At 33.1% G+C, this 57,671-nt stretch carries 65 protein-coding genes (2 of these 65 cut by a window edge); 64 read left to right on the plus strand and 1 reads right to left on the minus strand.

All coding sequences use genetic code 11. The features are described from left to right. The 17 genes from fabF to EJN67_RS02900 form a co-directional block, all read left to right on the plus strand. Positions 1-258: the end of a beta-ketoacyl-ACP synthase II gene (gene fabF, locus EJN67_RS02820; RefSeq protein WP_129722046.1), read on the plus strand. The gene continues 984 nt to the left of window position 1, outside the view; the window shows 258 of its 1,242 coding nt (coding positions 985-1,242); its start codon lies beyond the left edge, outside the window; it ends in the stop codon at positions 256-258. A gap of 86 nt (positions 259-344) precedes the next feature. After that, positions 345-1,049, plus strand: a complete 705-nt coding sequence (rnc, locus tag EJN67_RS02825; RefSeq protein WP_129722049.1) for a ribonuclease III — start codon at positions 345-347, stop codon at positions 1,047-1,049. A 57-nt stretch (positions 1,050-1,106) separates the two neighbouring features. Beyond that, a complete protein-coding gene (locus EJN67_RS02830) occupies positions 1,107-3,722 on the plus strand; it encodes a calcium-translocating P-type ATPase, PMCA-type (RefSeq protein WP_129722052.1) in 2,616 nt (871 codons plus the stop codon). 129 nt (positions 3,723-3,851) lie between these two features. Next, a complete protein-coding gene (gene smc, locus EJN67_RS02835; protein WP_129722055.1) occupies positions 3,852-7,418 on the plus strand; it encodes a chromosome segregation protein SMC in 3,567 nt (1,188 codons plus the stop codon). A gap of 18 nt (positions 7,419-7,436) precedes the next feature. Beyond that, positions 7,437-8,351 carry a signal recognition particle-docking protein FtsY gene (gene ftsY, locus EJN67_RS02840; RefSeq protein WP_129722058.1) on the plus strand — a complete coding sequence of 305 codons (915 nt, stop codon included), beginning with the start codon at positions 7,437-7,439 and terminating at the stop codon, positions 8,349-8,351. 150 nt (positions 8,352-8,501) lie between these two features. Continuing rightward, entirely contained in the window at positions 8,502-8,876 is a 375-nt protein-coding gene (gene ylxM, locus EJN67_RS02845; protein ID WP_129722061.1) for a YlxM family DNA-binding protein, read from the plus strand. 18 nt (positions 8,877-8,894) lie between these two features. Continuing rightward, positions 8,895-10,229, plus strand: coding sequence for a signal recognition particle protein (gene ffh, locus EJN67_RS02850; protein ID WP_129722064.1), 1,335 nt, complete (start codon positions 8,895-8,897; stop codon positions 10,227-10,229). A gap of 63 nt (positions 10,230-10,292) precedes the next feature. Next, positions 10,293-10,538, plus strand: coding sequence for a 30S ribosomal protein S16 (rpsP, locus tag EJN67_RS02855; protein ID WP_129722067.1), 246 nt, complete (start codon positions 10,293-10,295; stop codon positions 10,536-10,538). Positions 10,539-10,570: 32 nt separating this feature from the next. Next, the gene (locus EJN67_RS02860; RefSeq protein ID WP_129722071.1) at positions 10,571-10,798 is read left to right on the plus strand and encodes a KH domain-containing protein; all 228 of its coding nucleotides are present in this window, start codon (positions 10,571-10,573) and stop codon (positions 10,796-10,798) included. Positions 10,799-10,804: 6 nt separating this feature from the next. After that, positions 10,805-11,332, plus strand: a complete 528-nt coding sequence (rimM, locus tag EJN67_RS02865) for a ribosome maturation factor RimM (RefSeq protein WP_243641216.1) — start codon at positions 10,805-10,807, stop codon at positions 11,330-11,332. Then, complete coding sequence (gene trmD, locus EJN67_RS02870) at positions 11,322-12,059, plus strand: tRNA (guanosine(37)-N1)-methyltransferase TrmD (RefSeq protein WP_129722077.1); 738 nt, start codon at positions 11,322-11,324, stop codon at positions 12,057-12,059. Before rimM ends, trmD begins: the two co-directional genes overlap by 11 nt. Before the next feature lie 119 nt (positions 12,060-12,178). After that, positions 12,179-12,529, plus strand: a complete 351-nt coding sequence (gene rplS / locus EJN67_RS02875) for a 50S ribosomal protein L19 (RefSeq protein WP_129722080.1) — start codon at positions 12,179-12,181, stop codon at positions 12,527-12,529. Positions 12,530-12,588: 59 nt separating this feature from the next. Further along, positions 12,589-13,104 (plus strand): signal peptidase I, encoded by a 516-nt coding sequence (lepB, locus tag EJN67_RS02880; protein WP_129722083.1) that lies wholly within the window; start codon positions 12,589-12,591, stop codon positions 13,102-13,104. An 11-nt stretch (positions 13,105-13,115) separates the two neighbouring features. Continuing rightward, positions 13,116-13,979, plus strand: a complete 864-nt coding sequence (gene ylqF, locus EJN67_RS02885) for a ribosome biogenesis GTPase YlqF (protein ID WP_129722086.1) — start codon at positions 13,116-13,118, stop codon at positions 13,977-13,979. Next, positions 13,980-14,579 (plus strand): ribonuclease HII, encoded by a 600-nt coding sequence (locus EJN67_RS02890; protein ID WP_129722089.1) that lies wholly within the window; start codon positions 13,980-13,982, stop codon positions 14,577-14,579. 60 nt (positions 14,580-14,639) lie between these two features. Further along, on the plus strand, positions 14,640-14,990 hold the full coding sequence (locus tag EJN67_RS02895) for a YraN family protein (RefSeq protein WP_129722092.1): 351 nt from the start codon (positions 14,640-14,642) through the stop codon (positions 14,988-14,990). 24 nt (positions 14,991-15,014) lie between these two features. Beyond that, entirely contained in the window at positions 15,015-16,547 is a 1,533-nt protein-coding gene (locus EJN67_RS02900; RefSeq protein ID WP_129722095.1) for a YifB family Mg chelatase-like AAA ATPase, read from the plus strand. On the opposite strand, the gene EJN67_RS02905 is transcribed toward EJN67_RS02900, so the two are convergent. Next, positions 16,544-17,725, minus strand: a complete 1,182-nt coding sequence (locus EJN67_RS02905) for a pyridoxal phosphate-dependent aminotransferase (RefSeq protein WP_129722098.1) — start codon at positions 17,723-17,725, stop codon at positions 16,544-16,546. The genes EJN67_RS02900 and EJN67_RS02905 overlap by 4 nt on opposite strands. 122 nt (positions 17,726-17,847) lie before the next feature. Between EJN67_RS02905 and dprA the strand changes: the two genes are divergently transcribed. From dprA to EJN67_RS03140, 47 genes are all read left to right on the plus strand, one after another. Then, positions 17,848-18,942: a DNA-processing protein DprA gene (gene dprA / locus EJN67_RS02910; protein ID WP_129722101.1), complete on the plus strand. Its 1,095-nt coding sequence runs from the start codon at positions 17,848-17,850 to the stop codon at positions 18,940-18,942. Positions 18,943-18,976: 34 nt separating this feature from the next. After that, the gene (topA, locus tag EJN67_RS02915) at positions 18,977-21,070 is read left to right on the plus strand and encodes a type I DNA topoisomerase (protein ID WP_129722104.1); all 2,094 of its coding nucleotides are present in this window, start codon (positions 18,977-18,979) and stop codon (positions 21,068-21,070) included. 5 nt (positions 21,071-21,075) lie between these two features. Continuing rightward, positions 21,076-22,383: a methylenetetrahydrofolate--tRNA-(uracil(54)-C(5))-methyltransferase (FADH(2)-oxidizing) TrmFO gene (gene trmFO, locus EJN67_RS02920; protein WP_129722107.1), complete on the plus strand. Its 1,308-nt coding sequence runs from the start codon at positions 21,076-21,078 to the stop codon at positions 22,381-22,383. Between the two features lie 63 nt (positions 22,384-22,446). Then, complete coding sequence (gene hslV / locus EJN67_RS02925) at positions 22,447-22,977, plus strand: ATP-dependent protease subunit HslV (RefSeq protein ID WP_129722110.1); 531 nt, start codon at positions 22,447-22,449, stop codon at positions 22,975-22,977. Between the two features lie 11 nt (positions 22,978-22,988). Then, a complete protein-coding gene (hslU, locus tag EJN67_RS02930) occupies positions 22,989-24,365 on the plus strand; it encodes an ATP-dependent protease ATPase subunit HslU (RefSeq protein WP_129722113.1) in 1,377 nt (458 codons plus the stop codon). A gap of 15 nt (positions 24,366-24,380) precedes the next feature. Continuing rightward, the gene (gene codY, locus EJN67_RS02935; protein WP_129722116.1) at positions 24,381-25,118 is read left to right on the plus strand and encodes a GTP-sensing pleiotropic transcriptional regulator CodY; all 738 of its coding nucleotides are present in this window, start codon (positions 24,381-24,383) and stop codon (positions 25,116-25,118) included. A gap of 69 nt (positions 25,119-25,187) precedes the next feature. Beyond that, positions 25,188-27,608 carry a sugar phosphate nucleotidyltransferase gene (locus EJN67_RS02940; protein WP_129722119.1) on the plus strand — a complete coding sequence of 807 codons (2,421 nt, stop codon included), beginning with the start codon at positions 25,188-25,190 and terminating at the stop codon, positions 27,606-27,608. Between the two features lie 317 nt (positions 27,609-27,925). Further along, complete coding sequence (locus EJN67_RS02945; protein ID WP_243641217.1) at positions 27,926-29,563, plus strand: ribonuclease J; 1,638 nt, start codon at positions 27,926-27,928, stop codon at positions 29,561-29,563. Positions 29,564-29,654: 91 nt separating this feature from the next. Further along, a complete protein-coding gene (gene mltG, locus EJN67_RS02950; RefSeq protein WP_129722122.1) occupies positions 29,655-30,836 on the plus strand; it encodes an endolytic transglycosylase MltG in 1,182 nt (393 codons plus the stop codon). Between the two features lie 52 nt (positions 30,837-30,888). Then, complete coding sequence (locus EJN67_RS02955; protein WP_129722125.1) at positions 30,889-31,542, plus strand: O-methyltransferase; 654 nt, start codon at positions 30,889-30,891, stop codon at positions 31,540-31,542. Between the two features lie 3 nt (positions 31,543-31,545). After that, positions 31,546-32,778 carry a peptidase U32 family protein gene (locus EJN67_RS02960; protein WP_129722128.1) on the plus strand — a complete coding sequence of 411 codons (1,233 nt, stop codon included), beginning with the start codon at positions 31,546-31,548 and terminating at the stop codon, positions 32,776-32,778. Positions 32,779-32,868: 90 nt separating this feature from the next. Next, the gene (gene sigK, locus EJN67_RS02965; RefSeq protein WP_129722300.1) at positions 32,869-33,576 is read left to right on the plus strand and encodes an RNA polymerase sporulation sigma factor SigK; all 708 of its coding nucleotides are present in this window, start codon (positions 32,869-32,871) and stop codon (positions 33,574-33,576) included. 64 nt (positions 33,577-33,640) lie between these two features. Beyond that, a complete protein-coding gene (locus EJN67_RS02970; protein WP_129722131.1) occupies positions 33,641-34,129 on the plus strand; it encodes a YqeG family HAD IIIA-type phosphatase in 489 nt (162 codons plus the stop codon). Positions 34,130-34,131: 2 nt separating this feature from the next. After that, the gene (gene aroE / locus EJN67_RS02975) at positions 34,132-34,962 is read left to right on the plus strand and encodes a shikimate dehydrogenase (protein ID WP_129722302.1); all 831 of its coding nucleotides are present in this window, start codon (positions 34,132-34,134) and stop codon (positions 34,960-34,962) included. 198 nt (positions 34,963-35,160) lie between these two features. Then, a complete protein-coding gene (locus EJN67_RS02980; RefSeq protein ID WP_129722134.1) occupies positions 35,161-36,759 on the plus strand; it encodes a GspE/PulE family protein in 1,599 nt (532 codons plus the stop codon). Continuing rightward, complete coding sequence (locus tag EJN67_RS02985) at positions 36,740-37,975, plus strand: type II secretion system F family protein (protein ID WP_129722137.1); 1,236 nt, start codon at positions 36,740-36,742, stop codon at positions 37,973-37,975. Before EJN67_RS02980 ends, EJN67_RS02985 begins: the two co-directional genes overlap by 20 nt. 12 nt (positions 37,976-37,987) lie before the next feature. Beyond that, positions 37,988-38,338, plus strand: a complete 351-nt coding sequence (locus EJN67_RS02990; protein ID WP_129722140.1) for a type II secretion system protein — start codon at positions 37,988-37,990, stop codon at positions 38,336-38,338. Positions 38,339-38,363: 25 nt separating this feature from the next. Then, positions 38,364-38,807 carry a type II secretion system protein gene (locus EJN67_RS02995; protein WP_243641218.1) on the plus strand — a complete coding sequence of 148 codons (444 nt, stop codon included), beginning with the start codon at positions 38,364-38,366 and terminating at the stop codon, positions 38,805-38,807. Beyond that, positions 38,804-39,472, plus strand: coding sequence for a type IV pilus modification PilV family protein (locus tag EJN67_RS03000; protein ID WP_165000696.1), 669 nt, complete (start codon positions 38,804-38,806; stop codon positions 39,470-39,472). The genes EJN67_RS02995 and EJN67_RS03000 overlap by 4 nt, the downstream gene beginning before the upstream one ends. A gap of 6 nt (positions 39,473-39,478) precedes the next feature. Further along, positions 39,479-39,970: a PulJ/GspJ family protein gene (locus EJN67_RS03005; protein WP_129722149.1), complete on the plus strand. Its 492-nt coding sequence runs from the start codon at positions 39,479-39,481 to the stop codon at positions 39,968-39,970. Then, positions 39,951-40,994: a hypothetical protein gene (locus tag EJN67_RS03010; protein WP_129722152.1), complete on the plus strand. Its 1,044-nt coding sequence runs from the start codon at positions 39,951-39,953 to the stop codon at positions 40,992-40,994. The genes EJN67_RS03005 and EJN67_RS03010 overlap by 20 nt, the downstream gene beginning before the upstream one ends. 12 nt (positions 40,995-41,006) lie before the next feature. Beyond that, a complete protein-coding gene (gene pilM / locus EJN67_RS03015) occupies positions 41,007-41,900 on the plus strand; it encodes a type IV pilus biogenesis protein PilM (RefSeq protein ID WP_129722155.1) in 894 nt (297 codons plus the stop codon). Beyond that, positions 41,893-42,453: a PilN domain-containing protein gene (locus tag EJN67_RS03020; protein WP_129722158.1), complete on the plus strand. Its 561-nt coding sequence runs from the start codon at positions 41,893-41,895 to the stop codon at positions 42,451-42,453. Before pilM ends, EJN67_RS03020 begins: the two co-directional genes overlap by 8 nt. Then, complete coding sequence (locus tag EJN67_RS03025) at positions 42,422-42,961, plus strand: hypothetical protein (RefSeq protein WP_165000697.1); 540 nt, start codon at positions 42,422-42,424, stop codon at positions 42,959-42,961. The genes EJN67_RS03020 and EJN67_RS03025 overlap by 32 nt, the downstream gene beginning before the upstream one ends. Positions 42,962-43,014: 53 nt before the next feature. After that, positions 43,015-43,530, plus strand: a complete 516-nt coding sequence (locus EJN67_RS03030) for a shikimate kinase (protein WP_165000698.1) — start codon at positions 43,015-43,017, stop codon at positions 43,528-43,530. Between the two features lie 6 nt (positions 43,531-43,536). Beyond that, positions 43,537-44,409: a TIM barrel protein gene (locus EJN67_RS03035; RefSeq protein ID WP_394347505.1), complete on the plus strand. Its 873-nt coding sequence runs from the start codon at positions 43,537-43,539 to the stop codon at positions 44,407-44,409. A gap of 48 nt (positions 44,410-44,457) precedes the next feature. Beyond that, complete coding sequence (gene aroQ / locus EJN67_RS03040) at positions 44,458-44,901, plus strand: type II 3-dehydroquinate dehydratase (RefSeq protein ID WP_129722170.1); 444 nt, start codon at positions 44,458-44,460, stop codon at positions 44,899-44,901. A gap of 45 nt (positions 44,902-44,946) precedes the next feature. Next, on the plus strand, positions 44,947-45,303 hold the full coding sequence (locus EJN67_RS03045) for an aminopeptidase P family N-terminal domain-containing protein (RefSeq protein WP_279387713.1): 357 nt from the start codon (positions 44,947-44,949) through the stop codon (positions 45,301-45,303). Between the two features lie 112 nt (positions 45,304-45,415). Further along, entirely contained in the window at positions 45,416-45,973 is a 558-nt protein-coding gene (gene efp / locus EJN67_RS03050; protein ID WP_129722176.1) for an elongation factor P, read from the plus strand. Between the two features lie 46 nt (positions 45,974-46,019). Further along, positions 46,020-46,409, plus strand: coding sequence for a CD1247 N-terminal domain-containing protein (locus tag EJN67_RS03055; RefSeq protein WP_129722179.1), 390 nt, complete (start codon positions 46,020-46,022; stop codon positions 46,407-46,409). A 192-nt stretch (positions 46,410-46,601) separates the two neighbouring features. Continuing rightward, entirely contained in the window at positions 46,602-47,591 is a 990-nt protein-coding gene (gene spoIIIAA / locus EJN67_RS03060; RefSeq protein WP_129722182.1) for a stage III sporulation protein AA, read from the plus strand. A 25-nt stretch (positions 47,592-47,616) separates the two neighbouring features. Next, a complete protein-coding gene (spoIIIAB, locus tag EJN67_RS03065) occupies positions 47,617-48,135 on the plus strand; it encodes a stage III sporulation protein SpoIIIAB (protein WP_129722185.1) in 519 nt (172 codons plus the stop codon). Positions 48,136-48,221: 86 nt separating this feature from the next. After that, positions 48,222-48,419, plus strand: a complete 198-nt coding sequence (gene spoIIIAC, locus EJN67_RS03070; protein WP_129722188.1) for a stage III sporulation protein AC — start codon at positions 48,222-48,224, stop codon at positions 48,417-48,419. A gap of 15 nt (positions 48,420-48,434) precedes the next feature. Next, on the plus strand, positions 48,435-48,821 hold the full coding sequence (gene spoIIIAD / locus EJN67_RS03075) for a stage III sporulation protein AD (RefSeq protein ID WP_129722191.1): 387 nt from the start codon (positions 48,435-48,437) through the stop codon (positions 48,819-48,821). Positions 48,822-48,832: 11 nt separating this feature from the next. Further along, a complete protein-coding gene (gene spoIIIAE / locus EJN67_RS03080; RefSeq protein ID WP_129722194.1) occupies positions 48,833-50,044 on the plus strand; it encodes a stage III sporulation protein AE in 1,212 nt (403 codons plus the stop codon). 12 nt (positions 50,045-50,056) lie between these two features. After that, a complete protein-coding gene (gene spoIIIAF / locus EJN67_RS03085; RefSeq protein ID WP_129722197.1) occupies positions 50,057-50,614 on the plus strand; it encodes a stage III sporulation protein AF in 558 nt (185 codons plus the stop codon). 33 nt (positions 50,615-50,647) lie between these two features. Then, entirely contained in the window at positions 50,648-51,253 is a 606-nt protein-coding gene (locus EJN67_RS03090) for a stage III sporulation protein AG (RefSeq protein ID WP_129722200.1), read from the plus strand. A gap of 14 nt (positions 51,254-51,267) precedes the next feature. Next, the gene (locus EJN67_RS03095) at positions 51,268-51,840 is read left to right on the plus strand and encodes a SpoIIIAH-like family protein (RefSeq protein ID WP_129722203.1); all 573 of its coding nucleotides are present in this window, start codon (positions 51,268-51,270) and stop codon (positions 51,838-51,840) included. 99 nt (positions 51,841-51,939) lie between these two features. Further along, on the plus strand, positions 51,940-52,338 hold the full coding sequence (locus tag EJN67_RS03100; protein WP_129722207.1) for an Asp23/Gls24 family envelope stress response protein: 399 nt from the start codon (positions 51,940-51,942) through the stop codon (positions 52,336-52,338). 74 nt (positions 52,339-52,412) lie between these two features. Beyond that, the gene (gene amaP / locus EJN67_RS03105) at positions 52,413-52,964 is read left to right on the plus strand and encodes an alkaline shock response membrane anchor protein AmaP (protein ID WP_129722210.1); all 552 of its coding nucleotides are present in this window, start codon (positions 52,413-52,415) and stop codon (positions 52,962-52,964) included. 15 nt (positions 52,965-52,979) lie between these two features. Further along, the gene (locus tag EJN67_RS03110; protein ID WP_129722214.1) at positions 52,980-53,201 is read left to right on the plus strand and encodes a DUF2273 domain-containing protein; all 222 of its coding nucleotides are present in this window, start codon (positions 52,980-52,982) and stop codon (positions 53,199-53,201) included. Between the two features lie 32 nt (positions 53,202-53,233). Continuing rightward, on the plus strand, positions 53,234-53,635 hold the full coding sequence (nusB, locus tag EJN67_RS03115; RefSeq protein ID WP_129722217.1) for a transcription antitermination factor NusB: 402 nt from the start codon (positions 53,234-53,236) through the stop codon (positions 53,633-53,635). Further along, complete coding sequence (locus EJN67_RS03120; protein ID WP_129722220.1) at positions 53,625-54,602, plus strand: tRNA (adenosine(37)-N6)-threonylcarbamoyltransferase complex transferase subunit TsaD; 978 nt, start codon at positions 53,625-53,627, stop codon at positions 54,600-54,602. The genes nusB and EJN67_RS03120 overlap by 11 nt, the downstream gene beginning before the upstream one ends. 13 nt (positions 54,603-54,615) lie before the next feature. After that, positions 54,616-55,467 (plus strand): bifunctional methylenetetrahydrofolate dehydrogenase/methenyltetrahydrofolate cyclohydrolase FolD, encoded by an 852-nt coding sequence (folD, locus tag EJN67_RS03125; protein ID WP_129722223.1) that lies wholly within the window; start codon positions 54,616-54,618, stop codon positions 55,465-55,467. Next, complete coding sequence (xseA, locus tag EJN67_RS03130; protein WP_129722226.1) at positions 55,464-56,678, plus strand: exodeoxyribonuclease VII large subunit; 1,215 nt, start codon at positions 55,464-55,466, stop codon at positions 56,676-56,678. Before folD ends, xseA begins: the two co-directional genes overlap by 4 nt. A 4-nt stretch (positions 56,679-56,682) precedes the next feature. Next, complete coding sequence (gene xseB, locus EJN67_RS03135) at positions 56,683-56,934, plus strand: exodeoxyribonuclease VII small subunit (protein ID WP_129722229.1); 252 nt, start codon at positions 56,683-56,685, stop codon at positions 56,932-56,934. Continuing rightward, a protein-coding gene (locus tag EJN67_RS03140) for a polyprenyl synthetase family protein (protein ID WP_129722232.1) crosses the window boundary here: on the plus strand, positions 56,924-57,671 show its 5' portion. 143 nt of this gene lie beyond the right edge of the window; only the first 748 of its 891 coding nucleotides appear in the window; the start codon lies at positions 56,924-56,926; its stop codon lies off the right edge, out of view. Before xseB ends, EJN67_RS03140 begins: the two co-directional genes overlap by 11 nt.

Consider the following 57,671-nt stretch of genomic DNA (forward strand, 5'->3'; position numbering starts at 1 on the left):
TTGGCTATAAGTTCCACAAAATCTATGACAGGACATCTATTGGGAGCATCTGGAGGAATAGAAGCTATTGCCACTATAAAATCTTTAAATGAACAATTTGTGCATCCTACGATTAATTATACAACTCCCGATCCAGAATGTGATTTGGATTATGTTCCAAACATAGGCAGAGAAATGGAGATAGAGTATGCTATGTCAAATTCTTTTGGATTTGGGGGCCAGAATGCATGCATATTGTTTAAGCAATTTGTTAAGTAGCATATCAAAAGAGCCTATGGCTCTTTTTTTGTAGTGCATAATACTTCTAGACAAAAGCCATATTAAACGGTTAAGGAAGTGTGTATATGAATAGATTAGATAGGATAATGGAGCTTGAGATGTTCCAAAATGACATAGGTTATTTATTTAATGATCCTAGTTTGTTAGATATAGCCCTTACCCATAGCTCTTATGCAAATGAAAGCAAACATAAGATGCAATATAATGAAAGATTGGAGTTTCTAGGGGATTCAGTCCTTAGTATTATAATAAGCAGTTATTTGTATAATAAGTTTCCCAATCTGCCCGAAGGCAGTTTAACAAAAATGAGGGCGGGAATAGTTTCAGAGCCATCCCTTGCTCAGGCTGCAAGAAAAATAGATTTGGGCAAATATTTGCTTTTAGGCAATGGAGAACAAAGAACTGGGGGACGGGAGCGCGACTCCATATTAGCCGATGCTATGGAAGCTGTAATGGGGGCAGTATATTTAGACGGGGGCATAGATAAGGCAACGCTTTTTATACTTGATATATTGAATGATAATATAATAGACGTACAACAGGGCAAGGGTTTTAGAGATTATAAGACCGATCTTCAAGAAGCAATTCAAAGTCATTCTAATAATGATATCAAGTATAAAATAGTAGAAGAACAGGGCCCAGATCACAATAAAATGTTTGTAGCTCAAGTTATTTATGATGGGTGTATAATAGGCCAGGGAAAGGGAAGGAGCAAAAAAGAGGCAGAACAGACAGCGGCTCACCAGGCTTTGAATAAAATATTATCATAAAATATTGCCTGTCCTAATATAGATAAGTATGTACAATCTATATATGACAGGAGGAGAATACAAGTGATAAGGGCTTTAAACAACAAAAATAACAGATCTGGCGATTTTATCAAAGGTTTAACTCAAGATGAAGCAAAAAAGCTTTTAGAGCAATATGGACCGAATGAGCTTATAAAAGGTGAAAAAACTTCAGCTGTTGCTTTATTCTTTAATCAGTTTAAGGATTTTATAGTTGCTGTACTATTAATTGCTACAGTCGTATCATTTATTTTAGGTGAAAAAGTTGATGCAATAGCAATATTTATAATAATCATAATAAATGCTATTTTGGGATTTGTACAGGAATATCGTACAGAAAAGTCTTTAGAGGCTTTAAAAGAGATGTCAGCTCCCCATGCGAAAGTAGTTCGAGATGGAAAACAGATGGACATACCTGCTAGAGAATTAGTTCCGGGAGACATAGTGGTTTTAGAGGCGGGGGTAATAATACCGGCCGATGGTATGCTTATTGAAGGAGTTAATGTACAAGCAGATGAATCTATATTGACAGGTGAATCTGTACCAGTAGATAAAATGGCGAATGTTAAGGGGAAAAGTGATCTGTATATGGGTACTGTGTTGACCTCTGGAAGAGGATACGGGCTAATTACCAGTACGGGTATGCAGACGGAGATGGGACATATAGCAAATATGTTGGAAAGTGTGGAGAAAGAGATTACTCCATTACAGCAAAGATTGCAGAAGATTGGCAAACAATTGGTGATTATAAGCCTTATAATGTGTGGATTAATAGTGTTGGCTGGTATATTGCATGGTGAGACAGTGCATAAAATGGTTTTATCAGGCATAAGTTTGGCAGTAGCTGCTATTCCAGAAGGATTGCCTGCAGTAGTAACAGTGTCGTTAGCTATAGGGGTACAACGCATGTTGAAACGAAATGCTTTAATAAGAAAATTGCCAGTTGTTGAAACCCTGGGCTGTACTGATATTATATGTTCTGACAAAACCGGAACCCTTACTGAAAATAAAATGACTGTTAAAAAGATATATATTGATGACAGTACTATAGATGTAACGGGGATAGGGCATGAAACTTCAGGAAGTTTTGTAGATAAAGATGGGCTGGATATTGAGATAAAAAGATATCCATCACTTAATATGTTGCTTAATGTAGGTGCTATATGTAATAACGCCAAATATGAAGATGGAATTGTTTCAGGTGATCCTACAGAAACAGCAATACTTATAGCATCGAAAAAGGGAAATATTTATGAAAGTGCTGTTGCTAAGTTCTTTAGAGTACATGAATTTCCTTTTGATTCTAATAGAAAGCGCATGAGTGTAATATGCAGGGATAGAAAGGGAGGAATATATCTATTTGTGAAAGGTGCTCCCGATAAAATAATTGATTTATGTAAGCAACGAATGCATAAAGGGAGTGAGAAAAACCTTACCTATATGGATAAAAAACGCATCATGCATGTAAATGAAATGATGGCTAATGATGCCCTTAGGGTGCTAGCTTTTGCGTACAAAAGGTTGGATATAATTCCAAAAAGACCTAACCCAGATATGTTGGAAAAAGATTTAGTATTTTTAGGATTGGAAGGTATGATAGACCCTCCTAGACCTGAAGCAATAGAGGCTATAAAGGATTGCTATAAAGCTGGTATCCGCCCTGTTATGATTACTGGGGATCATAAGATCACTGCAATGGCAGTGGCAAGGGAATTAAATTTTCAGATGCAAAATCAAGGAGTGCTTACCGGAGACGATATTGAAGCTATGGACGATGATAAGCTAATGGAAAAGATAGAAGAAGTATCAGTATTTGCAAGGGTAAAACCAAAGCATAAGCTTAGAATTGTACAGGCATTTAAAAGAAAAGGACATATAGTAGCGATGACTGGAGATGGGGTAAATGATGCCCCTGCTTTAAAGGAAGCCAATATAGGCATTGCTATGGGTAAAATGGGTACTGATGTTGCTAAGGAAGCATCTTCAATGATATTGCTAGATGATAATTTTGCTACCATTGTAGCAGCTGTAAAAGAAGGTAGAATAATATATGACAACATACGAAAATTTATACGATATCTACTGGCTTGTAATTTGGGAGAGATGATTCTTATGGGAATAGCTGCATTTTTTGCAATGCCTATTCCCCTTGTTCCAATACAGATATTATGGATAAATTTAGTTACTGATGGATTACCTGCTTTAGCTTTAGGAGTTGATCCACCAGATGACGATATAATGAAACGTCTACCTAGGGAATCTCAGGAGAGTATATTCTCAAGGGGACTGGGGCTAGAGATATTGTTATCTGGCTTGTTGATAGGTATAAGTTGTCTTGCATGTTTTATGTTGAGTTTGAATCTTACCAGTGGAGATATAGAAAAAGCTCAGACTATGGCATTTGCTACTATTATAGTTGCTGAACTGTTATATGCTTTTGAAAGTAGATCAGAGTATAAAAATGCATATGAAGCGGGGTTTTTTGAGAATAAGTATTTGGTCTTATCTACAATTATATCTTTTTTGCTTATGATAGTAGTTATATATAACCCATTTTTATCATCTATATTAAAGACTGAGCCATTAAATTGGGCAGACTGGTTTTTAGTCATGGGCTTTTCAATGGTGGGATTTGTTATAAATAGTGTTAGATAGGAATAAAAACGGGGCATTGTACAGAATTAACATGTGCAATGCCCCTAAGCCTGTTGCAGAAATATGGCATTATATGATACATTATAGTAAAATGTTATTGCGTTTATATTGCAAAAGAGGTGAGACTATTTGCTATTAAAAAAATTAGAAATATATGGGTTTAAATCGTTTGCTGAGCGTGTTCATATAGAATTTGACAAAGGGATAACCGCCGTTGTAGGTCCCAATGGAAGTGGTAAAAGCAATATAGCAGATGCTATAAGATGGGTATTGGGAGAGCAGAGTGCAAAATCATTACGGGGTTCTAAAATGGAAGATATAATTTTCTCAGGTACTCAGGTAAGAAAACCTCTAGGGTTTGCAGAAGTATCTTTAACTATGGATAATAGTTCTGGAAGTTTACCCATTGATTTTTCTGAGGTTACTATCACACGTCGTATATTTAGATCGGGGGATAGTGAATACTATATAAACAAATCGGCTTGTAGATTAAAGGATATATTGGAACTTTTTATGGATACGGGAGTAGGTAAAGAAGGTTATTCTATCATAGGTCAGGGTAGGATAGATGAAATTCTTGCTAATAATTCTGAGGATAGAAGATTTATATTTGAAGAAGCGGCGGGTATTGTAAAGTACAAAACGCGGAAAGAAGAAGCCGAACGCAAGCTAGCAAAAACGCACGATAACTTGATAAGGGTGCAGGATATATTATATGAATTAGAACAGCAGATCGAGCCATTAAAGGAACAAAGCGATAAGGCAAAAAAATATCTAGATTTAAAAGAACGTCTTAAGGTTATGGAGATAAATCAATTTATACGCAAATATGATAGATATAGTCAAAAAATAGAAGATATAAAAAAAGAGATAGCAATATTAGATGACAATATTACTATGTATCAAAAGGATGCAAAGGAACAGCAGGTAAGAAAAGAAAATCTGGATATGCAATTATCCCAAGTTATACAAGATATGGATGAGATGCGCGATGAAAGACATATGCTTGTAGAGCAGATTGAAAAATTAAATGGAGAGATAGGTATATTAAATGAAAAAATGGCGCATTTATTCAGAGATAATGAAAGACTAGATCGGGAATTTGATAATGTGAAATCGGAAATAGAGACAAGGATTTTAAGACGGAAAGAATTGACAAGTGAATTAGCAAATAAAACAGATGAACTCGTTAAACTTGAAGATGTATCAAATAAACTGAAAAATAGAATAGATGAACTTGATATTCAGATAAAAGAGTATGAATCAAGGATCCATGGTACACAAATAGATATAACGGATATATTTGATAAATTAGCAAAAGCAAAGAATGATTTGACTCGGTATGCGGCTGAAAAGAAGGGATTGAAGGAACATATACAAAAAATTCAACCGTCTTTAAAGGAAAAAGAACAGCTGTTTTCCAAACTTGAATACGAGCAGAATGATATGAAAAAAAATATCACCGATATAGAGGAAGAACTAAAACTAGTTACGTCAAAAATATATACTTTAGGCCAGACTATGTCCCAAACTAAAGTAAGACTAGATGATTTGGATAAAACTATACATAACATTGAACGTAGTGTGCAGACAAATGTCTCAAAATTGAATTTGCTTAAGGATATGGAGAAAGATTATGAAGGGTTTAATAGGAGCGTAAAGCGTATACTGGAATCCTGTGATAAAGACAAATTGCTTATGGATAAGGTATGTGGAGTTGTAGCTCAACTTATACATGTACCAAAGGAATACGAACTGGCCATAGAAGTCGCTTTGGGTGGTAGTATGCAGAATGTTGTAACTAAGACTGAAGAGGATGCAAAATACATAATAGATTTTTTGCGCAAGAATAAGTATGGAAGGGCTACATTTTTACCGATTTCTTCCATACGACCTAGAGGTTTGAGTAATGAAGAAAAAAATGTACTTAAAATGGATGGTTGTATAGGCATTGCTTCAGAACTTATAGACTATAATAGGAAGTATTCCAATATATTCTCTTACCTCCTTGGCAGAGTTGTTGTAGTTAAAAACATGGATCAAGGTATATCTATAGCAAAAAGATTTAGATATTCTTTCCGTATTGTAACAATCGAAGGTGATACCCTAAATCCAGGTGGATCTATGACAGGCGGGAGTACGGGCAATCGAACGACAGGTATACTAGGTAGACAAAGGGAAATAGAAGAGCTAGAAAAGATAGTTTTACAGGAACGCTCGCAATTGGGTAAATATGTGAATAATAAAAAAGAGACCCTAGTATTATACAACGATTGTGTTATGCAGTTGGATGAACTGCGTGGGCGGGAGCGGAATCTAGAAATTAGCAAGACTTCAGCTACTGAAAAATATGTTGCCATATCCAATCAACTTCTAGTGTTAGAAAAAGAGATCAATGTACAAAAACTTGAACTTAAGAATACAATAAATATATTACAGGACAAGCAGTTAACAATAATGTTAGAGCAAGAAAAAATAGAAGAACTAGAGTCTCAAAATAGCAATATAAATAATACAATAGAGCATGACAAGAAAATAATAGAGGGAATCTATGATGAACGAAAGAGTATCGATGCATGTTTTACAGACACAAAGATAAAATGGACAAAACTCAAAGAAGAGATAAATGCTGTAAAACAAAATATAAAGTATATAGATAAAGAGGTTGCATCATATCGTGAGAGTTTATTGGATAAGGAAAAGCAAAAGGCAGAAAATAAAAAGCTGTCTTATAAGCACGGCATAGAAATAGATAAAAACCAGGAAGGCATCAAGAGTATACAGGAGCGGATTTCCATATTGGATAAAGCCGTTCAGGATTATCGGCAGAAACGACAGACTATGCAAGATAAAATAAAAAGTTTAGAAAAAAAATTAATGGATACCTTTCATATTACGGAACAGCTAGTTAATAAAAAACATGGTTTTGAAGTACAGATGTCAAAAATGGAAGCAGAAATACAGAACCTTCAAAACAATGTTTGGGAAGCATATGAAATTTCGTATGCTAGTGCGCTACCTTTTATGGATGAATCATTATCAATGGCACAAATAAATGAAAAAATACAATCGTTCAAAGAGAACATAGCAGATTTGGGTATTGTAAATGTAAATGCTATAGAGGATTATAAGGCAATTAAGGAGAGATGCGATTTTTTAAGTACCCAAAAGCAAGATCTTGTATTGGCAAAGGAGGATTTGAACAAAGTTATAGACGAGATCACCCATACTATGGAGCAAAAATTTAGACAAGAATTTGCTATAATAAATGAATATTTTAATGAAGTGTTTATAAGTCTTTTTGGCGGTGGACAGGCCCAACTGTTATTAGATGATAAAAATAACGTCCTTGGATGTGGTATAGATATAATAGCTCAACCACCAGGAAAGAAATTACAAAATATTTCACTTTTATCAGGTGGAGAAAAGGCTCTTACTGCTATAGCAATATTGTTCGCCATATTAAAGCATAAACCTACTCCCTTTTGTGTGTTAGATGAAATAGATGCGGCTTTAGATGAGTCCAATATATATAACTTTGGTAATTTCCTTAAACAGTTTTCTGAGAATACCCAATTTGTTATAATAACCCACAGAAGAGGAACAATGGAGTTTTGTGATGTTATGTATGGCGTAGCAATGGAGGAGAAGGGTATATCAAAGATGGTTTCTGTTAAATTAAATGACATTGAATAGAAAATAGGAGGAATAGTAATGGGATCTAAAGGATTTTTTTCAAAGTTGAAGGATGGTCTAGATAAAACCAGAAAAAATATTACAGAAAGAATCGATGATATTATAAATTATTACACGGAGATAGATGATGACTTTTTCGAGGAACTTGAGGAAGTTCTTATAACTGCTGATGTAGGTGTTGAAACTACTATGGAAATAATAGAATATATAAAGGCAAAGGTAAAAAAAGAAAAGATAGGAAATCCTGACAAGATACGTGGATTGCTTAAACAAAAAATAGAGGATATATTAAACAAAAATCAAGATGCATTTGATATTGAGTCTCCTTGTGTATTTTTAGTAGTAGGAGTAAATGGAGTAGGTAAGACTACTACTATAGGGAAATTAGCCAGCCGTTATAAAGCAGATGGTAAAAAGGTGCTTATTGCAGCAGGGGATACTTTTAGAGCAGCAGCAGCAGAGCAATTGGAAATATGGGGTGAACGAGCTCAAGTACCAGTCGTTAGACATGATGAAGGCTCAGACCCTGGCGCAGTGGTATTTGATGCAGTACAATCTTCAAAGAGCAGGAATGTAGACTTACTTATTTGCGATACTGCTGGTAGATTGCATAATAAGAAAAATTTGATGAACGAACTAGAGAAGATAAATAGAATATTGGATAGGGAATTTCCTGAAGCGCAAAAGGAAGTGCTATTGGTACTTGATGCTACTACAGGACAGAATGCCATATCTCAAGCCAAGATGTTCAAAGAAGTTGTAGGTATTAGCGGCATAATACTTACTAAATTGGATGGTACTGCAAAAGGAGGAGTTGTAGTTGCTATTAAATCCGAACTTGGAGTTCCAATTCGTTTTATCGGCGTGGGAGAGCAAGTAGAGGATTTACAGATATTCGATTCCCATTCATTTGTAGATGCACTATTTGAATAGGCTAGGCTAAAATAGAAAATCTGCAATTCGTAATATTTATTTTAGAATTACGAATCAAAGTAAAAATATAGCTTGACAATGAGAAAAAATTAGCTTATATTAGTATATGTTATGTGTAAAGTATAAACACTTTACAGTGAGGGATGAAAGATGAATAAAATTGCAAAAATATCAATATTACTCGATATGTATGGTAATCTACTTACAGAAAAACAGCAAGATGTTATGGATCTTTATTATAACTATGATTTGTCGTTGGGAGAGATTGCAGAAAATAGACATATAAGTCGTCAAGGTGTTAGAGATCTTATAAAAAGGGGAGAAGATACTCTTTTGGATGCCGAGGACAAACTGGGTTTTTTTGATAAATGGTATAACCTAAGTAATGACTTGGATGTATTGGTATCAAAATTCGAACGTATATATATGAAATGTACAGAAAGTGACATAGACTGTTATAACAACATACAGGAAGATATTCTTGATATTAAACGACAGCTTACAAAGATTATTAATACCATATAAGCATAGGGGGGAAGGATAATGGCATTTGAAGGTTTGGCAGAAAAGATGCAATCTGCCATGAAAAAATTGACTAGCAAAGGAAAGTTAACGGAAAAAGATGTAAAAGGAGCCATGAGAGAGGTGAAATTAGCCCTCTTGGAGGCAGATGTTAACTTTATGGTAGTTAAGGATTTTATAAAAAAAGTCAGTGATCGTGCAGTAGGTGCAGAAATAATGGAAAGCCTGACCCCTGGTCAGCAGGTAATAAAAATCGTGAATGATGAATTGACTCAGCTTATGGGTGGTACACAAAGTCGTATTAATCTAGCTGATACTCCCCCTACAATTATCATGATGACAGGTCTTCAAGGTGCTGGTAAGACTACAACTGCTGGAAAACTAGGTGGATATTTTAAAAAGCAGGGTAAAAAACCCCTTTTAGTAGCCTGCGACATATACAGACCAGCTGCTATAAAACAGTTACAGGTAGTGGGTCAAAAACTAGATATACCTGTATTTGATATGGGACAGCAAGAGCCTGTGAGTATAGCAAAAGCAGCATTAGAACATGCAAGTAATGAAGGATATGATCTAGTAATTATCGATACTGCTGGTCGTCTTCATGTAGATGAAGACATGATGAACGAGCTTTGCAATATAAAATCAGAAGTAAAACCCCATGAAATATTGTTAGTGGTAGATTCTATGACAGGCCAGGATGCAGTAAATGTAGCGGATGCTTTCAATCAGAAGTTAGGTATAGATGGTATCGTGCTTACAAAGTTGGATGGTGACACCCGTGGTGGTGCTGCCCTATCGGTAAAAGCAGTTACTGGCAAGCCGATAAAGTTCGTAGGTATGGGAGAAAAACTGGATGATTTGGAGCCGTTTCATCCTGACAGAATGGCATCAAGAATTTTGGGAATGGGTGATGTCTTAAGCCTTATTGAAAAGGCCCAGGCAAGTATAGATGCCAAAAAAGCTGAAGAACTTGAGAAGAAACTTCGAACTCAGCAATTTACCCTGGATGATTTTTTGGATCAATTGCAGCAAATAAAGAATATGGGGCCATTAAGTGACATAGTTGGTATGATACCGGGAGTCAACACCAAGAAGTTGGCGGGAGTAGATTTAGATGGCAATCAATTATTACAGGCGGAAGCCATAATACAATCTATGACAAAAAAAGAGCGTGAAAATCCCTCTATAATAAATGCCAGTAGGCGAAAACGTATAGCCCGGGGAAGCGGGACAAATATACAAGATGTAAACAAATTGCTTAGATCTTTTGAAGAATTTAGAAAAATGATGAAGCAATTTAACAACATTGAGAAAGCTGCTAAAAAGGGTAAATTTAAATTTCCATTTATGTAAACAGAGGACATAGCTTAGGCTTAATCCTTTGATATAAAAATTAATTGTTTGGAGGTGAAATATATGGCAGTTAAAATCCGTTTAAAAAGGATTGGTTCAAAGAAAAATCCGTTCTACCGTGTAGTAGTAGCTGATTCTAGATCGCCAAGGGATGGAAGGTTTATAGAGGAAATTGGATACTATAATCCTCTTACCACTCCTGTACTGATAAATATCGATGGTGAAAAAGCTAAAGCATGGATAGATAAAGGTGCCCAGCCTACTGATACGGTAAGGGCTCTTTTGAAGAAAAATGGTATTGTGGAATAAATACTATGCTTTAATTATGGAGGTGCTTAACAATGGGAGATTTAGTCAAGTATATCGCCCAGGCATTAGTTGACCATCCTGAGCAGGTAACTGTTAATGAGATTCAAGGTGAACAGTCTATAATAATAGAACTTAAAGTTGCACCTGATGATATGGGAAAGGTAATTGGTAAGCAAGGGCGAATTGCTAAAGCAATTCGTACAGTAGTTAAGGCAGCAGCTACAAAAGAAAATAAAAGAGTTGTAGTGGAGATAATATAATAGGTGATGAAAATGGTAGAGTATCTTTGTGTAGGTTTTGTAGTAAAACCTCAAGGGATAAAAGGTGAAGCGAAGGTATTGCCCTTAACAGATGATATAACTAGATTTAATGATTTAAACAAGGTATATCTATATGTGGAGAATGGATACCATGAACTGTCTATAGAGAGAGCACGGTATACTAAGGATTTTGTTTATTTAAAGTTTGCTGGATATAACAATAGGGACCAAGTGGAAAGACTTCGTAATGAAGAACTTTGGATTCCTAGAGAAATGTCAGTAAAGCTCCCTGACAATGTCTACTTTATAGCAGATATTATAGATTGTTCCGTATATACATTATCTGGTATACATCTAGGTGTAATATCTGATGTCCTTCAAACGGGCAGTAATGATGTATATGTGATAGAAGGGAAATATGGTCAAATACTCATACCTGCGCTAAAAAAAGTAGTTAAACAAGTTTTATTACAAGAAAAAAAGATAAGAGTAGATCAAGAACAATTGGAAGGTTTGTTGCCAGATGGTATTTGATGTACTGACATTATTTCCAGAAATGTTTGGAAGTGTGCTAAACACCAGTATATTGGGTAGAGCTATAAAAAAAGGATTGATAAAAGTCAATCTATATAATATCCGTGACTTTGCTAAAAATAAGCATAAGCGAGTAGATGATTACCCGTATGGTGGTGGATGTGGTATGGTTATGATGCCACAGCCATTATTTGATGCATTCTATTATATTGCCCAATTGAATGGTGGTACTCTGCCTACAGTCATATATTTTTCACCACAGGGTACTACATTTAATCAAAAAATAGCTACGGATTTTTCTAAAGCGGATCATTTGGTGCTGCTGTGTGGTCATTATGAGGGTATAGATCAAAGAATTATAGATAATTTTGTAGATGTTGAGATATCTATAGGAGACTATGTATTGACTGGCGGTGAATTACCGGCAATGATATTTATAGATTCTGTTAGCCGCTTTGTATCTGGAGTTTTAGGTGATGAGCAATCAGCAAGGGAAGAATCGTTTTCAAACGGTTTATTGGAGTATCCCCAGTATACCCGGCCTTATGACTATCAAGGACATAAGGTGCCAGAAATATTATTATCCGGTAACCATAAGGAAATAAACAAATGGAGGAAACTTCATAGCTTGAACAATACATTGATAAAAAGGCCTGATTTATTGAAAAATACAGAGCTGTCTGCAGAAGATAAACAAATGATGCGCATACTAAAGCAGCGAACTTAGCGTAATTTTGATTATTGTTACTTAATATATAATATGCTATAATAAACATTGTTGTAATAGGCGGTCCTCTATATTATCATTGATATGAACGTCTAAGATGGAAGGAGGTAAACATTATCATGAGTGATGCTATTTCTTTAATTGAAAAAGAACAGCTTAAGAAAGATATTCCTGATTTTAATGTTGGAGATACAGTTAGAGTAGATGTCAAGGTAGTTGAAGGTAGTCGAGAAAGGTTACAGGCATTTGAAGGTGTAGTTATTAAACGTCAGGGAGGCGGCGTTAGAGAAAGTTTTACTGTTCGTCGAGTTTCCTACGGCGTTGGCATAGAGAGAACGTTCTTATTGCATTCACCTAAGGTTGACAAAATCCAAGTATTAAGAAAAGGAAAGGTTCGTAGGGCTAAACTTTTCTACTTAAGAGACAGAGTGGGGAAAGCTGCCAAAGTAAAAGAAAAGAGTATTCAATAAACATGGGACTGGCTGCAGTCCCTTTTATTTTTATGAAATATGAAAGCAGGTGGCAGTTTATGAGTGAATCAAAAAGTGAATTGCTTGAATGGATAGAAGCAATTGTAATTGCTCTAGTGTTGGCATTCTTCATTAGAACTTTTCTTTTTGAAGTTATAAAAGTAGAAGGAAGTTCTATGATGCCTACACTTTATGAAAATAATCGTTTGGTGGTAAATAAATTAGGGTATAGATTTTCTTCCCCGAAACAAGGTGATATTATAATATTTAGGAATCCAGATAATATGAAGGAAAATTATATAAAGAGGGTTATAGCTGTACCAGGACAAACTGTAGAGGTAAAAGATGGTTCTGTAAAAGTAGATGATAAAACCTTAGCAGAATTCTATATTGCTGAACCACCGTTAGATGACTTTAATAAAGTTGAAGTACCTCAAAATACTATTTTTGTAATGGGGGATAATAGAAATCATAGTAGAGATAGTAGACATATAGGTTTTATCCCATATGAGAATGTACTCGGTAAAGCAAAGTGGCGCATTTGGCCTATAAATGATATGAAATGGTTTAAGTAGGGGTGGTGTTATTGAATATAAATTGGTATCCAGGACATATGGCTAAAGCAAAAAGGGAAATGATAGAAAAAGTAAGATTGGTAGATATAGTAATCAAAATAATGGATGCTCGCATTCCTATGAGCAGCAATAATCCAGAATTTGATAAGATTTTTGATGGAAAAGCAAATATTCTAATAATCAATAAGGCAGATCTAGCAGATAAAAATGCAAATGATACATGGATAGATTTTTTTAAAAATACGAATACACAAGCTACTATATTGGATTCTACTAATAATGGACAAGTAAACAGGGTAAAGAATTGGATAATTGACATATGTAAAAAACGTCAACAGGAAATAAAAAAGCAAAAGGGTATAAACAAGCCTATAAGGGCAATGGTAGTAGGAATACCAAATGTAGGCAAATCCACGTTTATAAACAGTCTATCAGGCAGCCAAAAAGCAAAAGTAGGTAATAAACCAGGTGTAACACGTGGGCAACAATGGATAAGAATAAACAACTTTTTAGAGATGCTCGATACTCCAGGCCTATTATGGCCTAAGTTAGATAATCAAACTACGGCGCTGCATCTTGCATTTGCTGGATGCATTAAAAAGGAAATAGTTGATAATGAAGAATTGGCAGTAAAATTTATAGAAGAGTTAAAACATATGTATCCTCAAATGTTGATGAAAAGATACAATCTAGATAAATTGGAAGGTCATGGATATCAGATATTAGAACAGATTTGTCTAAATAAAGGCCTTATAAAATCTAGAGGAATTTCAGATATTAATAGAGGTGCGGATATGCTAATTAAAGATTTCCAATCTGGTAAGATGGGCAAAATTACTTTGGAATTTCCATATATGATAGGGGAGAACAAGTAGATGCAGAATCTTTTAGAGGAAGAAAAAAAAATATGGGATTTAGGTATGGATTATATAGCAGGTATTGATGAGGTAGGAAGGGGACCTTTAGCTGGACCAGTATTAGCTGCCTGTGTTATATTGCCCAAAGGTTTATATTTAGAAGGGGTAAATGATTCAAAAAAATTATCACCTAAAAAGCGCGATGCTTTATTTGATATAATTACAGAATATGCAATTGCAATAGGTATAGGGAGGGTATCACCAAATCGTATAGATGAAGTTAACATATTAAATGCTACTCATGAAGCTATGAAATATGCACTTTTAAATTGTTCCGTAAAACCGGAACATGTGCTTATAGATGCTATTACTCTAAACAATATTCCTGTACCACAAACTGCAATTATAAAAGGGGATGCAAAATCCCAGTCCATTGCAGCAGCGTCTATAGTTGCAAAGGTAACGCGAGATCGTGAAATGGTGAAATGGAATAAAATATATCCTGAATATGGTTTTGATAGGCACAAAGGTTATGGTACAGCATTTCATATACAGGCAATACGAGAATATGGATTATGCCCCATACATAGAACGACATTTTGCACCAAATTTATATAGATTCAATAAAATTAGAGGAATTTGTAAGTATGTGTAGAATATAAAAATAAGGTGTTGTTTATGAATAATAAAGAACTTGGCAGATGGGGAGAAAAAATAGCGGCATCCTATTTAATTAACAAGGATTTTACTATATTATATAAAAACTATACTTCACCATTTGGAGAAGTTGATATAGTAGCAAAACAAAATGAATACACAGTGTTTATAGAGGTAAAAACTAGGCGCAGCTTAGCATATGGTTTACCATGTGAAGCTGTTAACAAGCGTAAGATGGCAAAATATTTTAAGACAGCAATGTATTATATCAAATCTAAGAATGTAGATGCCTGCTATAGATTCGATGTTGTAGAAGTTTATCTAAAAAATGATGGTACATATCATATCAACCATATACCAAATGCCTTTTAATTCATTTATTTGAGGGTGATGGCGTTGCTTTCAAAGATAAAAAGTACTGGACTCATCGGTATAGAGGGTTATATTGTGGATGTGGAGGTAGATATATCTAATGGATTACCTCAATTTGATATTGTCGGTCTTCCTGATACCGCTGTCAAAGAATCAAAGGAACGGGTAAGGGCTGCTATAAAGAATAGTGGGTTAGAATTTCCCATAAAGCGTATTACAGTAAATTTAGCTCCCGCCGACACTCGAAAAGAAGGTTCCATATATGACCTTTCAATAGCAATAGGCATATTATTGGCAACAGGTCAAATTCCATATACCAAATTTTGTAATGGCGTATTTATAGGCGAACTTTCTTTAGATGGTAGTATAAAGTCTGTAGATGGGGTGTTGCCAATGTTATTATCGGTATCGAAACCAGGAATTGATGTTGTAGTAGCCAAACAAAATGTAGTTGAAGCTATGAATGTAGATGGCATAAACGTATATTCTGCTAGTACTTTATCCTCATTGGTAGAAGACCTTAAAAATGCTAGGTTGAAACCTGCAGATGTGGCCTCAGATAAAGATCTTGAAGGCTATATAGATAATTTTGCATATGATTTTTCTGATATAAAAGGTCAGGATAGCGCTAAGCGTGCTTTAGAAGTATCTGCTGCTGGGAGTCATAACATTATTTTAATAGGTCAACCGGGGGTAGGGAAGACCATGATGGCCAAATGCTTGCCCTCAATACTTCCTGGTATTAGTTATAAAGAGGCAATTGAGATTACTCAAATATATAGTGCAGCAGGATTATTAAAAGGAGAGGGACTCATAAAACGTCGTCCATTTCGATGCCCTCATCATACTATTTCTGCAACAGCACTGGCTGGAGGCGGACGTATACCAAAACCTGGGGAGATTAGTCTTGCTCATAATGGAGTATTATTTCTAGATGAACTGCCGGAATTTTCTCGAGAAGCTCTGGAAATATTGCGCCAGCCCCTCGAGGATGGAGCGATAACCATATCAAGGATTTATGGAACTGTCATGTTTCCAGCTAAGTTTATGCTTGTAGCCAGTATGAATCCCACCCCTTGTGGGTATTATCCTTGGCAAGACAGATGCCACTGTACCCCTAATCAGGTATCAAGATATATAGATAAGATATCAGGAGCGCTTTTTGATAGGTTTGATATTCAAATAGAGATGGCTCCCATATCGTTTGATAAGCTTAGCAGCACAAATACATCACAATCTTCAAAAAAGATAAAACAAAGGGTAGATACTGCTAGAATGTTGCAATTATACCGTTATAAAGATGAAGGTATAGTATCAAACGCCCAGCTAAATCATCGGCAGATCTCAAAATACTGTATAATGCATGAGTCTCAAAAGAAATTATTAAAGGACGCTTTTGAGCGATTAAATCTGAGTGCCCGCGCATATGATAGGATACTGAGGGTTGCCCGTACCATTGCTGATTTGGATGGGGAGGAATATCTTCAGGATAATCATATAGCTGAGGCAATACAGTATAGAAGTTTGGATAGAAATTATTTAGACAGAATCTATTAAAAGAATTCTCTTGCTATGGCCTCAATGGCAGGCAGGGAATTTTTTATTGTATCAATACTTACACAATAGGACATTCTAAAGTAGCCTGGTTGTCCAAATCCTGTACCAGGTACTAATAAAACATTATGCTTTGCTGCTGCTTTTATAAATTCTATATCATCTGGTATGGGGGATTTTGGGAACAAATAGAATGCCCCTCGGGGTTTTATGCAATCAAAGCCAAGACCAGTTAAAAAATCGAATAACACATCTCGCTTTTTTTTATATTGTGAGATGTCCGTTTCTGCATCTAGGGAAGAGGCTATTACCTTTTGAAATAGGGCAGGAGCATTTACAAATCCCAATGTTCTATTGGCAAATGTTAATCCAGATATTATAAGATCGTTTTGAGGAAGAACTGGATTTACTGCAATATATCCAATTCGTTCACCTGGCAGGGCAAGGGATTTACTAAATGAATTTATTATCATTGAATGCTTAAAAATATTTAATATACTAGGTATTTTTATATTGTCATACACGAGCTTATTATAAGGTTCATCTGATAATACAAATATAACATGTCCATATTCCATTTCTTTCTGTTCAATAAGTTTTGCCATAGCTTTTAGTATCTTATCTGAATATATTACACCTGTTGGATTGTTTGGTGAATTTAGTATTATAGCCTTTACTTTAGGATTTAAGCAATTTTCTAGCGCAGTAAGGTCTGGTTCAAAGGTATCCTTATTGGTTGAGGCTATTACAGGGACCCCTCCATGGTTATCTATATAAAATAGGTATTCAGAAAAATAAGGCGCTAATACTATTACTTCATCACCTTCATCTAATATGGTCTTTAACGCTACATTCAACCCTCCAGCAGCTCCACATGTCATTATTATATGGGAACTTTTAACTGATAGATTCGTATTTTGGCTTATGTTTTGTGCAATCTTTTCTCTAACATCTTCAAATCCTGCATTGTTCATGTATTTATGTATACCAGGCTGATCTGATAATATAATATCCCTAAGACTGTTTTTAACTTCCTTAGGAGGTTCAGGATCTGGATTTCCCAAGGTAAAATCGTATACATTATCAGCTCCATATAGCTTTCTTAACCTTTCACCTTCTTCAAACATGTTTCTAATCCAGGAAGAATGATTTAAACTTGTAAAAATCTTTTTTGAAATCATTTATTTATCCTCCCAATTTTTTATTTGTATATATTGTAACATAAAAATTACAAAAAAAGAGGATAAAAGATTTAGGTGTAGAATAAAAAATATAAATACAAAGGTATGGAGGTTTATCTGCTGTGATATCTATTGAAGAAAAAGGATATTGGATATGGTTGTCTTGTATACCTGAAATAGGGGTAAAGCGGTTTTTTTATTTGATTGAACGCTTTGATACCGCGAAAGGGGTATGGAATGCGTCTGATAATGATATAAGAAACTGCAATAATCAAATAGGATATAAAGCAGTTAATAACATATTGGATCGAAGATCCTCAAACTATCTTGAGGATGCGTTTTCTATTATTAATAATGGAAATATGTCAATAGCTACATTATTGGATGAAGAATATCCAAAGCTCTTGAAGGAAATTTATGATCCTCCTCCTGTATTATATTATAAAGGTAATTTTCCACACCCCGAATTGCCAAGCATTGCAATAGTAGGCAGTCGAATGCCTACATCATATGGTGTACAAATGGCACAAATTTTATCCAGGCAATTGGCAGAGGCGGGAGTGGTTGTAGTAAGTGGTTTGGCTAGGGGGATAGATACTACTGCTCATGCAGCGGCGTTAAAGGCCGGGGGCCATACAATAGGAGTATTAGGATGCGGGGTAGATGTAATTTATCCACCAGAAAATAGTCGTTATTATACTCAAATGGCTCAAAAAGGCACAATTGTCAGCGAATATCCACCGGGAACTCAACCCCTAGCGAGCAATTTTCCTGCTAGAAATAGAATAATAAGTGGCTTATCCAAAGGTGTATTGGTTATAGAAGCACGTAAAAGGAGTGGTACCCTTATAACTGTAGACTACGCCTTAGAACAGGGAAGGGATGTATATGCTATACCAGGTAATATAAATAATTCATGTAGTCAGGGAACAAACCAATTATTAAAAGAAGGTGCAAAACCAGTAACATCTGTTGAAGATATTTTAGAAGAGTTGAATATTGACATTCAAAATGCTAATCTTAATAGGGAGAAACCATTGCAACTTGATTTTTTCGAAATGCAAGTGTATAATGCACTGGAAAGTGGACAAAAGCATATAGATGAGTTAGTAAATGCGACAGGTATTGAGATTGATAAATTAAATTCAATTCTTATGATGCTAGAGATAAAGGGAATAATAAGGCAATTGCCTGGGAAAATATTTATAAAGCAGTGATATATTCTAAGGTTTTAATTTGGAGGTTAATTTAATGGCACAAAAACTTATTATAGTAGAGTCACCGGCTAAAGCTAATACCATAAAAAAATTTCTGGGGAGGGGATATAAAGTAGAGGCAACTATGGGTCATATTAAAGATTTGCCCAAAAGTCAACTTGGCGTTGATATAGAAAATAATTTTGAACCAAAGTATATAACTATTAGGGGAAAAGGAGAGGTTATAAATAAGTTAAAAAAAGAGGCGAAAAATGCTGACAAGATATTTTTAGCTACTGACCCAGATAGAGAAGGGGAGGCAATATCCTGGCATCTTGCAAATACATTAAATATCGACAAGGGCAGCCTTTGCAGGATTGAATTTAACGAAATAACCAGTCAGGCTGTAAAGAAGGCGGTAAATAATCCACGAACTATAAATATGAATCTTGTAGATGCGCAGCAAGCAAGGAGAATACTAGATAGAATTGTAGGTTATAATATTAGTCCCCTACTTTGGCGGAAGGTAAAAAAGGGACTTAGTGCAGGACGCGTACAATCTGTAGCTACTCGTATAGTATGCGAACGTGAAGAAGAAATAAATAACTTTATACCACAAGAATATTGGAATATATCAGCAAACTTCTTAAGTCCATCTAGTAATCAAATATTTGAAGCTATGTTTTATGGTACACAAACCAAGAAGCTAGAGTTAAAAAATGAGGAAGAAGTAAATGGACTCCTTGAAGATTTAAAAAAAGCTGTGTACACTGTAAAAAACATAAAAAAAGGCACTAAAAGACGAAATGCAGCACCGCCATTTACTACTAGTACTCTTCAACAGGAGGCCTATAGAAAGTTAGGTTTTACTACAAAGAAAACAATGATGATAGCACAACAATTATATGAAGGCATAGAGATTGAAGGTGAGGGGGCGGTAGGTTTAATAACCTACATGAGAACGGATTCTACCCGTATATCATCCGAGGCTCAAAGTCAAGCGCGAACATATATAAAAAATAATTATGGTGATCAATATGTTCCTGAGACACCAAACAAATATAAGACAAAAGGGAAGACTCAAGATGCCCATGAAGGCGTTAGACCTACTTCCATAGACAGAGAGCCTGAGCGGGTAAAAGATTCGCTATCTCGGGATCAATATAGGCTATATAAGCTTATATACAATAGATTTTTAGCCAGTCAAATGACAGCAGCCATTTATGAAACGATGACTATTAACATAAAGGGTGGAGACTATATTTTTAAAGCCAAGGGTTCGAGGAAGATGTTTCCAGGATATACTGTAATATATCAAGAAGGTAATGATGATGGGCGGGAAGAAAAGGATACTGATATAAATCTTCCAAAACTTTCTGAAAATGAAGTGCTTGAATTAAAAACATTAAATCCGTCTCAACATTTTACCCAAGCTCCACCAAGATATACAGAGGCGTCTTTGGTGAAAACTCTTGAAGAACTGGGAATAGGTAGGCCTAGTACTTACGCACCTACAATATCAACAATAATAACTAGAGGATATGTTGTAAGGGAAGGCAGAAACTTAGTACCAACTGAATTGGGTACTTTGGTTAATGATTTGATGATAGAGTTTTTTAACAACATCGTAGATTATAAATTTACAGCTGATATGGAAGAAAAATTAGATAAAATAGAGGAAGGTAACGAGATTTGGCAAAATATTTTGGCTGATTTTTATAGACCATTCAAAGAAAGTCTTGATCATGCTGATAAAAACATTAAAAAGGTAGAGATAGCAGATGAAGAATCAGATGAAATATGTGAAAAATGTGGTGCAAGAATGGTAATAAAAACGGGGCGTTATGGCAAGTTCTTAGCATGCCCAAATTTTCCTGACTGCAGAAATACGAAACCTTTTGTGGAAAAGTTAGATATTAGCTGTCCCAAATGTAATGGTCAGGTAGTAGTAAGAAGGACTAAAAAGGGTCGCAGATTTTATGGATGTGAAAACTACCCTGAATGTGATTTTGTTTCATGGAATATGCCTTCTAATAAAAAATGTCCCATATGTGATTCGTTTATGATTGTAAAAAAAGATAGAAACGGTAAAGAAAATTATTTATGTTCAAACAAAGATTGTAGATATAAGATGGAAGAGGGGCAATAAAGCATATGAAAAATGAAGCAATAGTAATAGGAGGAGGATTGGCTGGTTCTGAAGCAGCTTGGCAATTGGCTAATAGGGGTATACATGTTAAGCTGTATGAAATGAGGCCATCAAAAAAAACACCTGCCCATCATACAGGAAATTTGGCAGAGTTAGTATGTAGTAATTCGCTCAGATCAGATAGATTAGAAAATGCAGTGGGACTTTTAAAAGAAGAAATGCGCAAACTAGGTTCTTTGATAATGGAATCGGCAGATAAGAATAGAGTGCCTGCAGGCGGAGCATTAGCTGTAGATAGACATGCTTTTTCCCAATATATAACAGGCAAGATATCAGCCCATCCGAACATAACCCTTATAAATCAAGAAATAGATGAAATACCAGAGGGTTACCCAGTAATAATAGCAACTGGCCCCCTATCTTCATCATCCATATCAAAGGCTATAAAAAATATGATAGATGTGGAATATCTATATTTTTATGATGCTGCTGCCCCTATTGTTAGCTATGATTCTTTAGATCATACTAAAGTATTTAAAGCTTCTAGATATGGTAGAGGCGATGACTATATCAACTGTCCTATGACCCAGGAAGAGTATGAGCTGTTTTGGAATGAACTAATTAATGCAGAGGGAGTTATCCTTAAAGAGTTTGAAAGATCAAGTGTTTTTGAAGGATGCATGCCGATAGAAGTGATGGCGAGGCGTGGTATGGATACATTAAGATTTGGGCCATTAAAACCTGTTGGCCTCTTGGATCCGCGAACTGGTAAGCAACCTTACGCCGTTGTTCAGCTAAGGCAAGATGATACAAATGCATCCATATATAACATTGTGGGATTTCAAACCAATCTCAAATTCGGTGAACAGAAGCGGGTGTTTTCATTAATACCTGGTCTTGAGGGTGCAGTATTCATAAGATATGGAGTAATGCATCGCAATACATTTATAAATTCTCCTAAAACATTGAACTGTTTTTATCAGATGCGCTCAAATCCTTTTGTGTATTTTGCTGGTCAAATAACGGGAGTGGAAGGCTATGTAGAATCGGCTTCAAGTGGTTTAGTAGCAGGTATAAATCTTGCTAGACAGCTTTTAAATAAATCTCCTATTGATTTTACTAATTTTACTGCCATAGGAGCCCTTTGCCACTATATCTCTGATGAAAGAATAAAGAATTTCCAGCCAATGAATGTGAATTTTGGTATAATGGAACCATTAGAATATAGGGTAAAAAACAAGCAGGATAAGAATAGAAAAATATCCGAACGCTCGCTGAAAATTATAGAGGATATGATAGATTGCAATGATTGAAGTTTGTAGAAAAATGTGTTAAGCTGAAAATAGTTTTAATAAAAGATGGAAGGTGACATAGCCATGATAAAAGCAACTACTATTGTAGCTGTAAAAAAAGGAAATAATGCAGCTATAGGAGGAGATGGGCAAGTAACCTTTGGAGAAAATACCATAATGAAACATGGAGCAAAAAAGGTTAGGAGATTGTATAATGGAAAAGTAGTAGTGGGTTTTGCTGGATCTGTAGCAGATGCATTTACTTTGTGTGAAAAATTTGAAGCAAAATTAGAGGAATGTTCTGGTAATTTAAAGCGGGCAGCTGTTGAATTAGCCAAAGAGTGGAGATCAGATAAAATGCTGCAAAAACTAGAAGCAATGCTTATTGCAATTGATAAAAATGATTTATTTATTATATCAGGAACCGGGGAGGTTATTGAGCCGGATAACAATATTGCTGCTATAGGTTCTGGAGGTTCTTATGCATTGGCCGCTGCAAAAGCCTTGCTTGATAATACCGATTTAAGTGCTAAAGAAATTGTTCAAAAGTCTTTAGAAATTGCATCATCTATTTGTGTATATACAAATGATAATATATATGTGGAAGAAGTTTAGGAGGGACAAAAGTGGAAGAATTAACTCCAAAACAAATTGTAAAAGAACTTGATAGATATATAATTGGGCAGCAAGCTGCAAAAAAATCTGTAGCTCTTGCCCTTAGAAGTAGATATAGACGTAGTAAGTTAAATCCGGAATTGAGAGAAGAGATTACCCCTAAAAACATTGTACTTATTGGCCCTACTGGTGTGGGAAAAACAGAAATTGCTAGAAGACTTGCAAAACTGGTAGATGCACCGTTTGTGAAAGTAGAGGCTACAAAATTTACAGAAGTAGGGTATGTTGGTAGAGACGTGGAATCTATGGTGAGAGATTTAGTAGAAGCTTCAATACGAATGGTAAAAAAGCATAAGATTGAAGATGTAAAAGATAAAGCTATACAAGCTGCAGAAGAAAGGGTGCTTGATGTTCTATTTCCTACCAAAAAAAGAAAAACCCAAAATCCGTTTAATATATTTATGGACGATGATGAAAAAGATAATGACGATGAAAAGCCAGCAGATTCATTTATTTCCACAAGGGATAAGCTTAGACAAAGACTACATGATGGTAAGTTAGATGATACTCAAATAGAAATAGAAATAGAGGACAATCAATCACCGATAGGCATTATACCTGGTGTAGGAAGCGAAGATATACTTATACAGATGCAAGATGTATTTGACAATATATTCCCCAAACGCATAAAGAAAAAAAAGGCCACTGTCAAGGAGGCACTTAAGATATTTGAACAGGAAGAGGCACAAAAACTCATTGACATGGATGAAGTTATAGATCAGGCAATAGAAGCAGTAGAGCAAAAGGGTATAATTTTTCTTGATGAGATAGATAAAATAGCGGGAAAAGAGATGGGGAGCGGACCGGATGTATCCCGCGAAGGTGTCCAAAGGGATATATTGCCCATAGTTGAAGGAACAACTGTAATGACAAAGTATGGTCCTGTAAAGACGGATCATATGCTATTTATTGCAGCAGGTGCTTTTCATGTGTCAAAAGTTTCAGATCTTATTCCAGAATTACAAGGTAGATTTCCTATTCAAGTAGAATTGGATAGTTTGACGGAAGAAGACTTTAAAAATATACTAACGCAACCTGAAAATGCGATAATAAAGCAGCAAACGGCTCTCATGGGAGTGGAAGGTGTTAAGTTGAAATTTACAGATAGTGGAATATCAGAAATTGCTAAGGTTGCGTATATGATGAATCAGACAAAGGAAAATATAGGCGCTAGAAGATTACATACTGTTATGGAAAAGCTTATGGAAGATATATCCTTCAATGCAGATTCATTAGCGGGTCAAACTATAGAAATAGATGATAAATATGTAGATACTGTTTTAAATGATATTATAAAAGGTAATGATTTACAAAGATATATACTCTAATAAGGAGTGAAATAGATGTCACGCAAATTACTGGAAAAAACCAGAAGACTGAATAAAGTTCTTCAGAATTCTGGTTCAGATCCAGTACTTTTTTCTGATTTATGCAATGTTTTGGGAGAAATACTGGATTGTAATGTATTTATAATAAGCAGGCATGGGAAAATGCTAGGTTACAAATTAAGTAATAAGCATAAGGAATGTTCTATATATAATAGTATGATTGATAAAGGACGGATATTAAATGGTTTTAATGATCAACTGCTTTATATAAAAGAAACAAAAGCAAACGAATGTCAGGATATTTCTAATGGAATTGTTACTATTGTTCCTATTATTTGCAGTAATAATAGACTAGCAACTCTTATTTTAGAACGATGTAACCCTTCTTTTACTGAATATGATTTGGTAATAGCAGAATATGGGGCTACCATAGTAGGGATAGAGATAATGCGTGCAAAAGCTGAAGAGGCAGAAAATAGGGCACGTAAAAAAGCAATGGTGCAAATTGCCATATCTAGTTTATCATATTCCGAATTAGAAGCGATGGAACATGTGCTTAGAGAATTAAATGGAGAAGAAGGGCTTATTATAGCGAGTAAAATAGCCGATAGAGTGGGAATTACCCGTTCAGTTATTGTAAATGGACTTAGGAAACTTGAAAGTGCAGGCGTTATAGAATCAAGGTCCTTGGGCATGAAGGGGACATATATAAAGATAATGAACGATGAGCTGTTATGTGAGTTAAATAAATAAAAAAGTTCTGCATAAGGTGCCATAGGTATATGCATACTAATAGTATAAACTTGCAGAAAGGGTGGTATAGTGAAAGCTATTATAATGGCTGGCGGCGAAGGATCGCGCTTACGTCCACTTACATGCGATATACCAAAACCTATGGTTCCTGTAATTAATAGACCAGTTATGGAGTATAGTGTAGAGCTTTTGCGAAAATATGGTATAGAAAATATAGGTATTACTTTGCAATATCTGCCCCAAAAAATACAAGACTATTTTTTAAATGGGGCAAAATGGGGAGTAAACTTTGAATATTTTATCGAAGAAACACCTTTAGGCACAGCTGGAAGCGTTAAAAATGCTCAAGATTTTTTAGACGAGACGTTTATTGTTATAAGCGGTGATGGTTTAACAAATATAAACCTTAAAAAAGCTATTGATTTTCATAAGAAGAATAATTCCATTGCTACTTTAATATTAAAAAGAGTTGAAGTACCTCTCGAGTACGGGGTGGTTGTTACTGATAATGACAGTCGAATTACTAGATTTTTGGAGAAACCAAATTGGAGTCAAGTCTTCAGTGACACTGTAAATACCGGAATATATATATTAGAGCCTGAAGTTTTGAATTATTTTAAATCAGATGAAAAATTTGATTTTAGTCAGGATTTGTTCCCAATGTTGCTAGAAGACGGGAGACCTATGTATGGTTATATAACCGATGAATATTGGTGTGATATAGGAAATCCAAACAGTTATTTAACAGCACATTATGATATTTTAGATGGTGTATCTGGCATACAATGGAACAAAAACGATCAAAAGGGAAAAAAACATATAGGAAGTAACAATGAAATCGATCCTTCAGCTGTAATTGAAGGGCCTTGCTATATAGGAGATTATAATTATATAGGTAAAGATGTATATATAGGACCATATACTGTACTAGGCGATTATAATACATTGAATAAAGGATGCAGCATAAAAAAAAGTATAATATGGAGCTACAGCAACATTGGTAAAAATTCAGCAATTAGAGGTGCATCCATATGCGAAAAAGTAAATATTGGAGATGGTGTATCCATCTATGAAGGTGCAGTAATAGGCAAAGAATGCAATATCAATAATAAGGTAACCATAGCTCCCGGTATCAAGATATGGCCTAATAAAAATGTACAAGAAAATGTTGTAGTAAATTCTAATGTGGTATGGGGAAGTTCAGTTGATAAAAGTTTATTCGGTAAGAATGGTGTAACTGGTGCAGTTAATACAAATTTAAATACTCAATTTGTTACACGATTAGGAGCATCTTTTGGTGCCTATTTAAAACCTGGTAAAAGGGTAGTTGTAAGCAGTGATGGTAGTAATGCAAATGATATGCTACAATATGGAATTACTGCTGGGCTTCTATCATCGGGGATAGAAGTGTACCTATTAAAAAATGTGACATTGCCTGTGTTAAGATATGTTGTACGTAGATTTGAATTAGATGGAGGTGCCCATATTTTTTCAGCTATTGACAATCCTGCATATTCTAATATTGCTTTTATAGATTCACAAGGCATATATCTTCCGCCTTCTGCTGAAAGAAAAATAGAAAATCTATTTTTTAGGGGAGATTTTCCAATACAACCTTGGAATAGATTGCACAAGGCAACGACACTCAGTGATATAAATCTGTTTTATATAAGAGATATACTGGATAATAGCGATGTTTCCGCTATAGCAGAGAAAAATTTCAGAATATTATTATCTACTGAAACGGATTTTATCTTTAGCATGGCAAATAAAGTATTGACAGAATTAAACTGTACGATTCAAAAATGCCAGAGACAAGATATCCCTAAAATGCTAAAAAACGGTGAATATGCAATGGGCGCTATATTGGATAATGGTGGGGAAGATATTGAATTGTATGATGATAAGGGAGTTAAACTTAAAAATGAAATGCTTCTTGTTCTTAAGAGTTTTATTTGTTTAAAATCAGGAGCAACTTCTACCATTGTATTGCCTTATAATGCACCTACAATTATTGATGATATGGCCAAAGACTATAGAGTAGATGTGATAAGGGCAAAGGTTACTAGACAGTCAGTTATGGAAGAGATGGTTAAAGGAGACCAAAAATGTAATAAAGCATTTTCTCTATATTTTGATAATATATTTTTGATTTCACAATGTTTAGAGATAATGGCGAAGGAAAATAAAAGACTGTCAGATATACTAGAAAATATGCCTAAATTTTATATGATGGAAAAGGCGATAGAGTGCCCATGGACTGAAAAGGGCAAAGTTATGCGTACTTTGATAGAAGAGCAGACAAAAAATAATTCGGATATGGAATTATTTGAAGGTGTTAAAGTTAATCATAAGGGTGGTTGGGCTCTTGTACTTCCTGATTCGGATGAAGCAGTATGCAAAATATATACACAAGCCTTTTCTGAAGAATATGCAAAGGAATTAACAGATTTTTATGAAAAAAAAATAAATCAGATAAAATCACAATAACATGTATAACTGTTAAATCATATTATATAAAAAGGATAGAAAAAGGCTAGTATAGAGGGCTTTTCTATCCTTTATTTGATTAAACTACATAAGGGCTTATTGATTAAACTACCGAAATAAAGTATAATGAAAATATTGGCTTTGATCGGAAATAATATAATATTATCATGTGAGGAGGATATTAATTAGTGGCATCAAGAAAAAACAACAACAATAATGGGAACGATAATGGACATAACAATGGAAACGGGCATAATAACAACAAATGTAACCATAAATCCAATAACAGACAAAGGGCTAATGTTAAATCGTTAAAAATAATACCTTTGGGGGGAGTTTATGAGATAGGGAAAAATATGACCGTAATTGAATATGGTGAGGATATAATAGTTATAGATTGCGGGTTAACATTTCCAGAAGACGAGATGTTAGGAATAGATTTGGTTATCCCAGATACATCTTATCTTTTGAAGAATCGTGATAAAGTGCGCGCTATTATCGTTACTCATGGTCATGAAGATCATATAGGTGCTCTTCCTTATGTTTTAAAAGACATTAATGTACCTGTCTATGGAACTAAGCTTACTTTAGGTTTAATTGAAACCAAATTTAAAGAGCATCGTATTACAAATGCTAAGCTAGTATGTGTCAAGGCTAAAGATACTGTAAAAATAGGCTGCTTTACAGTAGAATTTATAAAAACCAGCCATAGTATAGCTGATGCAGTTGCCTTAGCCATACATACCCCGGTTGGTACTATAGTTCATACTGGTGATTTTAAAGTGGATTATACGCCTATAGATGGTCAAGTTATTGATCTTGGAAAGTTTGCTCAATTGGGGCAAAAAGGTGTATTAGCTCTATTGGCTGATAGTACTAATGTTGAAAGACCAGGATATACAATGTCGGAGAAAATAGTAGGTGAGACTTTCGAAAATCTATTTGGAACTGCTAAGGGACGTATTATAGTAGCTACTTTTGCATCAAATATACATAGAATACAACAAGTAATAAATGCAGCAGTAAAATTTGATCGTAAGGTGGCAATATCGGGCAGGAGCATGGTAAATGTTGTTTCCGTAGCTTTAGATTTAGGATATTTAGATGTTCCCCCAAGAGTACTTATTGATTTGGATCATATAAATGATTATCCGGATGATAAATTAGTAGTTATCACCACAGGAAGTCAGGGAGAGCCTATGTCAGCTCTGTCACGTATGGCTAGCTCGGAACACAGAAAATTGGATGTAAAACCTGGAGATATGGTTGTTATTTCAGCAACTCCAATACCCGGTAATGAAAAATTAGTATTTAGAGTTATAAACCAGCTCTTTGAGAGAGGCGCTGAAGTCATATATGAGAGTTTAGCTGAGGTACATGTATCTGGCCATGCTTGTCAAGAAGAGTTAAAGCTTATACACACATTGGTAAACCCGAAGTTCTTTATTCCTGTACATGGAGAATATAGGCATTTAAAACGGCATGCAATGTTGGCTGAATCTTTGGGAATGCCCAAAGAAAATATTTTTATACCAGAAATAGGATCTGTCCTTGAATTTACTCCTAATTCGTGCAAAGTGATGGGATCAGTTCCATCAGGCAGGGTACTAGTAGATGGCCTTGGTATAGGTGATGTAGGAAACATTGTACTTAGAGATAGAAAACATCTATCTCAAGATGGGCTTATGGTAGTAGTAGTTACTATCTCGAGGGATAATGGAGATATTATTGCTGGGCCAGATATAATTTCTCGCGGTTTTGTTTATGTCAGGGAATCAGAAGAACTGATGGAAGAAGCAAGAAAAACCGTAAAATTAATATTAAATCAATGTGGTGAAAAAAATATTACTGATTGGGCTACAATAAAGTCTAATATAAAGGATGGGTTAAGAAACTTATTATATGAAAAGACCAAGAGAAATCCTATGATTTTGCCTATTATAATGGAGATATAGTTTGTTTATAGGAGGTTAAAAATTCCTCTATCTTGTCAAAAAAAATATAATAATATATAATGATATAAACTGATAAGATGGAGGTTTGGTAATGATTGATACTGAGCAAGAAAAAAGGCAGGCCATTGAGGCTAGAAATAATAAAAAATCTCAGCTTGACAAAAAAAATAATGATAAAAATATATTAAGACAGTTTATGATCTATGCTATAAGTTTGAGTATTGTCCTATCTACAGTCCTTATACTCGTAAAAAGTTCATATAAAAAATATATAATGGCTGTTGATCCAAAAGACAAATCAGAAACAGTTGTTGAAATACCAATGGCTACCTCTGCGAGGGGTATTGGCGATATTTTATATGAACATCAACTTATAAGGAATAAGGGAGTATTTAGGATACTTATAGATCTATCCGACAAAGCCTCTAAAATTAAAGCTGGGAAATATAAATTTTCTAAAAGCATGAACCTTAATGAAATTATAGACGGACTAACTACAGGAGACGCATTTATACCACAAAAGAAATTTACCATACCAGAGGGTCGAAATATACATGAAATAGCAAGTGCTTTAGAGCAGAGCAAGAAATTTTCATTTACAGCGGATGATTTTATAAAAGAAGCATCCGATATAGATAAATATGCTAAAGAATTTTCCTTTTTAAAGGATATACCGCAACAAAGGAAAGAAGGCAAGTATGCTCAATTTCCACTTGAAGGATATCTTTTCCCTGAGACCTATTTTGTAGATGAAGACGCAACTGCAGAAGATATAATACGCGTAATGTTAAAGCAATTTGAAAACGTTTATAGGGGAGAATACAAAGCAAGAGCAGATGAATTGGGTCTTACTACTGACCAAGTAGTTTCATTGGCTTCTATTATCCAGAGTGAGGCCAAGTTAAAAGATGAATTTCCAAAGATATCGGCTGTATTCCATAACAGAATAAAAAAGAATATGGCACTTGAAGCATGTTCGACTATTCAGTATGTTACGAGTAGAAAAAGTTTGGTAGTAACAACACAGGAGACTAAGATAGACTCAAAATATAATACTTATAAATATAAGGGCTTACCCATAGGACCTATATGTTGCCCTGGTGAACTAGCTATAAAAGCAGCCCTTTATCCAGATGAAGAGTTTATGAATGCAGAAAAGCCATATTTGTATTTTGTATTAAAAGATCCAAATGAAGGTAGCCATGTTTTCAATTATGACTATAAAGCTCATTTACAAGATAAGAAAAAATATGAAAGCCAATGGCAAAATTAATACCAAAGCAAGGTCCACATAAAAAGTGGACCTTGCTTTTTGAGGGAGACATATGGATAGAATAAACAAAGAATATATATATGAATTAATAAATAATTTATCAAACTATAAAGATACAGATGTAATGCTGTCCATAAGAAAACAGGCTCAAAATAACCAGCTACCAATTTTACGTAGGCCAGTAGCTTGTCTTTTGGATATACTAATAAGATCATCTAAACCCCAAAATATTTTGGAAATAGGTACTTCGATAGGATATTCTACAATGGTTATGCTGAATGCCTTAGGGGAGACTGGGAAAATATATACTATGGAAATGGATGACAAGATAGCAGATATGGCGATAAATAATTTTAAGCAGGCTGGAGCTTTAGAACGTGTGAAACTTTTCTGGGGAGATGCTAAAGAAATACTCTATTATATGGAAGGAAGCTTTGATTTTATATTTATGGATGGGCCTAAAGCTCAATACCTAAATTATTTGCCATATTGTTTGGATCTATTGAAACCAGGAGGCCTTTTAGTATGTGATGATGTGCTGTTCTATGGTATGGTTGCCAATAAGCAAATTATAAACAGACGCAAAATAACAATCGTAAAGAGAATGAAAAAATTCTTAAAGATTATATCGTATCACCCAGATTTGAACACTGCAATAGTACCTCTTGGAGATGGAGTATCTATAAGTTATAAGAAGGAGGCATGATCAATGTTTAAAACACCTGAACTTTTAGCACCTGCAGGAAATTTGGAAAAATTAAAGATGGCCATATTGTATGGTGCAGATGCTGTATATATAGGTGGAAAGCAGTTTGGACTCAGGGCTTTTGCTGATAATCTCACATTGGATGAAATAAAGGAAGGACTCGATTTTGCCCATGCAAGGAATAAAAAAGTGTATATTACCATGAATATATTCGCACATAATGAAGATTTTGCTGGTATGGAAGATTATGTACGTGCTTTGGCTAATATGGGGGTAGATGCCATAATTCTATCGGATCCTGGTATATTTTCATTGGTAAAATCAGTAGCACCTAATATGGATATACATTTGAGCACTCAGGCTAATACTACAAATTGGCGAAGTATTCTTTTTTGGTATAAACAAGGTGTAAGCCGTGTAATATTAGCGAGGGAATTATCAATAGATGAAATAAGACATATAAGACAAAATACACCTAATGATTTGGAACTAGAAGCATTTGTACACGGTGCAATGTGTATATCCTATTCTGGCAGGTGTCTACTTAGTAATTATTTGACAGGTCGTGATTCGAATCGTGGAAAATGTGCCCATACATGTAGATGGAAATATCATCTAATGGAAGAAAGTAGACCTGGAGAATATTTTCCTATAATAGAAGATGATAGGGGGGCATATATACTTAATTCCAAAGATCTTTGTATGATTGAGTATTTACCCTTATTGATGGATGCAGGCTTAAATAGTCTTAAAATAGAAGGAAGAATGAAAAGTAGCTATTATGTTGCTACAGTAGTTCAAGCTTATAGGCGGGAGATAGATCTGATACAAGCTAAAAAAGGGAAATACCAATTTAATTGTAGATCACTTGATGAATTAAAAAAAGCGAGTCATAGACCTTTTACTACAGGATTTTATTTTAATAAGCCAACGGAAGAAGATCATAAATATGATAGTAGTAGCTATATAAGGGGTTATGACTTTATTGGTGTAGTATTGGATTATATTCCAGAAGAAGGTCTAGCATTGGTAGAGCAAAGGAATTTATTTGAAATAGGGGATATTGTAGAAATAATGATTCCAGGGGAAAGTTTTGTTCAACATGAAATAAAAGAGATACTTGATGAGAATAAAAATCCTATTGCTCGGGCTCCACATCCCCAACAGCATATATATATTCCAATAGATCGACAGTTACCAGCATATTCTATTATAAGACGCGGGAAAAAGGGATAATATATTAAAAAAAGTATTGATAATACAGGCACAATTTTCCTTCAAATTTCATAACATATAAGGTGAGTGAGTTTTGAAGGGGATGATGCCATGCTAGCAATCTCTGGTACTATATTATACTTAGTAAAAGATTTATTTATTTTAGTTTCTCATATTTCTGGTAGTAATTCTTTTCCTCAGCCATTAACACCAGAAGAAGAGAAATACCATCTGAAAAGGTATGCCGAAGGCTTTGAAGAATCTAAGAACATTCTTATAGAGCATAATCTTAGACTAGTTGCTCATATTGCAAAAAAGTATACCAATACGGGCAAGGATATGGATGATTTAATATCTATAGGTACTATAGGATTGATAAAAGCCATATCTACTTATGATCCAAGTAAAAATACACGATTAGCCACCTATGCAGCTCGGTGTATAGAGAATGAGATATTAATGTCTATTCGTTCATCTAAAAAATCCAAAGGAGAAGTTTCGTTGCATGATCCAATAGGTATAGATAAGGAGGGCAATGAAATTTCTTTGATGGATATATTGGGCACAGATCCCGATTCAGTAGTAGACGAAGTGGAGTTAAAACTGCAAATAAATAAATTATATAAAAAGATGAAGTCGGTTCTGAAGGACAGGGAGCAAATAGTATTGGAAATGAGGTATGGACTAGGTGATGGTGAAAACAAAACACAAAGGGAAATAGCACAAATGCTTGGCATATCTAGATCATATGTATCGCGCATTGAGAAACGTGCAATATCAAAGTTGAGCAAAGAATTTAAGGCAGAGGGTTGTCAATGAACATTGACAACCCTTTTTTATTTGTATATCATTCTAAGTATAACTTGGTTTGAGGAGTTGAAAGGTGATAAATAAACTGATACCTAATGAATACTTAGAAGATATTTACCAAATAGATATGGCCAGGCTTTTTAAAAGTGGATATAGGAATTTAATTATGGATATAGATAATACGATAATGCCATGGAATGAATATGTTATTACTCCTAAACTTGTACGTTGGGTAAATCAAACTATATCTATGGGCTTTAAAATATGCTTATTATCCAACAATAATATACAAAGAGCCCATTCTTTGGCTGATAAACTTGGCATCATGGCAGCAAGTAATAGGGGGAAACCTTTACCAAGAGCATTTATATCTGCTATTAATGCATTGCAGGGGACGCGAAGAGATACAATTGTAATTGGCGATCAAATATTTACTGATATTTTGGGCGGGAATATTTTAGGTTTATATACTATACTTGTAGATCCAATATCTCCAAATGAATTTTTTGGTACAAAAATCAATCGCTTTATGGAGAAATTTATAAGAAGGAGGATACTTTGAAAATGTTAGGTTTAATTGGACATCCTGTAGAACATAGTCTTTCTCCTAAGTTACATAATACTATATATAAAAAGTTGAGATTAGAGATTACATATTCAGCTTATGATATATTTCCTGAAAACTTAGAAAAGTCAATTATAGCATTAAAGGAACAGTCATTTCTAGGTTTTAATGTAACTATACCATATAAACAAAAAATTATTGAATATTTAGATTATATAGACGAAGAAGCAAAAATAATAGGTGCTGTAAATACTGTAAAGATAAAAAATGGGAAAATGATTGGATATAATACTGATGGAATGGGTTTTATTGAATCTTTGCACAGAAAAGGAATAAAAATAGAAAATAAAACTGCTTTAGTGATTGGAGCAGGTGGAGCATCAAGGGCTATATGCACCTATCTTCTAAGAGAAGGTGTATCAAATTTATATATAGCGAACCGTACACCAAGTAAAGTATATGCTATTATAATGGATCTAAAGAATATTTGTACTCATAATATTATTGAATATATGCCATTTAGTAAATTAAACTCTATAGGCAATATTGATATTGTTGTAAATGCCACTTCCATTGGTATGTGGCCACAAATAAATGATAATCCAATCCCAGATTATAAATTTAGACCTAATACCGTATGTTTTGATGCTGTATACAATCCTTTGAAAACAAAATTTCTTGAGGCTGCAGAGAACGAAAGTTGTATAATAATCAATGGTATTGATATGCTTATTTTTCAAGCACTAAAGTCTATTGAGATATGGTTAGAAACACCTATTCCCAATGATATTTTTTCATACGCGAAAAGCGTGATATTCGTCGACAAATAATTTCAGAAAAGCCTATAAATTGTATTGCAAAATACAGAAATCTGTTGTATTATTGTGTTATATGGTAAAATTATGTTATATTATTTTAAATATAACAATATCAAATACGGGTGGTGATGTGATATTGCCAAAACTGTTATTGATATATTATTGAATAACGGCTCAATTAGTCGCTCTCAGTTGGAATATGTATTGTCCATGCAAAGCAAGACTGGCCAATCTTTAAACAAGATTTTAATACAGGAAGGTATAATAAGCGAAGAGTATTTAATAAATCTAATGACTGATTATTTTAATATAGAATTTATAGACTTAAATAATGCGTCATTAGATTCCAAACTGCAAAAATATATACCCTACTGGTTAGCAAAAAGACACAATATAATTCCAATCAAGATAGACAATAAAAAAATTTATGTAGCTATGGATGACCCATTTAGTCCTAATATAATAGAGGATATAAAGACTATATCTAAATTACATGTTGTACCAGTTGTTAGCTATCGTATACAGATAAAAAATGCTATTGAGCGTTATTATAGCCAGGCCATAGCCGAGAAGGCTCTTAAGAATTTTGAGGCTGGAACAGTTAAAGAAGTACTAAATGAAAATACTGACATCTTGGGGTCTGAAAAGCGTTTAGATTATGCTCCAATTGTAGTATTCATAGATAGTATTATAGAACAGGCACTATCATATGAAGCTAGTGATATACATATAGAACCGCTAAAAGCTACAGTACAAATCCGTTTCAGAATAGATGGCACATTAATACAAATTATGGATATACCTAAGGCAATACATGAAAGTATTATCAGTCGTTTAAAGGTATTAAGCAAGTTAAATATTACAGAGACCCGCTTACCCCAGGATGGGCACTGGATTCAGAATATAAATGGGAAAGATGTAAATTTTAGATTATCTATTATCCCTACTATTAATGGAGAAAAAGCAGTTATTCGAATATTAGATGATAAGTATTTTCTCATGTCTAAAGCATCTCTTGGATTTAATAAACATAATAGTATTCTTTTTGATAAATTGTTAGAGAAGGGGAAGGGAATTATCCTAGTTACAGGTCCAACTGGCAGTGGAAAAACTACTACACTTTACACCATGCTTAAGGAATTGGATTTTAAGACACAAAACATAATTACTATAGAGGATCCTATAGAATTATCAATAGATGGTATTAATCAGATTCAGGTTAATAACAAAAGTGGCTTGACATTTTCCAATGGCCTTAGAGCTATACTACGTCAAGATCCAAATATAATTATGGTAGGAGAAATAAGGGATGAAGAAACTGCAGAAATTGCAATTAGAGCAGCTATAACAGGCCATTTAGTACTATCTACTCTTCATACCAATGATGCTATGAGTAGTATAATGCGCCTAGTCGATATGAAAATTCCAAGATATCTTATAGCTGAATCTCTTGAAGGCATCATTTCCCAAAGATTAATTAGAAGAGTATGTAAACATTGTTGTGAAGAATATATTCCTACTAAAACACAATTAGATATGTTAAATATAGACAACATAAATAATCTTGTTTTTGTAAAAGCAATTGGATGTAGCTACTGTAATAATACTGGATATGCAGACCGTATAGCAATACATGAAGTATTTATTCCAACGGAAAAACATAAAATGCTCATACACGATGGTGCTAGATATGATGAAATAGTCAAATGTTCTATTGATAATGGTATGACTACCCTAAAATCCGAGGCAATCCGACTTCTATGTGAACAAAAAACTACTTTTGAGGAAGTTGCTAAGGTTATTTACTAAAGGGGTGATACTCATTCAACAATATAAGTATATTGCTATAAATATGGAAGGTAAAAAAATACAGGGCGTTTTTAGTGATATATCTCAAGAACACGCATTTCAAAAATTGAGACAGCTAGACTATTATCCAATACAAATAAAAGCTGTAAATAATTTTAAGAAGAATGGATTTAGTGATAGCAAAGTTCCGGACAAATATATGGCGGTGTTTTGTTATAAATTGAGTACTATCGTTAAATCTGGTATACCTTTGATGGAAGCATTAAAGATTATTCAAAAACAAACGGATTATAAACAACTTGAATCAATCTTAGATGATATGTATTTGGATATACAAAATGGATATAGTTTGGCCCAAAGTATAAAAAAATATAACAGGCAATTTCCTTCCATATTTGCGGCAATTGTAGAAATTGGAGAAACAAGCGGGAATTTGGATACTTGTCTCAAAAGAGCCGGAAATTTTTTTGAGACTAGGCATAATTTGCGTAAAAAGATAAAAAAGGCATTTGTCTATCCTACAATGGTTCTTATTGCTACGTTAAGCCTATTATATCTGCTTCTAACATACATTTTCCCAATGTATGTTTCTATGTTTGAACAAAATAACATTGATCTTCCTAATATCACTAAAGCATTGATTTCTATAAGCGGCTTTTTTGCAAGACATGGCATTTATCTTATTGTTGGAATTCTTATAGCTATACTCGCAGTAAATGTATATAAAACAAACAATTCTGGGAGATTAAAGTTGGATAAGATGAAATTAAACATGCCTGTATATGGCAAGATTTTTCGCCAATTGTTTACCATTGAATTTTCAGGTGCATTGTGTATGCTGTTAGATTCAGGCCTTAATTTGGTTAATAGTTTGGGAATAATAGCGGATATAATGGATAATTACGCCATTAAAGATCTCATATTACAGGCACAGCATAATGTAAACTATGGTGGCAAGCTGTCTAATGAAATAAAAAAGTTAAATTTGTTTCCTTCACTATTTGTAGAAATGCTATATGTAGGGGAAAGTTCGGGAAATATAATCCCAATGGTAGATCAAGTAACATATATTTATATTCAGGAAGTTCAGGCTGATTTAGAAAAAATATTATCCTTAATAGAACCTGTTACTATAATAATTTTGGGAGTAATTGTGGGATTTATAGTCCTGGCAATAATATTGCCTATGACTGAATTAATAGGTATCCTAAAATAAGGAGTGGTTTTTATGTTTGATAATAAAGGTTTTACTTTAATAGAATTGATAGTTGTTATATGTATTCTAGGCATATTATCTACCATTGTTTTACCTAGAATGATGGATAATGTACAGACTGCCAAAGATACGGTTGCAGATGTTAACGCTAGAACATTGGCAAATATTATTCAAATATACAATGCTGAACAAACTGATCAAAGCAAAATATTCAAAAGCCAAATTATAAAATCGGAAACAGATAAATCTAAAATACCAGATGAAATTAAAGAACGGATCCCGAAAAATTTTGACTGGACAAATATGTCTGAAGTAAATGTAGATGAAAAGGGAGATGTGGAGATAAAAACAAAGTTAAATTAAAATGGGGATGAGATACTTGATAAATATGAAAGGTTTCAGCCTTATTGAATTGATAATAGTATTAAGTATATTAGCCGTTCTATCCTGTATAATTATTCCCAACTCATTATCATTGGGGAATAATATATTGCTAGAGATAGAAGCACAAAAAATAGCTCAGGATATTAGACTTGCCCAACAACTTGCGGTAATAAACAATTATACATATATATTTGAAATAAATTGTAATAAAAAATTATATATAATACGAAAAAATAATGCTTTTCAACTTCCTGACAAAAAGGCAGAAATATCACCTGGAATATACTATATAAAATCTAATTTTGATAAATATGGAGATTACTATCGAATATATTTCAATTCAAATTCTATTCCAGCTCAAACGGGTACTATTAAGCTATATGATAGATATGGAAGAAAAAAAGTAATCTCTGTTGCTGTAGCTTCAGGGAGGGTGATTGTACGTTGATAAAAAATTCCCAAAAAGGCCTAAGCTTGGTTGAACTATTGATCTCCCTATTTATTATATACATTGTAGTTCTGCCTTTTATAAATATGATACACATATCCAGCCAGAATATGCGTAGTTCAAGAGATCAAATAGAATTATCTTTTTTCTCAAAAAAATGTATAGAAATGATGAAGAGTATGGATTATGCAGAGGCATTACAGAATTATAATGGACAAATAAGAGAGATGGATGGATATTTTGTAGAGTTTTCATTACAACCATGCAATAACAATGGTAATATTTTTGCTATTATAATAAACGATTGCTATGTAGATATGGTATATCCATGTGGACGATTAAAGAGGCTAAATTATGAGGATGGTCAAAATATATTTGTAGAAGACGTACCAAAGAAAATGCCAGTCGAGATAAATGCATTAAAGTATTATGAGCATAAAAATATAAATATTATCATGAGTAATAATACAATTAGTGATGTCTCTCTATATCTAAATTCTAGCAATGCACATTTAATAAATATATTATCATGCTCTGTAACCCAATATGTAGGACATTACTACAAAGATTATTTACTCTTTGACACAACTATAAAGATATATGATCAACTTTCAAATGAACAACCATTGTATACTTCCAATAATATCATTAAACTGGAGATATAGAAGGTCATGAAAGAAAAAGATAGAAGAGGATATACCTTAATAGAGCTTGTGGTTTGTATATTTCTACTTGCAATTATTTGCCCTTCCATATATTCATTTTATATAACCAATATTAAATACTGCTATGAGTCAATAAGAAATATGGAAATAGAGCAACAAGTGCGTATAGCCATGTCTTATATAGACAGAATATTGCATAATACTTACGAAGATGAAGTCAGAATAATGAATGGCACTATTGGTGGTACATATCTTATTATAAAAGATCAAATGTTTGATCTTAAAGGTACGACTCTGAGAGTTGAATACAACTATAATAGCGGAATAATAAGGAAAAATCCTTTGGCAGAAAACATTATAAGATTTGAGGCATATAAGAACGGAAATCTTTTGACGGTTATCATCGGAGGGGGAATAGATGAGGAAGCTTTTAGCCTTTCTAGTGAGGTTTTTTTAATATCTAGAGATGAGGGTCAAAATGAATCAGCTATTAAATAATGACGGAATGATGTTAGTCTTATCCGTTTTAGTCGTTATGCTTATGTTGACTATTGGGATCGGGATTATATCATTAACAGAAAATAATCACAAAATGGTCTTAAATGACAAGGAATATCGTGAAAGCTATTATATGGCTGAATCAGGATTATATTATAGCTTGGATTTTATGCAACAAATTTTAGAAGATACTATGTCTAACTATATAAATAATATACAATTTTTTAATACCTTTGAAGAAAAAACTATTGGTAAAAATGAGACTATACCTACGAGTTTGAATGATATTATCCATGGAAAACAGGTTAACATATCCATCAAACGGATAAGTAGTGGTAATGATTATAGAAAATATCAATTATTATGTGAAGGCATCTCAGGTAAGGCAAAAAGTAAAATTAAAGCAATAATAGGTATATCTCCAATAGTTAATGTAGGTTTAAATGACGAACATCCTGTACTAAAAAATGCATCTGTAGTATCTGGGCAAAAAGTATCAAATGAAATTGCAATTGATGGTCATGTGTATGATCAAACTAATACTACAAAGTACTTATTGTATAGTTATATAAATGACTTTAAAAACTGGGATGAACTTAATAGATATTATGACTGCAAAAATGGGGAAATAGTTTTAGAAAACGGACATTATGTGATATATAGCAACAGTGAAGTGCTGGGAGATCATGAAGAGCCAATAGTTTTCATAACTCCGCAAAATGATTATAGGGACGTATATATAAGTGAGAATATACATACAGTATATGGTTTGTTTTGTATAGGAGGAAATTTAATGTTTTTAGGAGATGAAACCACGGTATATGGGTCAATAGTAACTGAGGCGGGAGTACATAATATACTACCAAATAAACAACTATCAAATAAGATTGTTTATGATAGATATGTAATAATGAATGCTATAAAGCATTCTGATTTTAAGAATTTCTTTAACTATTCACCAGATCATAAATACAGTAAATTTAATATGTTTGAAATTATATCGATATCAGATTATTATGAATGAGGAGAAAAACAAATGCGTAAAAATATTATAGGATTAGACATAGGATCAGCATATATAAAGATGATAGAAGCAAATTTAAGACATGGCTTTAAGGTAGAACATTGGGCCAGTATACCAAATTCATGTAAAATATTAGGCGATGATGTTCTTTATAAAAAAACAACTGAGGAAATTATCACTAGATGTATGAAATATAATGGATTTACATCGAGAAGGGTTAGTTTATCTCTCTCTCATCCTGAAGTTATAGTGAGGAGTCTAGAACTTCCTATGATGGGATATTACCAAACACTATCAAATATCAAATTTGAATTTTGTCATCATTTTGGTATCAATGAAGATTTGTATAAATTTGATTATAGAATAATCAAATTTATACAGCAGAACAATTCAGATATACAGCAAATACTAGCAGTTGCAGCACCTTTAGAGATTATAAAAACCTATATGGAAATTATCAAACGATGTAATTTAAATCTTGCTTTTATAGATGTTCCTGAAAATATATATGGAAAATTATTTGGATCTATAGAAGATGTAGTATGCATAGTTGATATAGGTTATAAGCAGATAGATATGTTTATATATGATCAAGGAGTTTTTTGTATTGGGAAACGGTTGGGGTCACTATCTTTAGATGTAATTCAAATAGAAAATAGTATAATACAACTTATAAATTACTATAGTTCTAACCATGGAGGTATTGTTTCAATGATTATATTAACTGGGGGGCAACTTTTGCATGATAACTTAGACGAAATTTTGGGCAAGGATCTGAATATACCAGTAAAAACAATTGATAGATATGATTTAGGCAAGGATATACTATTTGATGAATCTATAGCACTTCCTATTTATGCTAAGGCTATAGGGGCTGCTTTAAGAAAGGATAGTACATATGCATGATATAAATTTAGTCACCAAAAAAGATGTTAAACATACAATAATGGATAAAAAACATGAATTCTTAATAATTATTATTTTCATTTGTATGTGTTTTTGTGGAATATATAGACCTCTCTATAAAAGGAAAAAGGTTTACAGACAATTAGAAGAATATAGGAAATATGAGCTAGAATATAATAAGGTAGGCAGAAAGAATCAGGATTATGATTTGATGTTAATGGGAAATGAACAATATAAATTAAGTGTGTATAATGAAAAAGTAAATTCCTTATTGTCAAAAATGCAAACTCAAAAGCCAGAATCAATATATATCAAATCTATAAAATATGAAAGAGAAAATATGGAAATAGAAGTATTAGGAACAAGAGAGTTAGATATTATTAATTTTATCAAAAATATAGAGAATATGGACGACTCTATTAAAGTTAATATAGATACCATTACAGAATCCGATCAAGATAATCTTATAGCGTTTGTTATACATATTATTTTAAATAACAACGAGGATGGAGATGAGGTTGTTGAATATTACAACGAGGATAGGATTGAGTAATAGGGAGAAACTTTTTATTTTAGCATTAATCGTTGTTTTAATATCTTCCATATATTATAGTTTTTTTTATATCCCCATAAAGAACGATATAAAAATTGCTTTGGCCGAGATAGATAGTATTAAGAGTTCAATTGATCAAATGGAATTTTATAAATCAGCACATTATAATATAAGAAAAGAATATAAGACTATTGATACTTCTAAAATCATAAAGGATGTAGAACAAAAAGATATAGCTCTGTTTTTATGCGAAACCTTAAATAAATATAGTGAAGAAAAGTCAATATCCTTCAAAAAAGATCAATACTATAACAATTTAAAATGTATGCTTGTAGAAATAGAAGGAAGCATGGATTATAATAACCTTATAAAACTGCTAAAACATTTAGAAGAAGCTCCTTACTATAATATTATAGATAGTATTGATGTACAGATGTTATATTTAAAAGGAGACAATATGTTTGTAAAGGTGAAATTATCTGTTGAATTTTTATGTTTGCATTCATAGCTTACTTTATTTTACCTCTGCAAAATGATATAATTATAAAAAGGAGGGCTCTGATGCCTATAAATATAATACTAGCTGGTTTTATGGGAGTTGGTAAAAGTACTGTAGGGAAAATACTTGCTGATAGGTTGGATTGGGTATTCTTTGATACTGATACATTGATCTCGGATAGTGCAGGTATGTCCATTTCTGAAATATTTTCTACATATGGGGAACAATATTTTAGAAGTTTAGAAAATCGTATAATCGATGATATAATAATTAATAGCAATATGGTAATAGCTACAGGAGGAGGTTTAATCTTAGACCAAAGTAATTTTGATCTAATAAAATCAAAAGATTCAGTAATAATTGTTTTAGACGCTCCTTTTGATGTAATATGGAGCCGATTGCGGTTCTGTGATGATAGGCCTATAATAGTTAATAATTCAAAATTACAAATTAAAGGACTATATGAAATTAGAAGGCCTATATATTATGAACGGGCTGATTACATAGTATCCATTTGTAGCAAGACGCCATACGAAATAGCTAAAGAAATAGAATGTCTACTAGATTTACATCAGTAGGAGGCGATTTTAATAAAGACAATAAAATTTGGACCATCAGGGAATTCAGATTCGTTTTACGAGCAAGGTCATAAATCCAGTATAGATATGCCCAAATGGCTACATGATATGGGGCTTAACGCATATGAATACCCATGTACTCGAGGTGTAAATATAAAACGAGAAACTGCGCAAAAGTTAGGATTTGAAGCGCAAAAGCATGATATATTTCTCAGTATACATGCTCCATATTATATAAATTTGGCTGCACAAGATCAACATAAGCAAGAAAAAAACAAACAGTATTTGTTAGATTCTTTGCAGGCAGCTCAATGGATGGGAGCTAAACGGGTAGTATTTCATCCTGGCTCTTGTGGTAAACTGAATCGAGAAAAAGCAATGGATTTAGCGATTACATCTCTAGAAAAGATATTGGAAGATGCAGAGCCTTTTATAAAACAAGGAATAAGCCTATGTCCGGAAACTATGGGAAAACAAAATCAATTAGGTATTTTGGATGAAGTGCTCTATATATGTTCACTTCATGAATCGCTTTTACCCACAATAGACTTTGGACATATTAATGCATTAGGAAATGGAAGCATAAAATCTAAGCAAGATTATACCTATATACTAGACCAAATACAACACAGGCTTAAAGATGAAAGGGCATATAAATTTCATGTACATTTTAGCCGTATTGAATATACTAAGGCGGGAGAGAAAAAGCATTGTACTCTATCAGATATACAGTATGGGCCGGAATTTGAACCATTAGCAGAACTTTTAGCAGAGCGTGAACTACATCCAGTCATTGTATGCGAGTCACGAAACAATATGGCAGAAGATGCATTAAAGTTAAAAAAAATATTTGAAGAAAAAATTCATCTAGTCAACTGAGTTTTTTTGTGATAATATATATTGGAAATTGGATAGAGGGGTATGAATATGAAGATCCTCATTATAAACGGACCTAATTTGAATTTATTAGGAAGTAGAGAACCTAGCATTTATGGTACTATGGAACTGCATGATTTAGTAAACTCTATTAAAAAATATGGAGATAGACTAGGTATACAGGTACAGCATATACAATCCAATAGTGAAGGATGTTTGATAGATGCCATTCATAATTCAGTAGGATTATATGATGGAATAGTATTAAATGCAGGCGCTTATAGTCATTATAGTTATGCTTTGAGGGATGCTATAGCAGGGATAAATGTTCCTGTGATAGAAGTTCATATAACTAATATCTATAATAGGGAAGATTTCCGTAATGTTTCTGTAATCTCTCCTGTATGCATAGGACAAATTAGTGGTTTAGGGATTGATGGATATAAGCTTGCCTTGCAGTATTTTTTCGATCATAAAGATAATGAGCACTGTTAAGGAATATTAAGCGGGGCGATAGGCATAAAAAAGGTAGATAGGCTTATTAAACAAATTGAATTAAGTGAAGTTGATGGAGCTATCATTATGATGCAAGAGAATATAAAGTATTATTCTAGATTTACAGGCGAAGAGGGTATAATCATGGTTCATTCATTTGTTCAATATTTGATCGTAAAAGATGAATATGTGGAGCAGGCAAAACATCAATCTCCAAATTATAAGATCGTAAATGCTAATAATAAAGATGCATTGGGTTTTTTAAATATTGTTTTTAAAGAATTAGGTATACATACTATATGGTTTGAAGAAGATTATATTAAACCATGGGAATATGAATCTTTAAAGAATAATCTTGAACAAGTGAAACTTATTCCAAAAGATGGCAATACCTTGATTTAAGATGAGAAATTACACTATTAAAAATTGATTCAATGCTAGGTTATGTATATGAAGAGTTTTGTGTCTGTTTAAGAAATAAAATTCAAACAAACATTAGAAAGAGAGGTATAATATGGTTTCAGCAGGTGATTTTAGAAAAGGTTTAACAGTAGAGATTGAAGGACAGGTATATACTGTTGTTGATTTCCAACATGTAAAGCCAGGGAAAGGAGCGGCTTTCGTAAGGGCAAAAATAAAGAATGTAATGACAGGTTCTGTTTTGGAACGCACATTTAATCCTACTGAAAAATTTCCCCAAGCGCATATAGAAAACAAACAAATGCAATACCTATACAATGATGGGAATTTGTATTATTTTATGGATTTAGAAACATTTGAGCAAATTCCCCTTAATAAGGATCAGGTAGAAGATGCTATGCTATATGTAAAGGAAAACATGAATGTAACTATAAAATTTTATAAAGGGCAGGCATTTTCTGTGGAAGCGCCAAATTTTGTCGAATTAGAAATAACTGAAACAGAACCTGGAGTAAAGGGTGATACTGCTTCAGGGGGTTCAAAACCAGCAACACTCGAGACTGGGGCAACAATAAATGTTCCTTTGTTTGTTAACACTGGAGACATTATTAGAGTAGATACACGGACAGGAGAGTATATGGAGAGGGTATAATGGGAATATTTATTATATGTTGAACAAACAAAAAGGAGGTTTTATAATGAATAATTTGGTTGAACGCGTATCATATCTTAAAGGTCTGGTGGACGGTCTAGGCATTAATGAAGATACTAAGGAAGGAAAAGTTTTATTAAACATAATTGATGTTTTAGATGATATAGTTAATGCAGTATCAGAGATTGATGCATCTCAATCAGATCTGGATGAATATATTCAAGCTGTTGATGATGATTTAGGTGATGTAGAAGAATTTTTATATGGTGATTATGATGATGATAGCGAGTACATAGAGGTTGAATGTCCTCATTGTCATCAAAATGTATATTTTGATGATGAAATATTTGATAGTGAAGATGATTTAATTTGTCCTAATTGTCACAATCTTATCTATAGCGATGATGAATTTGAAGATAATGATATTAATGAATAAATGAATAATCGTCATAAAAAACTAGTCCTAAAATAGGGACTAGTTTTTTTGTGCTCAAATAACATGATGTTAAATATTTTCTAATAAAATTTGTGGAAAAATGCAAAACGAAATTTTTAAGTTTTACACCAAACAAGTGATATTCTACAATGCTAGTACATAAATATTATACAAAAAGGGGGACGAGTCTGTATGGAAACAAGACAACACTTTAAAAACAGTTGGGAACAAATCATATTTGCAGCCTTACCTAATAATATACGGAATATCATAAAGGCTATACCCCAACGACTGCTATCTGGTCTTGAAGAAATTAGAATCAGAGAAGGTAGACCATTTACTATATATAGTTATGGAGATGTGTATTTTATCTCTCCAAATGGTCAACCTTCTTTTAATCCTGCAGAAGCATATTATATTACTAACTATGACAGTCAAAAAATTTTACAGCTTATATCTAATTATTCAATATACGCATTAGAAGATGAAATCAAAAATGGATATATAACTTTAAAAGGTGGTTATAGAATAGGCTTAACTGGTAAGGCCGTATTAGAAGAAGGGAGGATCAAAACTCTTAAATACATAAACTCTTATAATATACGTATATCGAGAGAAGTTATTGGAGCAGCTGACAAAGTTTTACCTTATATAATAGATAAGAATATGGTGCTTCATACACTTATATTGTCACCTCCCCAAATGGGGAAAACTACTTTACTCAGAGATATAGCTAGACAGCTTAGTAATGGCTTTTCTAATTTTAATGGTATAAAAGTAGGAATTGTAGATGAACGATCAGAAATAGCAGCTTGTTTTCAAGGGATACCACAAAATAACGTGGGTATACAAACTGATATTCTAGATGCGTGTCCTAAGGCTGAAGGGATTGTAATGCTTATGAGATCTATGTCACCTAATGTGATTATAACAGATGAAATAGGCAAGTTCGAAGATATACAAGCTATAGAAGAAGCTTTAAATACAGGTATTTCTATTATAACTACCGCTCATGGCAAAAATATACAAGATGCTTTAAATAGGCCAGTATTGGCAAATGTAATAAATAAAAGGCTGTTTGACAGAATTTTAATACTAGGAAATTCTAAAGGAGTAGGAACAGTAGAAGCAGTGTATGAAACAAAAAATTTTACAAATATATTAAAAAGCCCTATTAAATAGTTTATACCAACGAGGGGGAAATAATATGATAAAGATGATAAACAGCATCATAATTGTCTTTTGTTCTACTATTTTAGGTATATATACGGCAAATAAATATGTATCACGTGTTAGGGAACTAAGGGCATTACAAATGGCATTTACACAGTTAGAAACTGAGATGATGTATTATTGTACTTTTTTCCCAGAAGCATTAAAAAACATAAGCATAAATCTTCCAGAACAACTAAAAAGTTTTTTCGATATAATTGTAAAAAATTTAATTGCGGAACCTGGATGTATGATTCAAAACGCATGGGAAAATGCTCTTGATAATTCAAAACAAAAACTTCACTTATCTGAGGATGATTACGATATATTATATGCATTTGGTAATCATATAGCGACTTCAGATAAAGAGAGTCAGCATAGATACTTTGAATTAATACAGATTCAGTTAAAACAACAAGAAAAGAAAGCCCAACAGGAATGTGATAAATATAGTAAAATGTATAGAAATTTGGGTATATTGGTTGGTTTGGCAATAGTAATAGTTTTATTATAGATGTCAGATTTTAGATTAAAAAATTATAGATAATAATTAGCATTGCCCATAATATTTATTATCTATAAAATGTAGGAGGAAAATACATGAATGTAGATATTATCTTCAAAATAGCAGCTATAGGCATATTGATATCTGTATTAAATCAAGTACTTATTAAAGCTGGTCGGGAAGAAATGGCAATGATGACTACTTTAGCTGGGCTTGTATTGGTGCTTCTAATGGTTATTAATATGATCAGCGATTTATTTAACAATGTTAAGAGTATATTTCAACTATATTAATAGGGGAATGATTGCATGGATATAATGCAAATTGTCGCTATGGGATTGGTTGCGACAGTTTTAGCTGTAACAGTTAAGCAAGATAAGCCCGAATTAGGAATTTTTATTACCATTGCAGCAGGCATCATAATATTTACTATTATTCTATCAAAACTAGTTTCCATAATAGATATTTTATATGATTTAAGTATAAAATCAAATTTAGATAATATGTACATATCCATAGTATTAAAAGTAGTAGCTGTCTCATACATCGCCGAGTTCGGTGCACAGATATGCAAAGATGCAGGGGAAGGAACTATTGCAAAGAAGATTGAACTTGGAGGAAAAATAGTAATATTGACTATGGCTATACCAATACTTACTGCCTTAATGGAGGTCATAGTGAAAATTCTTCCTTAAGGAGAAAACATATGAAAAACAAATATATTCTTAAATTTTTTATAATAGCAATACTAGTAAGTATAAGCTTTTATAGTGTGAGCTATGCAGCAGACCCAGAAGAACTTTCTTCTAAAGATATACGAACTGAATTAGAGAATAATACAGAGCAGCAATTAGAAAAAATAAATACAGTTAGCATTGACAAATTATTAGAGGATGTAACTATGGCTGGTAATCCTTTAGTAAAAAATCTAAGTATAAAACAGCTCGCTAGTAAAATAATAAGGGGAGATTTTAAATTAGATGGCAAATGGATATTTGGCGAATTAGTGGATATATTTTTCTATGAGGTAAGGTTAAACTTAAAATGGATATTACAAATAATAATAATCGCTATAATCTGTAGTATTTTACATAATCTGCAGAGTTCATTCCAAGATTCATCAATAGGAGAAATAGCATATTTTGCTTGTTATATTACAATCTCGGTACTTATTATAAAAAGTTTAATATCAGTATTAAATGTAAGTAATCTAGCTATTCATCAAATGGTATCGTTTATACAGATTTTTTCTCCTATACTTATAGCATTATTGTTAGCAATAGGTGGAGTTGCGTCTTCTAGCATATTCCAACCGACTATTGCTATGCTGGTAGGTATTACTAGTACATTTATAGAAAAAGCCATACTGCCAATGATTATATTTTTGGCAGTGTTGTCATTGGTAAATAATATAAGTAATACAGTGAAATTAGATCGCTTACTGAAGGTTTTTAAAAATATTTGTGTTTGGATATTGGGTATTACCTTTACTATTTTTATAGGTGTACTAGCTATACAAGGTATGCTTTCATCAACTTTTGATGGTATATCTATTAGAACAGCAAAGTACACAATAGAAACTTTTGTTCCGGTAGTAGGAGGCTTATTTTCCCAAACAGTAGATACTATAATAGGTTGTTCATTACTAGTAAAAAATGGGTTAGGTGTAGCTGGATTGATTATCCTTATAATAATATGTATATATCCCATAATGAAAATTTTTACAATAATTGTGGTTTATAAATTGGCCAGCGCGCTTTTGGAACCTGTTTCCGATGAACGAATAGCAAAATGTTTAAGTGACATAGGGGATACAATTTCTTTGATTTTATTGATTATTATAGGAATTGCTATTATGCTTTTTATCTTTATTGGGCTTATTATAGGAGCAGGTAATATAAATATGATGATGAGATAAGGGGTAAATAAAGTGCAATATATTTTTCGAAATTGGATAGTTAGCTTAACGGGGATAATACTACTGGGAGTAATAATAGATTTAATATTACCTTCTACGAGTTTTAAAAAATATATAAAGTTTTTTGTTGGTATTATAACTATGATAGTAATATTAAATCCAATACTTGAGCTGTGTGATCAATCAAGTTTTCTAAAGGATAGTATATTAAGAAATAATTTTATAATAAACTCTCAACAGCTTAATTACCAAAGCCAACTGATAAATGATCAACAACAACAGCAAATAAATGAATTGTATGTCCAAACTCTACAGGAACAAATAGAAGAGCATATTAAGGGTCTAGGAAAATATGATTATGTTAAGGCAAAAGTTTATTTGGATTCATCTAAAATAGAGAAAGTTGAATTGACATTAAGAAAACAAAAAGACAGTTTTGTTTATCCTGTTGATATAGATATAAACAATAGTAATAGTGATTATGAAATAGATGAAAATGATATAAAACAGATAGAAACCTTATTAGAAGGGGTATATGGAGTAACCAAGAAAAAAATTATAATAAACTAAAAGCATATATAAATAGAAAGGAGGATCTAGAGTGTGCAACAAAAGAACAGCAGTTTTAAAAAACTTTTAACTAAAATAAAGGGGATAAAAAATATTGAAATTGTCATTGCTATTTTAATAATGGCAGTTATTATTGCAATTTTTACATCTAGTATAAATACATCTTCATATAATATTAATGATAAGCATAAGGATCAAAATACTACAAAGCAAACTTCAATAGAAAATCAAAATACACAAAACCCTATTGTTGAACAGGAGGTAAGATTGCAAGAAAAGCTATCAGCTATAAAGGGTGCAGGAAAAGTGGAGGTGATGATTACATATAAATCTAGTAAAGAGGTGATAACAGCAACAAATACTATGGAATCAAACACCACTACACAGGAGGAAGACAGTAATGGTGGAAATAGGAAGGTTACCCAAAGTGATATTAATTCGCAAGCTGTAACTATGAATGATGGTAATGGAGCTAAGCCTCTAATTATAAAGGAATTAGAACCAGAGATAAAGGGTGTTATAGTTATTGCTGAAGGAGCAAATGATATAAATGTAAAGATGCAACTTTTAAGGGCCGTGCAAACTGTATTAGGAGTTAATGCGGACCAAGTTGATGTATTTGTTATGGAATCAAAATAGATAGGAGTGATTTTATGTTAGTTGTAAAAAAGAAAAACATGGTGCTGGGAATATTGGTTGTGTTACTTATAATTACTGGTTATCTAAATTATTCATATAATCAAAATAAATTTCCTGACTCTTCAGAAAAAATAGTACAAAATAATGCTAAAACAGATAAAGATAAGAATAATGGGCAAGATAATAAAAAAGATAGTGGTATAACAGTAAAGGATGATGAAGAAGCCGCCAATGTTTCTTCAAGCTTTTTTAAAACATATAGGCAAGATAGAGAGGATACACGCTCTGAGGAAATTAAATATATAAAAAGTATAATAGATAATCCAGAATCTGATGCAGAAATGAAAAAGGAAGCTCAAGCACAACTTTTAGATATTACTAACAATATGGAGAAAGAACTTACCATAGAATCTATAATAAAATCAAAAGGATTCCAAGATGCAATAGCAATTATACATAAAGGTTCGGTAAATGTAGTGGTCGATAAAGAAGAACTATCTTCCGAAGAAGTAGCTCAAATATTAGACGTAGTAAAAAGAGAATCCAAAAGTGAAACGGAAAATATAAAAATTATACCAAAATCTTGATTTAAGTAGTTTGTAAAATGTTTATTGATTTGCTATAATATAAATACTATAATAGATTTAAACAATGATTATGAACTATACAAGGGAGGAGTGAATGATTTGGCAGAAAATATTGAAAGCAAAGTAGATGAATATGGTAAGGTTACTTTTGCTGATGAAGTTGTAGCAATAATAGCAGGTTTAGCCACTACCGAAGTAAAAGGTGTATCTTCTATGAGTGGTGGTATAACCGGTGGTTTTACTGAAATGATTGGTATGAAAAATCTATCAAAGGGAGTTAAAGTACAGGTTGGAGAAAAAGAAGCGGCTATAGATTTATTCTTAATAGTAGAATATGGGGTAAGGATCCCCGAGGTTGCTTGGAATATTCAGGAGAATGTTAAAAAAACAGTTGAAACGATGACAGGTTTATCAGTTGTAGAAGTAAATGTGCATATACAGGGGATAAATTTTGAAAAAGTAGCAAAAAAAGCAGAAGTAGATGAAGAAGAGAAATAGAGGCAATGTCACCTATGACCCTCTGAATTTTACATATTCAGAGGGTTGTTCCATAAAAAGAAAGGAGAATACATATGAAAAAGGGAATGTTTGGGAGAATAGTATTGACTATATATCTTATTATTGTTATTGCCTTTTCTGTTATATTACTTTTAGGCGGTATAGGAGCTTTGTCTTTTGAACAAATTGGTGAATATATTGCGGATATAGATTATATTTCATCGGTAACAATTCCAATAATTATTATTTCACTAATTTTGCTAATTCTAAGCTTTAGCATGTTGTTTTCAGGAAAGGAAGGTAAAAGGCAAAGCAGTGCACTAGTCAAAAATACAGACTTGGGTATAATACATGTGTCTTTTTCAACATTAAACACCATGGCACAAAAGGCGGTAAGAAAATTTAATGAAGTAAAAGATGTAAAAAGTATTATAATATCGGAAATAGATGGTGTAAAAGTTAATATCAAAATAATAGTAATGCCCGATGTCAAAATACCAGAACTTACTCAATCTATACAAAAGGAAGTAAAAGAATACATAGAAACTACAGCAGGTATATCAGTCAAAGAAGTGCAAATATTTGTTGAAAATCTGTCTACGTTTCAGAAGGGTAAGGTTGAATAAGGAGGTTTTATATTAATGAGCCGCGACGATATTTTATATTTTTTAAAAGAAAACAAAGGGAAAGTGTTTGGTATTTTAATAGGATTGATATTTGGAATATTGATACTTTCCATAGGGTTTTGGCGGTCTTTTTTCCTGATATTATGTGTTCTGATAGGTTATTGGATTGGGTATTCACGTGATAATGGAGAAAAATTTCTTGACTTTTTAGATAGAATATTGCCAAAACGGCATTAACATTATGCAAGTTTATACGTAGGAGGCCTATAATGTCTAGGAGAGATGCTAGAGAAGTAGCTATGAAAATTATTTATCAATATGAATTTGGACAAGCTTGCGATGATGATTTAATAAAAGAAATGTCAAACCAAGTTAAATTGTCAAACGCTGATATGGAGTATTTATATGATGTAGTAAATGGTGTAAAAAACAATATAGTGGAATTAGACAGTAATGTTGATAAATTTTTAAAGGGATGGAGTTTAGACAGACTTGCTAAAATAGATTTAGCTATCCTGCGATTATCAATATTTGAGATATTATACAGAACTGATGTTCCGAATAGCGTTTCAATAAATGAAGCTGTAGAATTAGCTAAAAAATATGGAACAGAAAAATCATTTTCCTTTATAAATGGTATATTAGCGAGTGTGGTTCAACATGTGCAATGATAAATATGTATTAGGAATAGATACCAGCTGCTATACTACATCGATATCAGTTGTGGATTTGAAACAAAATATTGTATTCAACGAAAGGATTTTATTAGATGTAGGATTGGGCAAAGTAGGATTGCAGCAATCAGAAGGTGTGTTTAAACATATTAATAACATTCCTGTTATTATCAATAAATTAATGAGCATTATAGATAGAAATAGTATAGTAGCAGTTTGTAGTAGTATACAACCTCGCCCATATGAAAGTTCATATATGCCAGTTTTTAAAGTATCGTATGCTATGGGAAAAGTTATATCTGATATATTAAATATACCTTTTTATACTGCCAGCCATCAGGAAGGGCATATTATGGCTGGTCATTTTTCTGCAAAGGGTCCTAATGTAAATACCTTTTTAGCTGTTCATCTGTCTGGAGGTACATCAGAATTACTATACGTAAACGATTGTAAGATAGGGTATGATATAAAAATTATAGGTAATACCCAAGATCTGAATGCAGGACAGTTTGTAGATAGATTAGGTGTGGAAATGGGACTGCCATTCCCTGCTGGACCCTATTTAGAGAAGTTAGCAGATAAAGGAGAAGAGGGCGGAAACATTATTCCATCATTTGTAAGAAATCTGACTATTGGATTTTCAGGTGCCGAAACTCATGCAAAAAAGCTGTTAAAGCAAGGGAAACGAAAACAAGATATTGCTCTGTCAATTTATAATTGTCTTGTAAAGACATTGGAAAAATGGATATATAATGGTGTACTATATACTGGTATAAATAATGTATTGGTAGTAGGTGGAGTATCTTCAAGCAATATTATTCGTAAAAAGCTTTCAGATAAGTTAGAAAAGCGGAATCCTGATATAAAACTTTTTTTTGCAGATCCTGAATTATCTACGGACAATGCTGAAGGTATTGCACTGTTAGGGGTAAAAAAATATATACATGATAAAAACATTTTATAGAGGGGGGTTTCTTTTGGAAACAAAAATAATAGATGGTAGAGTATTATCTGATCAGCTACGCAAATCCATAAAGCAAAAAGTTTGTGAATTAAGGCAAAATAATATTATGCCTGGATTAACGGTTATATTAGTAGGTGATGACCCAGCGTCACAGATATATGTTAGAAATAAGAAGCGGGCATGTGAGCAAGTAGGAATAAACTCCAATGTTATAAGATTAGATAATAATATAACTGAATATGAACTATTGGGAAAAATACATGATCTAAATGAAGATCCCTCTGTTCATGGTATATTAGTTCAACTCCCATTACCTAGTCATATTTCATCTGAAAGAATAATAAACACAATAGATCCAAGTAAAGACGTCGATGGATTTCATCCAGTTAATGCAGGAAAACTGTTAGCTGGACAGCCCTACTTAGCACCTTGTACTCCACGTGGGATTATCAAGTTGATTGAATCTACTGGCGAGGATATATCTGGAAAACACGCTGTAGTTATAGGAAGGAGTAATATAGTTGGTAAGCCAGTTAGTATTATGTTATTGCAAAAAAATGCTACTGTCACAATATGTCATTCTAAAACTATAGAATTAGACAAAATTGCAAGACAAGGTGATATACTGGTAGTTGCTATGGGAAGGCCACAAAGTATTACAGATAAATACATAAAAACAGGTGCTATTGTTATTGATGTAGGTACATCAAGGGTAAACGGAAAATTGTTAGGTGATGTAGTATTTCAAGCTGCAAAAGGTAAAGCAGGATGGATTACTCCTGTACCAGGCGGGGTAGGACCTATGACCATAACCATGCTTCTTGAAAACACTATCTTGGCTGCACAGAGTAGTTCAGTTTTATGATAGATAGAATAGTTTTTTCCGTTTATCAAATTAATAAGTATGTAAAGGAAACATTAGATTATGACCCCATATTGCAAAATGTATGGATAAGAGGGGAAATTTCCAATTTTAAATGGCATTCCTCAGGACATATGTACTTTACACTAAAGGACAAATCTGCTAAAGTTCGATGTGTTATGTTTAAGCAAAAAAACCATACATTAGATTTTATACCTCGTGATGGTATGGCAGTGATCTTATTGGGGGGAATATCGCTTTATTCTCAGGAAGGACAGTATCAAGTATATGTAGATTATATGGAACAAGACGGGCTAGGTAAATTGTATGCTGAATTTTTAAAACTTAAAGATCGTTTACAAAAAGAAGGACTATTTGATACCAAGTTAAAAAAACAAATTCCATTTTTCCCGACAAAAGTGGCTGTAGTCACATCTCATACTGGGGCAGCAGTACAAGATATTATAGATGTAATGCATAGAAGATGTCCAATGACAGATATTTTTGTAGTGCCTGTATTAGTGCAAGGAAAAAATGCTTCTAAACAAATAGCAGCTGCATTAGATTATATAAATACTAGAAGTGATATAGATGTCATAATCTTAGCAAGAGGAGGAGGTTCTATAGAAGAATTGTGGGCATTTAACGAGGAACAGACGGCATATGCAATATATCACTCCCACATACCTGTCATATCGGGTATAGGCCACGAAACCGATTTTACTATTGCAGATTTTGTATCTGATTTAAGGGCTCCCACTCCGTCTGCTGCTGCTGAAATAGCAGTACCAGATTTGAATAATATCATGGATCAAATGGAGAACTTAACATTTAGAGCTATTAAAGCCATTAGTAGAGATATAGATGATAAAAGACAATATATAGATACTTTTTTGAATAATTATATTATAAAATATCCACAAAGATTTGTTGATCAAAGATATATGCAAGTAGATTTTTTATATTCTCAATTATATAGTTTTATAAATACGATTTTATCTAATAAAAAACACAAACTTTCCAGTATAGCAGGAGCATTAGAAGCCTTGAGCCCTCTATCCATACTTGCAAGAGGTTATGCACAAATTAATAAGATAGGGTATAATAATAATCCTATATGCAGTATAAAGCAGTTACATTCTGGTGACAATGTGCAATTATGTCTGCACGATGGTAAGGCCATATGTTATATAGATAAAATAATGGGAGGATAATATTATGGATAATTCTACATTTGAGAGTGCATTATCTAGATTAGAATATATAGTAAAAAAATTAGAATCTGAAAATTTGACATTGGATGAATCTTTAAAGCTTTTTGAAGAAGGTGTAAAATTATCTGCTTACTGTAATGAAAAACTAGATAAGGCTCAAGGGAAGGTTACTATTCTGACCAAAAATATTTCTGGGGAATTAAGCGAGGAACCATTTAATACAAAATATAAGGAGAATATAGAAGATGACATTTAAAGAACAGTATAGTAAAAAGTTAAATATGGTAAATAATAAGATCAATTTATTTATAGAAGCTGATGCTCATTATTCCGATATTCTCATAGATGCTATGAAATACAGCCTAAATGCTGGCGGAAAAAGGTTAAGACCTATTTTATTGTTGTCAGCCCATGAACTTTTGGATGGAAATTTAGATGAATCTTTACCTATAGCATGTGCTTTGGAAATGATTCATACCTATTCCCTAATTCATGATGATCTTCCTGCCATGGATAATGATGATTTTAGACGTGGCAAACCTACCAATCATAGGATTTATGGAGAAGCAGTTGCCATATTAGCAGGCGATGCACTTTTAAATAGATCATATGAAATTATGATTCAAAATAGTATAGCATATCAAATGAAATTGCCATACCATACGGCCGCAATACAGATTATTGCAAAGGCTGCAGGAATGCATGGGATGATAGGAGGACAGGTAGCGGATATTGAGTACCAAGCTAATGATTTGGATGATGATGCTATAAGATACATACATACACATAAAACAGGAGCTCTTATAACTGCTTCTCTTATGGCTGGTGCGATTCTAGAAAATCCAAACCAAACAACATTGAACTCTATAAAAACTTATGGTGAAAAACTTGGTTTGGCATTTCAAATAACAGATGATATTCTAGATGTAGTTGGTGACTTGCGATTAATTGGTAAACAGCCTGGCAGTGATTTAGTGCAACAAAAGTTGACAT

Source organism: Xylanivirga thermophila, from assembly GCF_004138105.1.
Classification (GTDB): Bacteria; Bacillota; Clostridia; order Caldicoprobacterales; family Xylanivirgaceae; genus Xylanivirga; species Xylanivirga thermophila.

Bases quoted from the DNA above. Each gene is read 5' to 3' on its own strand.
- EJN67_RS03095 (WP_129722203.1), top strand. From the start codon at position 51,268: ATGTTAGTTGTAAAAAAGAAAAACATGGTGCTGGGAATATTGGTTGTG.
- EJN67_RS03120 (WP_129722220.1), top strand. From the start codon at position 53,625: ATGTGCAATGATAAATATGTATTAGGAATAGATACCAGCTGCTATACT.
- EJN67_RS03055 (WP_129722179.1), top strand. From the start codon at position 46,020: ATGAATAATTTGGTTGAACGCGTATCATATCTTAAAGGTCTGGTGGAC.
- EJN67_RS03010 (WP_129722152.1), top strand. From the start codon at position 39,951: ATGAATCAGCTATTAAATAATGACGGAATGATGTTAGTCTTATCCGTT.
- rimM (WP_243641216.1), top strand. From the start codon at position 10,805: ATGAAAATGGTAGAGTATCTTTGTGTAGGTTTTGTAGTAAAACCTCAA.
- EJN67_RS02955 (WP_129722125.1), top strand. From the start codon at position 30,889: ATGGATAGAATAAACAAAGAATATATATATGAATTAATAAATAATTTA.
- rplS (WP_129722080.1), top strand. From the start codon at position 12,179: ATGAGTGATGCTATTTCTTTAATTGAAAAAGAACAGCTTAAGAAAGAT.
- aroQ (WP_129722170.1), top strand. From the start codon at position 44,458: ATGAAGATCCTCATTATAAACGGACCTAATTTGAATTTATTAGGAAGT.
- lepB (WP_129722083.1), top strand. From the start codon at position 12,589: ATGAGTGAATCAAAAAGTGAATTGCTTGAATGGATAGAAGCAATTGTA.
- EJN67_RS02890 (WP_129722089.1), top strand. From the start codon at position 13,980: ATGCAGAATCTTTTAGAGGAAGAAAAAAAAATATGGGATTTAGGTATG.
- EJN67_RS02860 (WP_129722071.1), top strand. From the start codon at position 10,571: ATGGGAGATTTAGTCAAGTATATCGCCCAGGCATTAGTTGACCATCCT.
- xseB (WP_129722229.1), top strand. From the start codon at position 56,683: ATGGATAATTCTACATTTGAGAGTGCATTATCTAGATTAGAATATATA.
- EJN67_RS02960 (WP_129722128.1), top strand. From the start codon at position 31,546: ATGTTTAAAACACCTGAACTTTTAGCACCTGCAGGAAATTTGGAAAAA.
- spoIIIAD (WP_129722191.1), top strand. From the start codon at position 48,435: ATGGATATAATGCAAATTGTCGCTATGGGATTGGTTGCGACAGTTTTA.
- topA (WP_129722104.1), top strand. From the start codon at position 18,977: ATGGCACAAAAACTTATTATAGTAGAGTCACCGGCTAAAGCTAATACC.
- xseA (WP_129722226.1), top strand. From the start codon at position 55,464: ATGATAGATAGAATAGTTTTTTCCGTTTATCAAATTAATAAGTATGTA.
- ffh (WP_129722064.1), top strand. From the start codon at position 8,895: ATGGCATTTGAAGGTTTGGCAGAAAAGATGCAATCTGCCATGAAAAAA.
- EJN67_RS03005 (WP_129722149.1), top strand. From the start codon at position 39,479: ATGAAAGAAAAAGATAGAAGAGGATATACCTTAATAGAGCTTGTGGTT.
- efp (WP_129722176.1), top strand. From the start codon at position 45,416: ATGGTTTCAGCAGGTGATTTTAGAAAAGGTTTAACAGTAGAGATTGAA.
- rpsP (WP_129722067.1), top strand. From the start codon at position 10,293: ATGGCAGTTAAAATCCGTTTAAAAAGGATTGGTTCAAAGAAAAATCCG.
- sigK (WP_129722300.1), top strand. From the start codon at position 32,869: ATGCTAGCAATCTCTGGTACTATATTATACTTAGTAAAAGATTTATTT.
- trmD (WP_129722077.1), top strand. From the start codon at position 11,322: ATGGTATTTGATGTACTGACATTATTTCCAGAAATGTTTGGAAGTGTG.
- EJN67_RS02995 (WP_243641218.1), top strand. From the start codon at position 38,364: ATGAAAGGTTTCAGCCTTATTGAATTGATAATAGTATTAAGTATATTA.
- amaP (WP_129722210.1), top strand. From the start codon at position 52,413: ATGAAAAAGGGAATGTTTGGGAGAATAGTATTGACTATATATCTTATT.
- spoIIIAC (WP_129722188.1), top strand. From the start codon at position 48,222: ATGAATGTAGATATTATCTTCAAAATAGCAGCTATAGGCATATTGATA.
- nusB (WP_129722217.1), top strand. From the start codon at position 53,234: ATGTCTAGGAGAGATGCTAGAGAAGTAGCTATGAAAATTATTTATCAA.
- codY (WP_129722116.1), top strand. From the start codon at position 24,381: ATGTCACGCAAATTACTGGAAAAAACCAGAAGACTGAATAAAGTTCTT.
- ylxM (WP_129722061.1), top strand. From the start codon at position 8,502: ATGAATAAAATTGCAAAAATATCAATATTACTCGATATGTATGGTAAT.
- rnc (WP_129722049.1), top strand. From the start codon at position 345: ATGAATAGATTAGATAGGATAATGGAGCTTGAGATGTTCCAAAATGAC.
- hslV (WP_129722110.1), top strand. From the start codon at position 22,447: ATGATAAAAGCAACTACTATTGTAGCTGTAAAAAAAGGAAATAATGCA.
- pilM (WP_129722155.1), top strand. From the start codon at position 41,007: ATGCGTAAAAATATTATAGGATTAGACATAGGATCAGCATATATAAAG.
- spoIIIAE (WP_129722194.1), top strand. From the start codon at position 48,833: ATGAAAAACAAATATATTCTTAAATTTTTTATAATAGCAATACTAGTA.
- EJN67_RS02905 (WP_129722098.1), bottom strand. From the start codon at position 17,725: ATGATTTCAAAAAAGATTTTTACAAGTTTAAATCATTCTTCCTGGATT.
- EJN67_RS02990 (WP_129722140.1), top strand. From the start codon at position 37,988: ATGTTTGATAATAAAGGTTTTACTTTAATAGAATTGATAGTTGTTATA.
- spoIIIAB (WP_129722185.1), top strand. From the start codon at position 47,617: ATGATAAAGATGATAAACAGCATCATAATTGTCTTTTGTTCTACTATT.
- ftsY (WP_129722058.1), top strand. From the start codon at position 7,437: ATGGGATCTAAAGGATTTTTTTCAAAGTTGAAGGATGGTCTAGATAAA.
- EJN67_RS02895 (WP_129722092.1), top strand. From the start codon at position 14,640: ATGAATAATAAAGAACTTGGCAGATGGGGAGAAAAAATAGCGGCATCC.
- trmFO (WP_129722107.1), top strand. From the start codon at position 21,076: ATGAAAAATGAAGCAATAGTAATAGGAGGAGGATTGGCTGGTTCTGAA.
- spoIIIAA (WP_129722182.1), top strand. From the start codon at position 46,602: ATGGAAACAAGACAACACTTTAAAAACAGTTGGGAACAAATCATATTT.
- mltG (WP_129722122.1), top strand. From the start codon at position 29,655: ATGATTGATACTGAGCAAGAAAAAAGGCAGGCCATTGAGGCTAGAAAT.
- EJN67_RS03030 (WP_165000698.1), top strand. From the start codon at position 43,015: ATGCCTATAAATATAATACTAGCTGGTTTTATGGGAGTTGGTAAAAGT.
- EJN67_RS03110 (WP_129722214.1), top strand. From the start codon at position 52,980: ATGAGCCGCGACGATATTTTATATTTTTTAAAAGAAAACAAAGGGAAA.
- EJN67_RS03020 (WP_129722158.1), top strand. From the start codon at position 41,893: ATGCATGATATAAATTTAGTCACCAAAAAAGATGTTAAACATACAATA.
- EJN67_RS02980 (WP_129722134.1), top strand. From the start codon at position 35,161: ATGCAAAGCAAGACTGGCCAATCTTTAAACAAGATTTTAATACAGGAA.
- aroE (WP_129722302.1), top strand. From the start codon at position 34,132: ATGTTAGGTTTAATTGGACATCCTGTAGAACATAGTCTTTCTCCTAAG.